Origin of the sequence: Helicobacter vulpis, assembly GCF_003660395.1 — a bacterium.
Lineage (GTDB): Bacteria > Campylobacterota > Campylobacteria > Campylobacterales > Helicobacteraceae > Helicobacter > Helicobacter vulpis.
Window position 1 is genome coordinate 1 of record NZ_QXQT01000001.1, and the last position, 54,054, is coordinate 54,054.

The window sequence follows — 54,054 nt, forward strand, 5'->3', positions numbered from 1 at the left end:
GGGGGCTATGGTGGGGGTTTGGCTAGAAGTAGAATCAGCCCCATAGAGAAAAAGCGCACAAGCCAAGCAAGCCAGCCATGCCTTAAAAATCCAAGCCTTCATACACACCCCTTGATTAACTTAAAAAGCCATGTTAGCACAAAAAGGCTTCAGTATTTTTAGCGGTGTAGGTGCGTGTTGAGTGTGATTTTGCGCACACTTCTTAGCGCGATCATCTTGCCACTCTGACTCTCTTGCCTAAAATGCAGACCATGCAAGCCGGAGAGTTCGCGACCCTTGTAAAGCCCATCGACTTTAGGCGCAAAAGCAGGGTTGATCTTTTGTAATTCTTGCGCGCTTTTAGAATCAATTTCAAAGATCGTCCCTGCAAGTACCCCAATCCCCGCATCCACGATACAGCCATCGCCCAAACTAATCCCTAGTACGCAATTAGCCCCTAATAGGCAATTCTTGCCAATGCTAATGGGTTGGCTATTGCCCCCAGAGAGCACCCCTAGCACGCTGGCTCCCCCGCCAATATCGCTCCCCTCGCCCACTATCACAGAGGAGCTAATGCGTCCCTCATTCATGCAAGCCCCCTCCACGCCCGCGTTGAAATTAATATAACTGGCCCCGGGCATTTGGGTATACCCCCCCTTGCCCAAATACGCCCCAAAACGCGCTTTAGCGCTATCGAGCAGGCGGATATTGTCCGCTTGGGGCAAGACTTGCATCAGATAACGGGGGAATTTGTCTATAAAATCAATGCGCGGGTATTTATCCTGCATTTTCAAGCCCACTTCTTCTTCTCTGAGCCATTCTAGTTCGTAGGCCGTGTTGTCGCTCCAAGCCACATTGGGTAGCAAACCAAAAATACCCTCTAAATTTAAAGAGCGCAAAGGGGCCTTGCCTAAAGAGAGGGCGAGCAATTTCATATAAACGCTTTCTAAACTCTGGCAGGGTTTGTCTGCATACAGCACCACAAGATGGTAATTGTGATAATACTGGGTGGAAAAACCCGCGCCATGCTCTTTGGTAGAAAGTGTGCAGCTAGGGGGGCCCTCTTGAACTAAGGTGGTGTAGAGTTGGTCGCGCCCTAGGGCTTTGATCAATTCTAGGATCACTTGGATATTTTTATGGCTGCTTTTATTGTGCAAAACTTCTTGTAAAAAAGGGGCGTAAAGCTCTAAAGCGCGTTGGATAAAGTTCTTATCAATCCCATAGACCGCCTCGCTCGCCAAGCCTTCTTCTTGCGTGTATAAGGGGCTAGCATGCTTGATCGACTCCATGAACACCGCATAAGACCCCAAACACTCCTCCCCCCAATTCAAAACCGGGAAAGTGGCGCACAGGGGTTTGGCGCTCTTTTGCCCGCGCGCAATCTTGGCGATCCCAAAGGCGAGGGGTTTTCTGTATTCAGGGGAGTTTTGATAATCGCTCACGAAAAGTTTAAATTTTTGCATGGGTATCCTCTTTTTGTTGTTCTAAAGCTAAGGTTTGTACTTCTGTCACAAAGGTTTCTAAAAGTTGGTCTTCGGGCAGTTTGTGGATCACCTTGCCCTTCTTGATAATGAGTCCGCTTTTTTTGCCAAAGGCAATCGCGATGTCGGCATGCTTGGCTTCGCCCAAGGCGTTGACCACACAGCCCATCACGCTCACATCTAAGGGGATTTTAATATGGGCTAGGCGTTGCTCCACTTGGCTCATCAAAGCCACTAGATTAGATTCAATGCGCCCGCAAGTGGGGCAGGAGATAAAAGTGATGCCCTCCTTTTGCCGCCCGCTATAGCGCAAGATCGCCTTAGCCACGCGAATCTCTTCTTCTAACTCCCCAGTGATGGAGACGCGAATCGTATCCCCGATCCCCTCTCTGAGCAACTGCCCTAGAGCCATCGCGCTTTTAATGCTAGAATGAAACAAACTCCCCGCTTCGGTAACGCCTAAATGGAAGGGATAGGGCACTAGGGGGCGGAGCTGTTGGTAGGCTGACACGGTGCGCTCCACATCGCTTGCCTTTAAAGACACCTTGATATTGCTAAAGCCTGCGTCTTCTAAAAGCTTGATGTTATAAAGGGCAGATTGCACCATCCCTTGAGGGGTCGCGCCGTATTTGAGCTCAAAGGGCTTTTCTAAACTGCCCCCATTGACCCCAATGCGAATGGGCAAGTTGCGCACGTTGCAAGCCTTAGCCACCGCCTTAATTTTCTCACAAGAACCGATATTGCCCGGGTTGATGCGAATCGCATCCACACTCTCAGCGGCGATCAAGGCAAATTGGTAATGGAAGTGAATATCTGCAATGAGGGGCAAGCAAGAGACTTTTTTGAGCTCTTTGAGCGCGAGTGCGTCTTTTTTATGGGGCACAGCCACGCGCACCAAATCGGCCCCGGCTAATTTCAAGCGATCGATTTGACTCTTGGTCGTAGCAATGTCGTGCGTCTTGCTAAAGGTCATGCTCTGGGTGCTAATGGGCGCACCGCCCCCAATTGCCACCCCCCCGATAGAAACTTGTTTAGTCAGTATGCGTGGGCGCAAAAATGTCCTTAATTTTTAGGGCATTATAGCTAATTCGCCTATAGAGTGGGCAAGATTTCTAAGACAAAAGCACTAAAGCTACAGGCGTGGTAAGTGCATGTACCAATTTTACCTTGTTTCTCAAAATTGATCGTGATGATGAAGAGTTGCTTGGGGAGAGTGTGTTTTAAAAGGATGGCGAGTTTGCGATCTAGATTTTCTAAAGAAGGGAAGGCTAGGGGGAAAAAGTAAAAAGATCGGACTATCAAAAAGGGCTGTTGATAGAACAGCTGTTTGAAATGCCCCATTAATTCTAGGGCAACCATGTTTTCAAAGATACAAGGGAGGTGGTGGATGGGGGTTAAAGCGTAGGGTAGAGAAAAATCGCCAAAATAGAGTTTGCGCGGTTTTAAGGGGGTGTCGTGGTGGGGAATGAGAAAAATACTTGACTTTCCTGTAAGAACTGCATGAAAGCATAAAAGGTATCTTTGGAGAGCTTAAGGGTTTTTTTAAGTTGGATGTAGAGGTGGTGGGTGGTTACATTCAAAGCTTGGAAGCGTAACAGGGCTTTAAAGAGTGGGAATTGCGCCCCTAAGAAAAGCTGATAGATTTCTTGTTTGCGGCGGATTTTCTGAAAGGGGCTTAAATGTAGGGTAGCAGGGCAATTGCCCCCTTTGAGGAAGCGCGCAAAAAGGGAACTTAGGGTCTCGCCTTTGTGGGCTTGCACGTATTGTGCAAAATTCAGGGGCCAAATCGCTCGTGCACTAAAACCATGGGGGAGGGGTGTTGGGGTGAATTGGATTAAAATGATATGCTCTAAGGGGGGTAAAAAAAGGTCTTTAGGGCAGTGCTTGGCGATCAAAATGTCCATTTTATCCTCAGAATACAACTTTAAAAGCGCGTCTTTAAGCTGAGGAATCTCTAGACGTGTGTCTTTGCCATCCACATAAATAGGGTGCTTAAACCCCCGCGCTAAATGCAAAGCACAGATACTCTTCCCCACTTTCGCGCTCCCATAGAAGAGAAGTCTAGAAGCATCAACAGTAAGGGGTCTAGCCAATAGTTCTTGTTGGGCTAGGGTCTGTTTGAGACTCTCCTGTAAAATCACATCTAACATGCATATATCCTAGTATATTTTCCTTTAAAGAAGGAAAATATTAGGGTAAAAAATGCCCAAAATTGGGCGCAACACTTGACTCATGGTGTCTTTTTGCTTACAATTGCAGCTTTTAATTTGAAAGCCCCAGAGAGGATAATGATGGAGAAAATACGCTTGAAGCTCAAGGCTTACGATCACAGGGTATTGGATCGATCCGTGCTAGCCATTGTGGAGGCGGTGAAACGATCCGGTTCAGAGATTAGAGGCCCCATTCCCCTACCCACGCGCAATAAGCGTTATACCGTTTTGCGCTCCCCGCACATTAATAAAGACTCCCGAGAACAATTTGAAATTCGCGTACACAGCCGTTTGATTGACATCATGTCTGCTACCCCTGAGACTGTGGATAGCTTGATGAAGCTCGATCTAGCTCCTGAGGTGGATGTGGAAGTAACTTCCATAGAGGGCAAGTAAAGGACAAAAATGGAATACCTAGTTCAAAAAGTAGGCATGAGTCGGGTGGTGGGGACGCAGAGTATGGCGGTTACTTTACTCAAAGTTTTGGAAAGTAAGGTCTGCGCCATCTATGACAAGCAGGTTTTAGTGGCCTATCCTTTGCACAAAAAGTACAACAAGGCCATCGCAGGGCAACAAAAGAAATACCAACTCAGCAAAGAGTTCAACCGCTTTGCCACTCTCAACGCGCAGGTATCAGAGTTAGGCGATCTGCCCCTAGAGCCCCTAGAAAATGCCAAGCGCATTAAGGCGACTTTTTACACAAAGGGGCGTGGGTTTAGCGGGGCGATGAAGCGTTGGAATTTTCAAGGCGGACCAGCAGCCCATGGAAGCCGTTTTCACCGCCGTTTGGGCTCTATTGGGAATAGAGAATGGCCCGGGCGCGTACAAAAGGGTAAGAAAATGGCCGGGCATTATGGAAATGAAAAAGTAACCTGTCATAATGAAGTGCTCTCTTTTGATAAAGAAAGCAAAATTTTAGTGCTCAAGGGTTCTGTAGTGGGCTATGCTGGGGCCTATGGCAGGATTGCGATTAAGTAGGTAAAGGGAGAGCATGAAAGCAAGAGTGTTGAATCAGCAATGCGAGCAGGTGGGGGAGTTGGACCTGCCCGCGCGCTTTAAAGAGATCAAAGAGCATAATCTGTACCTGTATGTCAAGTATTACCGCGCCCAAGCTAGGGCCAATAGCGCGCAGACTAAAAATCGTGGCGCGGTCAGCGGAGGGGGTAAGAAGCCTTGGAATCAAAAGGGGGGCGGACGGGCGCGTGCGGGGAGTATTACTTCCCCTCTCTTTGTAGGCGGGGGTGTGTCTCACGGGGCGACTAATGCGCGCAACTACGATCTCAAGATCAATAAAAAACAAAAGAAACTCGCCCTAGAATACGCATTAGGGCAGAAAGCTTTGGCAGAAAAATTGCTTGTGGTGGATAAAGTGGACATCACCAGTCGGAAAACTAAGGACGCGCATGCGTTTTTGCAAGCCTTGAATCAAAGAGATGTGCTGGTGGTTACAGAATATCTAAACAAGCATAACTACCTTGCGTTTAGAAATTTGCGTAATTGTTATGTGGTGGAAACCAGCGAAGTCAACGCCTACCTTGTTGCGGCCTATAGTGCGGTGGTGGTAGAAAAAGCGGCGTTTGACGCGCTGGTAACAGCTTAAAGGAGAGTGCATGGCAGACATCACCGACATCAAGTCCATTCTTTACACAGAAAAATCTTTATCCATGCAGGAGAGCGGGGTTATCGTGGTGCAGACCGCCGTGGGTGTGAGCAAAAATCAACTCAAGGCGATCTTTAAGGACTACTTTGGGTTTGTACCCTTGAAGATCAACGCGCTCAGGCAACAAGGGAAGGTCAAACGCTTTAGGGGCAGATTGGGACAGCGGCTTGATACAAAAAAATTCTATGTCAAGCTCCCCAAAGACGCTAATATCACAGCATTGAGCGCATAAGGACAAAAGCATGGCAGTTAAAACTTACAAACCCTACACCCCCAGCCGCCGCTTCATGAGCGGTTTGGATTCTAAGGACATTAGCGGCAAACCTAGTGTGCGCAAACTCTTGATCAAACTCCCCGCGCATGCGGGCAGAAACCACAGCGGAAAAATCACCAGCCGCCACAAAGAAGCCGGGGCCAAAAGGCTATACCGCATCATTGACTTCAAACGCAATAAATTTGGCATAGAAGGCAAGGTAGCCAGCATTGAGTACGACCCCTATCGCAACGCGCGCATCGCCTTAGTGTTTTATCCTGATGGAGACAAACGCTATATCTTGCAACCTAGCGGGCTGAAGGTGGGCGATGCGATCATCGCCGCAGAGGAGGGGTTGGACATTAAAGTCGGCTTTGCGATGAAGCTTAGAAGCATCCCCATTGGGACCATTGTACACAATATTGAAATGCACCCGGGAGCAGGGGGGCAGCTGGCTAGGAGTGCGGGCATGAGCGCGCAAATTATGGGTAGGGAGGGCAAATACACGATTTTACGCATGCCCAGTGGTGAAATGCGCTACATCTTGAGCGAGTGCATGGCAAGCATTGGCGTGGTGGGTAATGAAGATTTTATCAACACTTGTATTGGCAAGGCCGGGCGCAACCGCTACAAACGCGTTAGGCCCCAAACGCGCGGGAGTGCCATGAACCCAGTCGATCACCCCCATGGGGGCGGGGAAGGCAAGACTGGTTCTAGTGGTCACCCTGTTTCTCCCTGGGGCATGCCCACCAAAGGCTATAAAACTAGACGCAAAAAAGCCAGCGATCGCCTGATCATTTCAAGAAAGAAAGGTAAATAGCGATGGGAAGGTCAATTAAAAAAGGTCCTTTCGTAGACAAACATCTCATGGACAAAACCCTCAAACACAAAGCTAAAAAAGACAATAGACCTATTAAAACTTGGTCGCGCCGCAGCACCATCTTGCCCGAAATGATTGGCTTGACCTATAGCGTGCACAATGGCAGGATCTTCATCCCCGTTTACATCACTGAAAACCATGTTGGCTATAAATTAGGTGAATTTGCGCCCACACGCACCTTCAAAGGGCACAAGGGCACAGTGCAAAAAAAGATAGGCAAATAGCATGGCACATTATTACACAAAGGAATGCAAATGAGCACGGCGTTACTGAGGTACAGCAGGCTCTCGCCCACTAAGGCTAGGTTGCTGGCTAGACAGATTCAGGGCATGAATGCAGAGGTGGCGATTGCGCGCTTGGAATTCACCCCCAATAAGGCCGCACGGATTCTCTCTAGGGTGATTAGCGCGGCCGTGTACAATGGCGGGCATGATTCAAAGTCTGTGGCGGTGCTCTCTTGTCGTGTGGATGCAGGGCCTGTGCTCAAACGCCACATGCCCCGCGCTAGAGGCAGGGCTACAGCCATTAGAAAACCCACATCGCACATTTTAGTCAAAGTGGGCAAGCAAGGGGGAGATAAGTAAATGGGTCAGAAGGTTAATCCAATTGGTTTAAGACTAGGGATCAATAGAAACTGGGCTTCTAGGTGGTTTCCCGGGGCGCGCGACACGGTGGGCAATATTGAGGAAGATTACAAAATCCGTAAGTTCTTGAAAAAAGAGCTCTATTATGCAGGGGTGAGCGAGATTGTGATCGAGCGCGCGGCCAAGAAGTTGCGCATCACCGTAGTGGCCGCCAGACCCGGACTCATCATCGGTAAAAAGGGTGTGGACATTGAAAAAATCAAGCTTTCTTTGAAAGAATTGATCAAAAAAGAAATCTCTGTCAATATCAAAGAGGTCAAACGCCCTCAGGCGGACGCGCAGTTGGCTGCAGAAAATGTCGCCACCCAGCTAGAAAAACGCGTGGCGTTCAGACGGGCGATGAAAAAGGTCATGCAAACGGCGATGAAAGCGGGCGCAAGGGGGATTAAAGTGCGCGTTTCTGGCCGTTTGGCCGGGGCCGAGATCGCGCGCACAGAATGGTATATGGAGGGGCGCGTGCCCTTGCACACTCTGCGGGCTAAAATTGATTACGGCTTTGCAGAGGCTATGACGGTGTATGGAATCATTGGGGTAAAAGTGTGGGTCTTTAAAGGCGAGGTCTTGCAAAAGGGGATCCAAACAGAGAAACGCGAAGAAGAGGGCGAAGAGAGAACCTCTAGAGGGCGCGCTAGAAGAGGGAGAGAATAGCCATGTTAATGCCTAAGAAGACAAAATACCGCAAACAGATGAAGGGCAGAAATCGGGGAAAATCTGCGCGCGGTGTTAAACTGGCCTTTGGGGATATTGGGATCAAGGCTATAGAGCATGGCCGCATTGATTCGCGCCAAATTGAGGCCGCGCGGGTGGCGATGACTCGCCATATCAAAAGGGCGGGCAAGGTGTGGATTCGCGTTTTCCCAGACAAGCCCCTAACGGCCAAACCCCTAGAAACCCGTATGGGTAAGGGGAAGGGCTCGGTAGAAAAATGGGTGATGAATATCAAGCCCGGGCGCATTGTCTATGAAATGCTAGGGATTGAAGAGAGTTTAGCTAGGGAGGCTTTGAGTTTAGCCCAACGCAAACTCCCCTTTAAGACAAAAATTGTAACCAAAGAGAGCGAAAATGAAATTTACTGAGTTGGAAGGCAAGGACAAAAAGGAGTTAGAAAAGTTGCTCAAAGACAAAAAGATAGAGCTCTTTGAACTGAGAGTCAAGCTCAAGACCATGCAACTCAATAATCCTAATGAGATTAGAGGGGTGAGAAAGGACATTGCGCGCATCAACACCGCCTTGTCTGCCCTAAAATTGTCGGCACAGGAGAGGTAGATGGAAGCCAAGCAGTCCCATAAACGCACCATTCAGGGCAAGGTTGTCAATAAGATTGATGCCTGTAGCGCGGTGATTTTAGTAGAAAGAAAGGTCTTGCACAAAAAATACCGCAAGATTGTCAAACGCTTTAAGAAATACACCATTGACGACAGAAAGAACGCTTGTCAGGTGGGGGATTTTGTGAGCGCGCTGGAGTGCAAACCCGTGTCCAAAACTAAGACCTTTGCTCTCAAAGAGATTTTAGTGAAGGGAGTTTCATGATACAGAGCTTTACAAGATTGGTGGTGGCGGACAATAGCGGGGGCAAGGAGATCATGTGTATCAAGGTCTTAGGGGGGAGTCATAAACGCTATGCGAGTGTGGGCGATGTGATTGTCGCTTCTGTGAAGAAGGCGATCCCCAATGGCAAGGTCAAAAAGGGGCAGGTGGTTAAGGCGGTGGTCGTGCGCACCAAAAAAGAAGTACAACGCCCCAATGGCTCTTTGATCCGCTTTGATGACAATGCGGCGGTGATTTTGGATGCCAAGCGCGATCCGGTGGGGACTAGGATTTTTGGCCCCGTGAGTCGGGAGGTGCGTTATGCCAATTTTATGAAAATCATCTCACTGGCTCCGGAGGTGCTCTAATGAAGTGCAAGATTAAAAAAGACGACATGGTCAAGGTGATCGCAGGGGATGACAAGGGCAAGGTGGGCAAGGTACTGGCCGTCTTCCCTAAGAAATCCACGCTCTTGGTGGAGGGGTGTAAGCTTGTGAAGAAGGCCATCAAACCCACAGACGACAACCCCAAAGGCGGGCACACCTTTAAGGAGATGCCCATCCATATCTCTAATGTCAAGAAAGAGAAGGAGTAGGCGCGATGGACGGCTTGAAGAACTTCTATGAAAAAGAGGTAAAAAAGAAATTGGCAGAGGAACTAGGGATTAAAAACCCGATGTTATTGCCTAAACTAGAGAAGATTGTGCTCAGTGTGGGGGCGGGGGATTATGCCAAAGATGCCAAAATCATGCAAAACATCGCCCAAACGCTCTCGCTCATCGCCGGGCAAAAGGCGGTGATCACTAAGGCAAAAAAATCTGTGGCGGGCTTTAAAATCCGCGAAAACATGCCCGTGGGGGTGAAGGTTACGCTTAGAAATAGAGTCATGTTCAACTTCTTAGAAAAATTGATCGTGATCGCTCTGCCCAGGGTAAAGGATTTTAGAGGGGTGTCTAGAAATGGTTTTGATGGGCGGGGGAATTATGGTTTTGGTTTGAATGAGCAGTTGATTTTCCCAGAGGTGGTCTATGACGACATCATGGTAACCCACGGGCTCAACATCGCTATCATCACTTCTACAAATAACGATAAGGAGGCATTTAAATTGCTAGAGTTGCTCGGAATGCCCTTCGCAAAAGGGCGCTAATGGCTAAAAAATCAATGATCGCAAAAACCCACAGGAAGGCAAAGTTCAAAGCGCGGGCGTACACCCGTTGTAATATCTGTGGGAGACCCCGTTCTGTCTATAAGGACTTTGGTCTGTGCCGGGTGTGTTTGAGGAAGATGGGCAGTGAGGGCTTGATCCCTGGTCTTAGAAAAGCGAGTTGGTAAGGAGCACGCATGGTAAATGACATTGTCGCAGATTCTTTAACACGCATTCGGAATGCGAGCATGCGCCGTTTGGAGGTTACAGAGCTTTACTACGCCAAAATTGTGGTTTCTATCTTAGAAATTTTCAAAAATCGCGGATTCATCGCCAATTACCAAGTGCTAGAGAAGGAGGGCAAGAACTTCATCTCTGTAGAATTGGCCTATGACGATAAGGGGCGCGCGCTAATCAGCGAGATCAAGCGATTGAGCAAACCGGGGCGGCGGCTCTACAAACAAGCTCACGAGCTCAAACGCTTTAAAAACGGGTACGGGGTGATTGTGGTCAGCACGAGCAAGGGCGTGATCACCAATGAAGAGGCCTACAAACAGAATGTGGGCGGTGAGGTGCTTTGCAGCATTTGGTAGGAGTGTGGCATGTCAAGAATTGGTAAAAGAGTGATCAAAATCCCCAGCGGGGTACAGGCGAGCCTAGAGGGGACTTGCTTGCACTTCAAAAATAATAAGGCGACTCAGAGTTTGGAGACGCACGGGCGTGTGCGCGTTGTGTTAGAGGGGGATAGTTTGCGCTTTGAGCCCGTGGGCACTAGCGCGCAAAGCCGTGCGTTTTGGGGGACTTACAACGCTTTGGCTAACAATATTGTGGTGGGGCTAGACAAGGGCTTTAGCAAGGTGCTAGAGATCAATGGGGTGGGTTATAAGGCAGCTTTAGGGCATAAGGTCTTAGAACTCACGCTAGGCTTTAGCCACCCGGTCAAGCACCCCATCCCAGAGGGTGTAGAGGTGGCGGTGGATAAGAACACCATCATCACCCTTAAGGGGAGCGATAAACAGCAAATCGGGCAACTTGCCGCAGACATCCGCGCCTATAGACCTCCAGAACCCTACAAGGGCAAGGGCATCAAGTACAGCGATGAAGTGATCTTGCGCAAGGCCGGCAAGACCGCTAAGAAATAAGGAGCGAGCATGACAGCGAGTGTTTTAGAGAAAAAAAAGCTGCAAAGAGCCAAACGCAAAATGCGGGTGCGCTCTAAGGTCTTTGGTACGCAGGAGCGTCCCCGTGTGAGCATCTTCAGATCCAACAAACACCTCTACGCCCAAGCCATTGACGACAACGCGCATGCAACTTTGGCGCATGTGGATGGCAAAAAATTAGGATTGGGCAAGAATATAGAGGATAGCAAGAAGCTTGCGCTAATCTTTGCAGAAAATCTTAAGAAAAAGGGCATAGACAAGGTGGTCTACGATCGCAATGGCTATTTATACCACGGGGTGGTGGCCGCCTTTGCAGACACTTTACGCGCCCAAGAGATCGCGCTTTAAGGATGGGCATGGAGATCAATAGAGAAGAGTTTTCAGAAGTGGTGGTCAATATCGGGCGGGTTACCAAAGTGGTCAAGGGCGGGCGGCGTTTTCGCTTTAACGCTTTGGTGGTCGTGGGCAATAAAAACGGCCTTGTGGGCTTTGGCTTGGGCAAGGCAAAGGAGGTGCCCGATGCCATTAAAAAGGCCATTGATGACGCGTTTAAAAACATCATTGAAGTCAAGATCAAGGGCACGACCATCGCGCATGACATTGAATGCAAGTACAACGCGAGCCGTATTCTGCTCAAACCCGCCTCTGAGGGGACTGGGATCATCGCCGGGGGTTCTACGCGCCCCATGATTGAGCTGGCCGGTATTAAGGATATTTTGACCAAGTCCTTAGGTTCTAACAATCCTTACAATGTGGTACGCGCGACCTTTGACGCGCTCTGTAAGATCAAGGGATAGGAGTTTTCATGGCGCTAGAGAATTTACACCCCGCTAGGGGCAGTGTCAAACACATTAAACGCGTGGGTCGCGGGCAGGGCTCTGGCATGGGCAAAACGGCCACTAGAGGGGGCAAGGGGCAGACTGCGCGCACAGGCTACAAGCAAAAACGCGGGTTTGAGGGGGGGCAACAGCCCTTGCAACGCCGCTTGCCTAAAGTGGGCTTTAGGAGTCGCACTAAGGGGCTTGTTTATGCCATCAATGTAGAAAAGCACAAAGAAGTCTTTGCGTTAGAAACCTTGAGTTTGGAGCTCATTAAGAAAGTGCACCCTTTCCCTTCCTACATTGAGAAAATCAAGCTCATTGGAGCGGGCGCTAAAGACCTTGCCTCTAAAATCCAAGATGAGAGAATTCGCACCAGCGGACAAGAATAATGACCAAGGCGATCGCGACCAAAATTTTTATCACTCTGGGATATTTATTCCTCTATAGGGTGTTGGCTTACATCCCCATCCCCGGGGTGGATTTAGCCGCCATCAAATCCTTTTTTGACAGCAATTCTAGCAACGCGCTAGGGCTCTTCAACATGTTTAGTGGCAATGCGGTTTCGCGCTTGAGTATTATCTCTTTGGGGATCATGCCCTATATCACGGCTTCTATTATCATGGAGCTCTTGAGCGCGACTTTTCCAAACCTTGCCAAGATGAAAAAAGAGCGCGATGGGATGCAAAAATACATGCAGATTGTGCGCTATGCCACTATCGGCATTACGATCATCCAAGCCATCAGTGTTTCCTTTGGCTTGCGCTCCATCGGGCATGGGGCTAATGGGGCGATCATGGTTTCTATGCAAACTTTCTTGGTGCTAGCCACCTTTTCCATGCTCACGGGTACGATGCTTTTAATGTGGATTGGCGAGCAGATCACCCAAAGGGGCGTGGGCAATGGGATTAGTTTGATCATCTTTGCGGGCATTGTCTCTGGCATCCCCTCAGCGATCGCAGGGACCTTTAATTTGGTGAACACGGGGGTGATCAATATTTTAGTGTTGATTGGGATCGTGATCATTGTCTTGGCGACTATCTTTGCGATCATCTATGTAGAATTGGCAGAGCGGCGCATTCCCATTTCTTACGCCCGCAAGGTGATGTTGCAAAACCAAAACAAGCGCATCATGAATTACATCCCCATTAAGCTCAATTTGAGCGGGGTGATTCCCCCCATTTTTGCCTCAGCGCTTTTAGTTTTCCCTTCTACCATTCTGCAGGCCTCTTCTAATAGAATCTTGCAGGCCATTGCGGACTTTCTCAACCCCCATGGATATGCCTACAATATTTTGATGTTCTTGCTCATCATCTTTTTTGCCTACTTTTATTCCTCCATTGTGTTTAACGCTAAAGACATCGCGGACAATCTCAAGCGCAATGGTGGGTTTATCGCGGGCTTGAGACCGGGCGAGGGTACTTCTAACTTTCTAAACAGCGTGGCGAGTCGTTTGACCTTTTGGGGTTCTTTGTACCTAGCCATTATCTCCACTTTGCCCTGGATTTTAGTCAAGGCGATGGGCGTGCCCTTTTATTTTGGGGGTACCGCCGTGCTCATTGTGGTACAAGTGGCCATTGACACCATGAAAAAGATCGAGGCGCAGATTTACATGGGCAAGTATAAAACCCTGAGTGCTGTGGGCTTTTAATGGCGATCGCCATCCGTAACCCTAAAGAAATTGAGGCTCTGCGCCGGGCGGGCGCGGCGGTGGGGCAAACTCTTAGCTTGCTGAGTGAGAGGATTCAAGTGGGCATGAGCTTGCTAGAACTAGACGCTTTGGCTGAAGAGCATCTTCACAAACTCAAAGCCCAACCCGCTTTCAAGGGGCTATATGGCTTCCCTAACACGCTTTGTACTTCGCTCAATGAAGTGGCCATCCATGGCATCCCCACAGACTACAAACTCCAAAGCGGGGACATTATAGGTTTGGATTTGGGGGCACAGGTACAGGGGTGGTTTGGGGATGCGGCCATCACCTTAGGGGTGGGAGAGATTTCTTCTGCGGATCGCTCTTTGATCGCCTGCGCTAAGGACACTTTGGATGAGACGATCGCGCACTTAGAGGTGGGCATGCGCTTTAAAGAGGTGAGTTGGTTGTTAGAAACCCTCATTAGGCAAAAGGGCTTTGTACCTTTAGAAAAATTTTGCGGGCATGGCATTGGGCGCAAACCCCATGAAGAGCCCTCCATCCCCAATTACCTAGAGTCTTCTAGCAAACCTAGTAGCGGGCCTAAGATCAAGGAGGGCATGGTTTTTTGCATAGAGCCGATGATCTGCCAAAAACAGGGTGAGCCTAGAATCTTAGCAGATAAGTGGAGTGTGGTGTCTGTAGATGGCTTGCGCACCAGTCATTACGAGCACACCATCGCGATGGTAGACAAAAGAGCGCAAATTTTAACGGAGGCTTGATGGCAAAAGATGATGTGATAGAAGTTGATGGGAAGGTGATTGAATGTTTGCCCAACGCCACCTTTAAGGTAGAGTTGGACAACAAGCACATTGTGTTATGTCGCATTTCGGGCAAAATGCGCATGCACTACATCCGTATCGCGTTGGGGGATCGGGTGCGCTTGGAGCTCACCCCCTATAGCTTGGACAAGGGGCGAATCACCTTCCGCTACAAGTGATTAAGTTATTTCTAACCCAAGATGGTTAGAATAGAGGTTTTGCTTAAGACAAGGAGAGAACATGAAAGTTAGACCCTCTGTAAAGAAAATGTGTGATAAGTGCAAGGTTATTAAGAGGCGCGGCGTGATTCGCGTGATCTGCACCACTCCCAAACACAAACAAAGACAAGGATAGACATGGCAAGGATCGCAGGGGTAGATTTACCCAAGAAAAAACGCATGGAGTATGCCCTCACCTATATCTATGGCGTGGGTTTGAAGAGCTCTAGGGATATTTTGCACAAGGTGGGGATCTCTTTGGATAAACGCGTGCACGAACTCAGCGAAGATGAGATCTCTAGCATCACTAAGGAGATTCAGGCAAACTATGTCGTAGAGGGGGATCTACGCAAAAAAGTCCAAATGGATATTAAGGCGTTGATAGATTTGGGGAGTTATCGGGGTATCCGCCATCGCAAGGGCTTGCCCGTGCGCGGACAAACCACCAAAAACAACGCGCGCACCCGCAAGGGCAAGAAGAAAACCGTGGGCAGCAAGTAAGGAGAGCGCATGGCAAAACGAACCGGTATTAAAAAGAAAATTGTCAAGAAGAATATCGCTAGGGGCGTGGTCTACATCGCCGCCTCTTTCAACAACACCAATATCACCGTTACAGACGAGATGGGCAATGTGATTTGCTGGGCAACTGCTGGGGGTTTGGGCTTTAGGGGGTCTAAGAAATCCACCCCCTATGCCGCCCAGCAAGCCGTAGAGAGCGCGATGAGCAAAGCCAAAGAGCACGGGGTTAAAGAAGTGGGGATCAAGGTGCAAGGGCCTGGGAGCGGGCGCGAAACCGCCATTAAAAGCGTGGGGAGCATTGAGGGGATCAAAGTGCTTTGGATCAAGGACATCACACCCCTGCCCCACAATGGTTGCCGACCCCCTAAAAGAAGACGCGTATAAGGAGCAGACATGGCAAGATATAGAGGCGCAGTAGAGAAATTAGAACGCCGTTTTGGGATTTCTTTAGGGCTCAAGGGAGAGAGGCGTTTGAGTGGCAAGAGCGCGCTAGACAAACGCGCCTATGGTCCGGGGCAACACGGGCAAAGACGCGGAAAAATTTCAGATTATGGCTTGCAGTTGCGCGAAAAGCAAAAGGCCAAAGCGATGTATGGCATTTCAGAGAAACAATTTCGCTCCATCTTTAGGGAAGCCAACCGCATGGAGGGCAATACGGGGGAAAATTTGGTACGCCTGCTTGAGAGGCGTTTAGATAATGTGGTCTATCGTATGGGTTTTGCGACCACTAGGAGTTTTGCGCGCCAGTTGGTAACCCACGGGCATATTTTAGTGGATGGCAAGCGCATGGACATCCCCTCTGCCTTTATCAAAAGCGGGCAAAAAATTGAAGTGAGGGAAAAAAGCAAGGAAAACCCCCAGATCACACGGGCGGTAGAGCTCACCAATCAAGTGGGGGTTGTGCCCTGGATTGATGTGGACAAGGATAAGAAGTTTGGGATTTTTACGCGCTATCCTGAAAGAGACGAAGTAAGTTTGCCCCTTGAAGAGAGATTGATTGTGGAACTCTATTCTAAATAGTAGGTGCTAGCATGAAAGTCATTAAAGTGGCGCCACAAGCGCCTATGCATATCAGCATAGAGAGGATCAGCGACAGACAGATTAAAGTGTATGTCTCTGCCTTTGAGGCGGGCTATGCCATCACCCTAGCCCATCCGCTAAGACGACTCTTGCTCTTGAGTTCTGTGGGATATGCGCCCATTGGAATCAAGATCGAGGGGGTTGCCCATGAATTTGATTCGTTGCGCGGGGTTTCTGAGGATGTGGCTTTGTTCATCGCCAATCTTAAAAACATCCGCCTAGTGGGTAAAAATCTTGACAACGCCCAAAACGATCAGGTCATGGTGCAATACACCTTTAAGGGGCCAGCCAAATTGAGCGGACGGGATTTAGAAAATGAAGAAATCAGCGTGATCGATCACGATGCCTACTTGGCCACTATCAACGAAGATGTGAATTTGGAATTCTCCCTCATCGTACAAAAGGGTATGGGCTATGTGCCTTCTGAGAGCATTCGGGGCTATATCTCTAGCGACTATATCCCCTTAGATGCCTATTTTACCCCCGTTAAAAGAGTGGTTTACAACATTGAAAACATGCTTGTAGATGGCAATCCTAATTTTGAAAAGCTCATCTTTGAGATCGAGAGCGATGGGCAGATCGACCCCCAAAAGGCCTTTCAAGATGCCATCAAGACCATGAACGCCCAAATGCATATCTTCAACACCAATATCGCTGATTGCAAGGGGAACACCCATTTAGAAGAGGGCTTAGAGAGAGACCTTGTGATGGAGATCGAGAGCTTGAATTTGAGCGCGCGTTGTTTTAATTGCTTGGATAAAATCGGGCTTAAGTATGTGGGCGAGTTGGTGCTCATGGGCGCGTATGAGCTCAAAAATATCAAGAATTTGGGCAAGAAGTCCTATGATGAGATCGCTGAAAAATTAGAGGGGTTGGGGTATCCTGTGGGCTCTGAACTCTCTGTAGATTTCAAGACTTCTTTGCAGGCAAGATTGGAAAAATTAAAGAATGAGGAGCATTAATGCGGCACAAGAATCGCTTTAGAAAATTGGGCAGGACGAGCGCGCACCGAAAGGCCTTGCTTAAAAATCTTGCCATCTCTCTAATTGAGCATGAAAAAATCGAAACGGGCGTGTTTAAAGCTAAGGAATTGCAATCCTATGTAGAAAAGCTCGTAAGTGTGGCTAGAAAGGGGGATTTTAACGCCCACCGCCATGTGTTTGCGTACCTGCAAAACAAGCAGGCGACCCATAAACTGGTGACAGAATTAGCCCCCAAATATGCCACACGCAAGGGGGGTTACACCCGCATTCACAGAAGCGCGATCAGAAAGGGCGATGCTTCTGTACTGGCTTTTATCGCCTTTGTCTGACGCTCTAGCCTAAAAGCCCCCTTAATCTTGAGGGGGTTTGTGGTGCGTGCACTTTGTTTGAAGTTCTTTTTCCCATTTTTTTAGTTTTCGTAAGATTCTCTGTTTAAACACATTCTAACGAGTTTTCATGCTAACATAATCGCAATTTTGTATCAAAATGAGATGTTAGAAAGGTTGGGGCTGTGTGATGAGAGTGCGTATTTTCGCTTGTTTTTTAGCGACTTTTGTGGCCAATGGTTTGGCGCGCTTTGGGTATGTAGTATTAATCCCCTTGCTGATCCTCTCAGGCAAACTCAGCGAAGCCCAAAGTATCCAGTTGGGCATTGCGGTGATGGTGGGCTATATCTTTGGGAGTGTCGCCCTCAATATTCTGCAGAAGTATCTCTCTCTAGAGAGCATCGCCAAGATCAGTTTCTTGGTGGTGGCTCTAAGCTTCTTTGCGTGTTTCTTTGATTCTTTGCCCTTTATATGGGCGTGGACATGGCGCTTTTTGGCGGGCATTGCTTCGGCGTGTTTGATGGTGTTGTCTGCGCCTTTGTGTCTCTCTTTTGTACGCGAGCGATCCCGCTCGCTGGTGAGTGGTTTGATCTTTAGTGGAATTGGGGTGGGGGTGGTCTTTAGCGGGTTTGTTCTCCCGCATTTTGCCCATGCAATTGATTGGGCGTGGCTTTTTCTAGGGGGGATTAGTTTGTTAGCCTTTTTGGTCTCTAGCACCTCTTTAAGGACACTCTATCCCCCAAAACCGGTCGCTAAAAGAGAAAAAGTAGCCAAAACCCCCTACTTTTTCATATTGCTCTTGATTTCTGTAATACTCAACGCTATTGGCTATTTGCCCCATACCCTCTTTTGGGTGGATTACTTGGTGCGTTTTTTACATTTTAGCAATACAAGTGCAGGCGCGTCATGGGCATTTTTTGGCTTTGGAGCGGCTTTGGGCACGATTTTAAGCGCTTCGCTAGCCCAATGGATGGGTTTGAAAAACGCTTCCATTGTTGTGCTATTGCTAAAAACCCTCTCTTGCGTTATCGCAGCTTTTTCTACCCATCTCTTTTGGCTGGACATCTCTATTTTTCTGATGGGCTTTGGCACAACGGGGAATTTAACCCTCACAAGTACGATGGCTTTTCACATCATGGGCAAGGCGCATTTCGTGCAGGCTTCTAGCCTCGTTACGATGAGTTTTGGGATTTTCCAAGCCCTTTTCTCTTTTATTTTTACCTTCGCTCTAGGGCATCTGAGCTTTTATTTCATGTTCCTTCTGTGTGGAATCGCGCTTTTTATAAGCTATCTTGTTTTACTCCCCATCCCTAAGACTGTTTTTCAGAGGGTGTCTTAAGCGATTCTCTCAAATTCTTAGCTCTTAGGTTATTTACCCTTTATTAAAGCAGATTTTTTAGTATCCTGCAAGCGGCTTTGACCGCTCATTTTGCTAGTAAGGAGTTTTTTATGGGTAGCATTGGAAGTATGGGTAAACCCATTGAGGGATTTTTGGTCGCGGCGATTCAATTCCCCGTGCCTGTAGTCAATAGTCGTGCCGACATTGACAAGAACATTGAGAGCATCATTAGAACCTTGCATGCCACCAAAGCAGGCTATCCGGGCGTGGAGCTCATCATTTTCCCCGAATACAGCACGCAAGGTCTTAATACCGCCAAGTGGTTGAGCGAAGAGTTTCTGCTAGATGTCCCGGGTAAAGAAACGCAAATGTATGCTGATGCGTGTAAAAAAGCGGGGGTTTTTGGGGTGTTTTCTGTGATGGAGCGCAACCCCGATCCCAATAAAAACCCCTACAACACCGCGATCATTATCAACCCTAAGGGTGAGATTGTTTTAAAATATCGTAAATTGTTTCCTTGGAATCCAATTGAACCTTGGTATCCAGGCGATTTGGGCATGCCCGTGTGTGAAGGCCCTGGAGGCTCTAAATTGGCGGTCTGTATCTGCCATGACGGCATGATCCCTGAGCTCGCGCGCGAAGCCGCTTATAAAGGATGCAATGTTTACATCCGCATCTCAGGCTATAGTACTCAAGTGAATGATCAATGGATTTTGACCAACCGCTCCAACGCGTGGCACAATTTGATGTACACCGTGAGCGTGAACTTGGCCGGTTATGACAATGTCTTTTACTATTTTGGAGAGGGGCAAATCTGCAACTTTGATGGCACCACCCTTGTGCAAGGACATCGCAACCCATGGGAAATTGTAACAGGGGAAATCTACCCCAAAATGGCGGACAACGCCCGCTTGAGCTGGGGCTTGGAGAACAATATCTACAATTTGGGACACCGCGGTTATGTGGCTAAACCAGGCGGAGAAAGCGATGCGGGCTTGACCTACATCAAAGATTTGGCCGCAGGCAAGTACAAATTGCCCTGGGAAGATCACATGAAAATCAAAGATGGCTCCATCTATGGCTATCCCACCACCGGCGGGCGTTTTGGCAAATAGGGTTTAGGGGGGTTAAGGAGGGGTTCACCCCTTGTAGGGGTGCTTTCATCTAAATACCATGAGTTTTTGAATACGGGAGTGTGTTTATCAATCCATGCTAGCATGGGGGGCTATTCTTTGGAGAGTGCTTTTGCGCGTTGTGGAACAGAGAGATTTAAATGTGCGCTTGGGGGTGTTTTACATGGCTTTGGGGGCGTTGAGTTTTGGTTTGCTCAACGCGCTCATCAAGATGCTAGGTTCTTACTACTCACCCCTAGAGAATATCTTTTATCGCTCCTTTTTCATGCTCTTTTTTCTATGGGGGCTTTACTACATCAAACCCTTTTCTTTTAGAGCGCACAAACCCGGAGGGCTCGCTCTTTTGATTTCTAGGGTGTTTGTGGGGCAGATGGGCATGATCTTGATCTTTTACAATATCGCGCACATGGATCTGGGCAGCGCGATCGCCTTTAGTCAAAGTGGACCCATTTATGCCATTTTCATCGCGTGGTGGGTACTTAAAGAGCGCATCACTTGGCAATTGGTGCTCTCTGCACTCTTGGGGATCTTGGGGGTGGGTTTTGTGGCTAACCCGCACACCAGTGGGCTCTCTTGGGGATTGGTGGTTTCAGGGATTTTAAGCGGGTTGATGATGTCTTGTGCCTATGTGAGTTTGAATAAACTCAAGGAGTATTACGATGGGGGGTTTGTGATCGTGGTGTTTTCGGTGTCTTTAACGCTGATGAGTCTAGCTCTGATGTGTTTTGACATCCCCCCCTTTGCCTCAGGCTACCACCCCTTGCGTTTTGAGGGGATGTGGTGGCGTTGGGATTTGTGGCTTTTAATAGGCACGGGTTTAAGCGGGGCGTTGGGGCAGTGCTTTATCACCAAAGCCTATATGATCGCCCCAGCCGGACTCATCTCACCCGTGGATTACACCCGCTTGTTATGGGCGGTGCTCTTTGGTATGCTCTTGGGCGACCCCCCTTTGCATTTTTTGCAAATCTTGGGCATGGGGCTTATCGTGCTCTCTGGAGTGCTCATCGTGCTAGAGAGCAAAACCAAAACAAAGGCAAAATATGAATCGACAAACTCTTAACTTGCTTTTAGAATGCCATGTTCTAGGCATTGTGGGCTTGAGCCCTGACCCGCATAAGGACAGCCACAAGGTCGGGGCGTACCTGCAAGCGCAGGGCTATCGCATTGTGCCCATTTACCCCAAAGTGGATGCGCCCATTTTAGGTCAAGCCGTTTATGTTACCCTCCAAGAGGCGCACCGTGCCCACCCCCTAGATGGGGTGATTGTCTTTAGAAAATCTGCAGCGATCATGCCCTTAGCCCAAGAGTTTTTGAGCCTTACACCCCTCCCCAAACTCTTTTGGATGCAATTAGGCGTTCAAAACGCCCAAGCCACTCAGTTATTGCAAGAGCATGGCATAGGGGTGGTCCAAGATCATTGCGCCCTCATAGAACACCACAGAGCACAAGGTTAAGCAATTCTCCCCTCCAGTGTGCCCAGCCCCCTTTATAGCCGTCTTTTAGGCTTGTTGGTGGTGGTGAGTTTGACACTAGGGGTGGTGAAGAGTTTAGAGATTTCTATTAGCTATAAAGAAGCCCTGCTCTATTTTAGCACGCCTAGCTTTTGGCTGGACGCTCTTTTGTTGGGGGCGTTGCGCGATTTGGTGGGGGTGTTGGGCAAATCCCTCCCCCATGATTTGGCTTTGCGTCTGCCCAGTTTGCTTTTGCACGCGCTCAATCTCATCTTGCTTTACAAACTCAGCCTCAAGCTCCAACCCAAAAAACCCTATGATCCGCTCCTCAGCGCGCTCACCTTCGCGCTGCTCCCGGGCGTGCAACTGGGTGCGATCCTCTTGGGTAAGGTGAGCTTGCTCTTCACCCTAGCCCTCTCTAGCATGCTCTTATTCCACACGCGTGTCTTTTACGCGCTAATCCCCCTGCTTGCCCTCTTTGATCCAAGCTGTATGGTCTTGCTCACCGCCCTTTTCTTATACGCGCTCAAGCACAAACACCGCCTCAAAACTAGCTTGTTGGGCGTGGCTTTGATGTTCAATGTACTCTATTTTAAACCCGTCTCTGGGATGCCCCAGGGCTTTTTTTTAGAAACGCTTTTTGTGATGTTTGTACTCTATTCTCCCTGTTTATGCCTCTATTACCCCTATGCGCTCTATGCGCAAGTGATCAAGGCGCGCCAACAGGATAGCTTGGTGGGTATGGTGGGCGCGGTGGGCTTTTGCCTGCCCCTGCTCTTATCCCTACGCCAAGAAATCAGCCCGCAATTTCTAGCCTATGGCGTGTTGGGCATACCTATCTTGCTCAAACACGCGCTCTCTAGTATCCGCGTACACCTCCCCCTTTTTCGCACCCATTATCGGATTCGCTACAGCCTTGTCTTTGGTACTTTGCTTTTAGAAAGTGTGTACTTGTGGGGGGGGTATAATCCCTTTGTGCGCACCCACTACATCGCCAAAGAACTCGCCTCAGCCCTGCAAGCCCGGGGCGTACACGCCCTGCACACCTTCGCGCCTAAGATGGCGTTACGGCTGCGTTTCTATGGCATTCAAGAGGGGGGGAAGGTCTTTTTGTTAGAGAGCGACAAACCCGGGGACATCAACATCACCTATAACCGCAAAATTGTCGCTAGCTATAATCTCGTGTACAAGCCCTAGTTTTTGCGCATTAGCGCGTCTATTTGGGCTTCATAGCTGTAATAATCCAACACTTCATAGAGTTCTTCTCTAGTTTGCATGCGCGCAATTTGATCCCTTTGCGTGCCCCTTTCTTTGATGTCTATATACACCTCTAACGCCGCTTTATTCATCGCTCTGAACGCGCTTAAGGGGTAAAGTGCCATAGACACCCCCACACTTTTGAGCTCCTCAAGGGTGAATAGGGGGGTGCGCCCAAATTCGGTGATATTGGCTAAGATGGGCACGCTCACAGCCTCAACGAACGCGCGGTATTCTTCTAAACTCTGCAAAGCCTCCGCAAAGATCGCATCCGCGCCCGCTTGTACATACGCCTGCGCGCGGGCATGGCAGATTCTAGCCCTTCTTGGGCGCGCGCATCCGTACGCGCGATCAAGTAAAAATGCGGGTCTAGTTTTCTAGCTTGGTGGGCTGCCTGCAGGCGATCGCACATCTCTTGGGTGGGTACACATGCCTTGTTGGGGCGGTGTCCACAGCGTTTTGCGCTCACCTGATCTTCTAAATGCGCCCCGGCCGCCCCGCTTTTAATGAGCTGGGTGATGGTTCTAGCAATGTTGAGCGCGTGCCCAAAGCCCGTATCCGCGTCCACAATCAAGGGGGTATCACAGACCGCACAGATACGCCGTACATCTATACACACTTCTTCTAAGCCTGTAATGCCCAAATCCGGCAAGCCATAGGACGCGTTTGCCACCCCCGCCCCAGACAAATACAAAGCCCTATGCCCGATTTTGCTTGCCTGCAGAGCTTGATAAGCGTTGATCGTGCCCACGATCTGCAAGGGCGCGCGCTCCACTAATGCCTGTCTAAATCTCTCTCCTGCACTCATGCACGCCTCCTAGAAAGCAAAGAGGTCGCTAAAGGTGTCAAAATCCATTTGCAATAACGCGTTTTCATGAAAGACAATCTCTTCAATCTGACTAGCGCGTTTGAGGGCATACACCTCTCTTAAAGCCTGTTTGAATTTTTGATAGAGCAGGGGCAACCCCTCTTCGCGTCTGAACCTGTGCCCGATGGGGTAATGGACTTCTAGTTTCTGGGTTTTTGTGCCGTCTTTAAAGAACACCTGCAACGCGTTGGCGATGGAGCGTTTGCTAGGGTCTAGGTATTCGCGGGTGTAGCGATCATCTACTGCAACTTCACTGAGCGCTCTTAAAGCATCGATGCGCGGGTCCGCAGCGCTCGCATCGCTGTAGGCGTGCTCGTTTAGATCCCCATAAATGAGCGCGTAAGCGACCATGTATTGGATGCAGTGATCGCGATCGGCGTAATTGTGCAACTCCCCTTCTTTATTGATAATGCGGTGTCCGGATTCTTGGGTGGTGATCTCAATCTTGGCGATGTCTTCTAATCTGTCTTTTACTTCTGCATGCAATTTGATCGCGCATTCTACCGCGGTTTGGGCGTGGAATTCTGCTGGGAAAGAGAGCTTAAAGAGCACATTCTCCATCACATAACTAGAAAATTCTTGGGGGATGTGCAAGACCTCGCCCCTTTCTTGCTGACTCTTCATAAAGACATCTTGATAACCCCAATACTGCGCGCTCAACGCTGAAGGGTAGCCCATTTCTCCACTGAGCGCTTTAAGGGCTAGATCCACACCTCTAGCGCTGGCATCCCCAGCCGCCCATGATTTTCTAGAACCCGTGTTGGGCGCGTGGCGATAACAGCGCAAACTCCCCCCGTCCACAAAGGCGTTAGAAACCCCATTGCGCACTTCTTCAAAACTCCCCCCTAGCAACCCTGCACCCACCGCTGTGCTGGCAATGCGCACCAATAAGACATGATCTAAGCCCTCTATGTTAAAACAATTCTCTAGGGCTAGAACGCCTTGAATCTCATGGGCTTTGATCATGGCAGTGAGAATCTGCTTGACTTGTAAGGGTTTTTGCCCCTTAGCGCGCCTATCCCGGCTCAAATAATCCCCCAAGCCCCAGATTGCCCCTAGATTGTCTGAGGGGTGTCCCCATTCAGCAGCTAGCCATGTGTCGTTAAAATCTAGCCAACGCACCATGCAACCGATGTTAAACGCCGCGCGGACAGGCTCAAGTTGATAAGTGGTGCCCGGGATTTTCGTGCCCAGTGGGCGCAGCTGTGCCCCGGGTACACTAGGTCCTAGTAATTTTGTACACTCTGGGTGTTTTAAAGAGAGCAGGGCGCAACCAATGGAGTCAATCAAGCACAATCTAGCGGTTTGGTAGGCTAATTCAGAAGTGATCTCATGATCCACCACATAGCGCGCGATACTAGAGAGCAATGTGTCAAATTCAGGTCTAGTAGTTTGCAAAGTTCCCATATGAGCCATGTGTGTCCTTAATGTTGAAATGATGAGATTATAATCTAGGAATCTTAACCCGCAAAAAGCGCATGCCCGATGCGTACCATATTTGCCCCATAGGCGATCGCGCATTCAAAATCCGCACTCATGCCCATAGAGAGAATGGAGGCTTGGGGCAGGGTGTCAAACAGATCCTTAGCTTGCCCAAAGGCGCGCTCTAGAGCTTGGGTGTGGTGGTGGCTGGGGGTGGGGGGGGGAGTGGGACCGATGACCATCATGCCCTTGAGACGAATATGCGGGCAGGTTTGGCTAATATGGGTGTATATTTCTAGGGCTTGTTCTGGGATCACCCCGCTTTTAGCGCTCTCTTTAGAAATATTGACCTGCAAGAGCGCATTAAGGGTGCTTATGCTGCGCGCTTCTATGGCTTGGGCGAGCTCTAGGGAGTCTAGGGCGTGGAATAAGAAAGGTTTGAGGGCTAAGAGTTTGTTAATTTTATTGCGTTGCAAATTGCCTAGCATGTGCCACTCTAGGGGCAGGGCTTGTAGGGTGTTGAATTTTGCTTGCAAGTCCTGTACTTTGTTCTCTGCAAAAGCGCGTTGCCCGCACGCATAAAGGGCGCGTACTTGTTCAGCGGTGGCGTATTTAGACACGGCAATGAGTTGTACAATATGGTGGCGGTTATAGCTCAAACGGGCTTTTTCAATGCGCTTGATGAGGTGATCTAGGCGTTTGGCAAAGTCCATATCTGTCCTTTAAGTGCTAGGGGAGTTGTGAATATGATAGCGTTTGTAAAGCGGATCGTCTAGGGGGGGGATAAGCCCTAGAGTGGATAATTTTTGCAAGACCTCTAAATTGCAATCGGTTTCTAGGGGCCACTCCCTGGTGTGCCCCTCTAGCGCGCCCTTATCTGTCGCGTCTAAAAAGACTAGCCCATTCTCTACTTTGAGATCGCGCTTGGCGTCTAAATTATTGGCGATACGCCAAAGCAACATGTAGGCGTTGTTGAGGTCGTTTTTGGACGCGTCCACAAAGATCATAATACTCAGCGCGCTTTGCAAGTCTTCAAGCCCACTTAGCGCGCCCAATAAGGGGCGCAAAGCCTTTTGCACCCCCACCACACAGAGGGGGTTAGCGGTGTGCGTGCCATATTGTTTTAAGATCAACGCTTCGGGCAACACCTCTTGTATGCGGGCTAATAAAAGCGCGTCTTCTAACACACAAGGGGTTTTAGAGCTGGGCGTGGTGGCGTCAATGCCCAATTTCCCCCCAAAGGCAAAGCTGGGGCTGGCATGATCGAGCGCATCGCACACGCCCTCGCTTAAGAGCAGTTTATGGGGATCAAAGTGGTTTAAAATATGCGTGAAAATGGCGGGGTAGTCTTGCAAGCTGGGGGCATCAGGTCCTACAAAAATGGCATGTTTGACAAAGCTCATCTGCCCCGTGCCCCAAAAGTGGTGCATGATTTGGCTGGCATGCGCGGGGTAACTGGGCGCGATCTGGGCTAAAATCAGATTGTGAAAGACCCCATTTTCAGGCATGTGATAATCTAAAAGTCCATAGGCGCTTTTTTGAATGAGGGGTAAAAAAAGCCGTTCGGTCAAATACCCCATATACTTGTCTTCTAAGGGGGGTTTGCCCACCACACAGGCTAGATAAATGGGATTGGGTCTGATGCGCAACGCGCCCACCTCTAAGAGAGGGTAGGGCTCTTGTGGGGTGTAAAAACCCGTGTGATCCCCAAAAGGACCTTCTAGGCGCATGTGTTCAGGGTCTACCCAGCCCTCAAGAATAATATCCCCATCGCGGGGCACACAAATAGGATTGGTGCGCGAACGCGTTAAAACAGGGCGTTTGCCCCTAAGCAAACCATAGAGCCAAAGTTCGAACATGCCATGTGGCATGGGCGCTTGCCCACACCAAGTATAGAGCGGATCGCCCCCAATGACAACACTCACGGGCATTTTGCGCCCCGCTTGTTTGTAAGCGTGGAAGAAGTGATTGCCATCTTTGTGGATTTGCCAATGCAAGCCCAAATGATTCTTGTCATAGACTTGCAAACGATATAGCCCCAAGTTTTTATGCGCCCCATCCAAGCTTTGGGTGTAAACCTGCCCCATTGTGATAAAGGGGGCGGCATCCCTCTCCCAAGTGGTGAGAATGGGCAGGTCGTAGAGATTGACTTGATCGCCGGTGTGCTCAATGTGGTCGGTGGGTTTATGGCTGATTTTGGGGACAAGATGAGAGAGGGTTTTTAGCATTTTGAGGGCATGCCAAATTTCTTTGAGACTCTTGGGTTTTTGTACGCGCAATAGAGCCTCTAACTGGGCAGAACAAGCCTCAATGGGCTTGCCTAAGATGAGCTCCATACGCCTAGAAGAACCAAAGAGGTTGATCAACACGGGCATGTTAAAGGATTGGTGGCGCTTGCCATCCATGGGTTTTGTACACAAAAGGGCTTTGCCCCCCTTTGGTTTTTTTGCCTCTAAATAGGCAAGATGAGGGATCTCTAAATAGATGTCTAAAGGGGTATCTAGGGTTTGTAGCTCCCCTAAGCTTTCTAGCTGGACAAGAAAAGTACGCACTTTTAAATACAGACCAAGCAGGCGTGCAAACAATGGGGGATTTGCTGGAGCGCGCGCAAGATGTCGGTGCTAATAGGCGCGTCCACTAAGATCACCGCTAAAGCCTCTTGCTTGTCATTGCGCCCCAATCTGAAATCTGCGATATTGATCCCATGTTTGCCCAAAGTCTGCCCCACATTGCCCACCACCCCGGGCACATCGGTGTTTTTGAATAAAATCATATTGCCTTGGGGTTTAATGTCCATTTCAAAGCCGTTAATATTGGTGATCTTGAGCAAGTCGTTGGCAAAGATAGTCCCGCTCACTTGGGTGGTTTGGGTGCGCGTGGTGAGCTGGAGGGTGATCGCGTTGGTGTAGGGGGTGGCGTTGTCTAAAGCGCGTGTGCTGATAGCAATTTTGCGCTCTTGAGCGACAAAGCGCGCGTTGACTTCGTTGATCTGATCGCCTAGGGTGGGCTTGAGCAATCCTAAAAGGGCAAAGGTGAGCAAAGAGTCGGCGTATTCGCGCACAGGTCCAGCCACAATGAGTTCGAGCGCCCCAATCGCGTCCTTATTGATTTGGGCAGAGAAAAAACCTAGTTTTTGCGTCAGTTGTAAATAGGTCTTAGCATAAGTAGGCATGTGCGCTTTAATAGAGAGATTGAGCGCGTTAGGGTATGCGCTCCCTTTTAGGGATTGAATCACCGCCTTAGCCGCTTCTAGGGCGATCTGCTCTTGAGATTCTAGGGTGTTAGCCCCGATATGGGGGGTTACATAGACATTCTCTAAATCTAGCAAAGGGTTTGCTATGCTAGGTTCTTTGCTAAAGACATCTAGCCCCAACCAACGCACTTTCTTAGAACGCAACGCCTCTAAAAGCGCCTTTTCATTGTAAAGCCCCCCGCGCGCGCAGTTGATGAGAATCACCCCCTCTTTCATTTTGGCGATTTGGGGCGCGTCAATGATATTAAGGGTCTCTGCATTCTTAGGGGTGTGGATGGTGATACAATCGCATGCCAAAATCTCATTAAAGTCTGTGGTGTAATGCGCGCCTAAATCTGTGGCTTTGGATTTGTGGATATAGGGATCGTAAGCGATCACCTCCATGCCAAAGGCGCGCGCGCGCACCCCCACACGCGAGCCGATATTGCCAAAGCCAATGATCCCTAACTTTTTCCCCTTGAGCTCTGTGCCATACCAATCCTCACGCTTCCAAAGTCTCTCTGATTTGAGTTGGGCGTTCGCGCTAGGGAAACGGCGCACGGCGTTGAGCAAATGCGCCATAGTGAGTTCTACGGCTGCGATGGTGTTGGCTGTGGGGACATTCATCACCACAATCCCCTTTTTAGAACACAGATCGATATGGACATTATCCACACCCACCCCTGCGCGTACAATGGCTTTGAGTTGATGGGCATGCTCGAGCATGGGCGCATCAATGGGGGTCATGCTCCGCGTGATGAGCGCATGGGCGTTTTTGAGCGCGTGGGGTAGCGCGTTTTTGGGGGTGCTAGAATGATCCAAAACTTCTAAATCTGTTTGGGCATGGAGCAGAGCCACCCCGGCAGAGTGGATGGGATCGCAGATGACAACTTGGGGCATGGTCTTCCTTAATTGAATTGGTAGGGGATCTGATAATAACGCAGGTCGTCTAAAAAGGCTTGGCGCACAGGCGAATTAGGCAGATAGATGATTAAGGTTGTTGTGCGCCCCTTTTTATCGGTGGCAAAATCAATGCGCTTTTCTTTTAAAATTTCATGCAAACAGAAGAACTTATACGCGTCCAAATTGCGGACAAATAATTTCTGCACTTGATGGCGCTCTCGAAACTCCAAAGTAACGCGCCGTTCTAAGATGGGGTAATCAAAATCCTTAGACTCTAGGATACCAGGGGTGAGTTTTTCAGGAGGGTGCGGTTTGGTGAGAGGAGTCGACAGGTCTAGACTGCCACTGAGATGGTGGGGGGGAGGCGGAGGCTTGATATGGGTGATATAAAACTTATAGCCCACCCCCAGCACTGCAAATGCCACCAACCCTATAACTCCTAAGGGAACGAGTAGTCTAAAACGCTTTAAACGCTTTTTTTTCATTAGCGAGACTAGAATTTACCAGCAAGTTTGTCTCCCAGGGTGATCTTATCTCTCCCAGCATTGAATGCTTGCAGTTGCTCGCGCTCTTTTTTGTGCTCGAGTCGGCGCACGGAAGCGCGCGCCTTGTGGGTGGTCTTATCCAAAGACACCAGTACGCTAGTGATCTCCTGCCCCATGGCCACTTCTTCTTTTTTGAGCGGGGATAGGTCTTCATTTTTGATCAAAACATCAATGTTGTTCACCCGCACGAATACCCCGAAATCCTTAATGCTCACCACGCTCCCCTGAATGGTGTCGCCGATTTTATGCTGTTGGGCAAAGACCTCTAGGGGCGAGGGTTGTTTGAACTTCATCTCTAAGGAGATCTTTTCCTCTTCCTTATTGATACGCGCGATTTTAGTTTGCACCACATCGCCCATCTTGAAATGATCCCTGCACTTTTGATCGGATTCCCAAAAGGCATCTTTATTGTGCAAGAGCCCATCCACACCGCCTAAATTGATAAAAACCCCAAAATCGGTTAGGCTCACCACCTTGCCCTCTACCAAATCCCCCACCCTGTGTTTGGAGACAAATTCGTTAAAAGGCTTGTCTGAAAGCTGTTTGAGCGAAACGCGTAAACGGCGGTTTTTGCTGTCAATTTCAATGATCTTGACATCAATTTCTTGATCCAATTCTAAATAGTCTTGGGGGTGTTTGACATCTTTGTTCCAAGAGATTTCAGAGATGTGCAAAAAGCCCTCAATGTCATTGCCAATATCCACAAACACCCCGTAACTCTCAATGCTGCTCACCACGACCTTGATCGCATAGCCCACTTTTAACTTGCTTTGAATCTCCTCCCATGGGTCCTCCATAGTGGCTTTGATGGAGAGAGAAAGGCGCTTTTTCTCCTCATCATAAGCGATTGCCTTGACTTGCACCTCATCGCCCTCTTTGAAATGCTTGGCCGGGTTAGCCGATCCGCGGTGTGTGATCTCGCTATAATGCACCAAGCCCTCCACTCCATCCACCTCTACAAACACCCCAAAGCCCGTAATGCTCTTCACAACGCCTTTACGCACCGCTTGAGACTCCATGAGCTTCTTAGCACCCTCATGCTGTTGTTTGTCGTGTACATCAAAAAAACGCTTTCTAGACACGCTAATGGAGCCTGCCTCCGGATCGATGGAGGTGATACACGCTTTAATGTGCTTGCCAATGTGCTTGCTATCGCGCCGCAAGGAGGATTGAGATTTAGAGAGGAAGTATTCTGCGCCCTCTTTATCTGCAAGAACATACCCCCCCTTGTTCTCGCGCACCACTCTTCCTTCAACCACCTTGTCTTTGTAATCCGCTCCTAGCTGGGCGATCTTTGCTTGCACCTTGTCATACACAATGGCGCGCTTGTAAGAGACGCTAGGGCGTTCGCCTTTCTGAGACACATAGACGCGAATGGGACTCTCCACCCCAAAGAGCAAGGCCCCCTGTGTGTCCCTAATTTCATCTAAAGAGAGCCGCCCCTCGGTTTTGCCCCCCACGCTCACCATGGCGTAATTCTCCGCTTCGTTGATAGAAACAATCACGCCTTCTTTAACCATGCCCTTTTGTTCTGCATCGTCCTCCTTATCCATGGTGTCCATGTATTGCTTGAACACTTCAGATTCGTCCAAAGATTCCAACTCTTGCTTCATCCACAACCTTCCAATTAACATTCAGGCTATTGTAGCCTTTGTTTACTTATAATTACCAAAAAGACCACCCATGCCCTTTGTGCACACCCATTTTAGTGCCATTTCTCTAGTGATCACCACCTACAACCAAGAGGCGCGTTTAGCCCTCGTGTTGGATTCTGTACTCCATCTAGCTTATAAACCCCATGAAGTCTTGATTGCAGACGATGGGAGTACACCCAAAACCCGCGCCTTGATTGAAAACTATATGCCTAAATTTGCACAAGAAGCCATGCCCCTCTTACATGTTTGGCAAGAAGATTTAGGCTTTCGCGCCGCCAAAAGCCGCAACAATGCCATCATGCAGGCAAGCGGAGATTACATTATCCTCATTGATACGGATATGATTCTACACCCTTATTTCATTTACGATCATCTGCTCTTTGCACGCCCTAAGACTTTGTTGCAAGGGGGGCGCTTGATTCTCAATGCCCAAGAAAGCCAAAATCTTTTAGATCGCCAAGATTTCACGCTAGCCTATGCCAAACGCGCCTTGAAAAACCAGCGCGCGCTCGCTTTGGCAAGATTGTGTTACTTGCCTAGCGTGCGCACTTGTCAACCCCGCGCCTTGCTCAAGGGGGTAAGGAGTGCGAACATGAGTTTTAGCAAGGCGGATTTTTTAGCCATTGAGGGGTTTAATGAACATTTCATCGGCTGGGGCAGAGAAGATAGCGAGTTTGTGGCGCGTTTTCTCTTCAATGCGGGGGTGATGAAACGCTTGCGCTTCTGCGCGCTCGCTTACCACATTTACCATGAAGAAAATAGCCGTGCTAGTTTGGAGGCTAACCACGCGCTCTATTTGCAAACCCTGCAAGAGCGCAAGATTACTTGGCGTTAAACTTAAACTTTAAAGGCAAGCGTTTTGACTTCAAGATACGCCCTATTTTAAGTTAATATTTATTTATTTTAAGATACAATGAAGAGGCTATTTATAAAATTGTAAAGGAGTTGGGGGGCATTATACTTAGTTAGTAACGCCCTGCTGAGACTAAAGAGAGAAGGAGAAGGCATGAAACTTAGCCCGAAAACCAAGCAGTATCTCTATGCCATTTGGTTTATTGTAGCATTGGGTGTGATCGGGTCGTTCGTAAAGCACTTTTCTGAGGTACGCCATTGGTTGTGGTGGGAGCACATGCTGATCCTATTTGGAATGGTGTGGGCGTTCACTATACCATTGGATTTTTTTAAAATATCCCCCCCCGATAAGTGGCTCCCATGGAAACCCACGCTATTACTAATTGTCCTTATAGCCCCCATAATCGTGGTGATTAACGGGGCATTGGGCTGGTGAGCTGATTTGGCGCAACACTGCGCCGAGCCTAAATGAAAGGAGAGACCATGAATCTGAGCCTGAAAGCCAAGCAATACATCCATGCCCTTTTGTTTATTGTAACCCTGAATGTGGACTATGTGTTCGTAAGCCACTTTTCTAAAATACGCCATTGGTTGTGGTGGGAGCAGTAGCTTATTGCATTGGGGATCGCGAGCTTGGCTTTGATCGTGATCGTTCTCTTTAGATTGCAGCCCGATAAATGGCTTCCATGGAGATATTTTTTACCGCTCCTAGCTCTCATAACACTCATAAGCCAGGTGATTAGCGGAGTGCTGGGCTGGTGAGCTGGGAGAACTCTTGCTTAAGCTTGTCTCTATGGCTATGCCAGACGGTCCCTTGTTTCAAGAGATCATCCAGGGAGTCATCCAAGTTTGGAAGACTTAAAAGTCAATCTTGTTGTTATTAACATCAGCTGTACCCGCGCCCACGCCTTGCTGGTAATTGCGTAATTGTTTGAAGGCTTGGGCTTTGATACGCTCAATGGCGGCACTGCGATCGGGTTGATCGGCATACAAGCTTTTAGAATAGACAATATTGCCCTGACAATCCCTGATATTGAGATTGAGCCCAATATGGAACAAGCCATTTGCCGTACTCTCATAGATTTTATTTTCAATGCGGTACAAGCCCGGATCATCAGATTGCTGGATAAAGCGCGCGTATTGCCCGGTGAGCGCGTCAGAAATTTCTGAATCGGAGCCGGGCGCGTAGATGAGATTTGCTTTGGGGTGGGGGCTGTTTTCCTTGACAAGCTCTTGATAGGGGGTCAAAGAAGCCACACCCCGTCCATAGGCGTTTAAAATTTCTTGCAAGGGCATGGCTTTAGCGAGGGTGGTTTGTAATTTCTGTACCTCTTTTAAGAAAATGCCCTTACAGCCCTCTTGGGGGTGCAAAGCGCTTAGGGTTTCATAAAGATTATGATAGCGCTTGGCCAAGATGTTTAAAAACATGTTTTTGTTGAGCTTAAGACGGGTGTAGCAAGTATGGTGTGTGCATTCCTGTTTGTCCGTCTTGACATTGACAAATTTCATAGAATCCACAACAAGGCGGATATTCTGGCTAGAGCGCTTGTCTAAGGTGTTATTGTCTCGCGTGGTCTGACGGGTGGTGATAGAAGACACACTCACCACAATCCCGCTGGCTAGATCATTGAGGGCCTTTTGTTTGGCAATCTCCTTACTCTCCCCCGCACCATTGCCATAGAAATACGCGGGGTCGCCCTTGAAGTTTTGATACCAATGCGGGGCATGGGGAGCAGCCTGTAAAAACCAAGGAACAATGGCTAAGGACAACAGACATCTAGCAAACATGATTTCTCCTTCAAAAGGGCTATTCTAACATAAAATCTTAACTACCATAAAACTTTTACCACGCTGGAGTAACCAAAGCTCCTAATGTAAATAATATTGTGCTTGTTGGCGCAAAAGGTATTAGGGGATAGGGGCACAGCAGCTTGGCAGGACAAGAGCGTAAAATCGTAAATATCCTGCCCATCGGCTAGCACACGTACGCGTTCATTAGGGGCATTGCTCACCGCGCGGTGTAGATCCTATGCGGAAAGATGCTAGGGGAGCGGATATCTGCAGAAGTACTCACCGCAGCATAGAGCGAAGAGAACAACCCCCCTAAAACCCCCAGGTATTGATTAGAAATAGCCTCTAAACCCACTTTTAATACTGTTGAGGTGATAGCGCGCGTGATGATGTAGGGGAGTTGTTTTTTAAATTCATTGGCAATGAGATCATCTAATAACACTAATTCCTCAAATTTGTTTTGTTGATGGGCAGTATTTAGGCTAAAATTGGTATGGAAGTCCACCCCGTCCACCAGCTGGGGCAAGGCCAAACTTGCGGTGTACATCCCCTCAGGTAGCGGGAGAGGGAGGGTGATTTTAAATTCCTGTTTGGTGGCTTGCTTGCCATCTTCAAGAAATACCCAAGTGAATTTTTGAGAAGAAGGATGTTGGAAAAAGAGCAAATCTTCGCCAATGGTGATGACGTGGCTGATTCCATAGGCCTCTTTGAGATAGTCTATGCCCTTAGAGCGGTCGTTATCTAGCGCAAAGAAGAGTCCAGAGAGATAGGACACGGCCGGGTTGATCAAATCAGTATAAGCACTGAAACGATCCAAATTAGAATAATCCTCTCCTAGTACCTCCTGCACCTTAGAATCCGAATCTGCTGGGCTCAACCTAGAAGAACCTCTTTGATGCATGTTTTCAATGGCCTTTTGAATCTGCTTGTGGTAAAACTCTTTAGCACGCCTCTGCCGATCATTGGCGCGGTTAAACTCTACGCGCGCGTTATTAGGGTCGCCGATGAGCAAATAATCCATCGCCTTGTAATAATTCATCAACACGCTTTCATAGATGCTCCCTACATAGGTCTTGACATTATCATTAACCAGGACCGCGCCCACATTGCTTAAGGATTTATTGAAAAGGTTGATATGGTGGTCAAATTGGGCTTCAGCCGCATCGAGCGCAATGAGGGAATCTTGATATTGCCCCAACATCAACGCGCTCACCCCCCTTTGCAATTCCCATAAAGATCCATCCTTATGATCTTTCAGGCTCATTTGTGTAGAAAACAAATAAGCATTTTGCATGCCAAGGGGGGAGTAATAGGCACGATCAAAGCGTGCAAATTCTGAACGATGCCCGGTACAACCCACAAAAAATAAAAGTAAAAAAATCAAGTAGGTATAATATTGCGTCTTCAACTCTCTCTCCTTGTTGGCTATTTTAACAAAGCATAAGCAATATTATGTTAAGGTCAAGTCCGCCTTTTTTCAGACCTATGCAATGGAGTATCGAGTCAACGCTTCAGGGTGGAGACACAGCAGAGCAACTTGATATTTTGTGTGCCTTAGTCATCTGGGAAAAGGCTATTTTGATCAAGAATGATGCATGCGCCTACTTTTCATGGGAACGCCCCCTTTTGCCCAAATCGTCCTAGCCCATCTCTTAGATCAGCGCTTTGAGGTGATCGCGCTCTTCACCCAACCTAGTAAACCTTTTGGGCGCACCCAAGTGCTCAAACGCTCCGCCACTAAGGAGTTTTTACAGCGCGCGCACCCCCACATCCCCATTTTTGAGCCAACCAAGCTAGACACACCCCTTATAGAGACGATTCGCACGCTCAAGCCCGATGTGATTGTGGTGGTGGCTTATGGCAAGATTCTCCCCCAAGCTCTTCTAGATATTGCCCCCTGCTTGAATTTGCATGGCTCAATTCTGCCCCAATTCAGGGGCGCATCGCCCATGCAAGAGATGATTCTAAAAGACGCATCAGAATTTGGCGTGAGCGTGATTGCGATGAACGCTCAAATGGACGCGGGCGATATTTTAGGAGTGGCGCGTGTGAAACGCAAATCCTACATGAACACAGAGGAATTAGGCGCGCTCTTAGCCCCTATAGGGGCTCAATTGCTTGTAGAGATTTTACGCCAACCCTTTAAACCAATGCCTCAAGATCACACGCAGGCGAGTTATTGCGCCAAAATCACCAAGCAAGACGGGCTAGTGTGTTTTCAAGAAGCCAAACAGGTGTTTTTAAAAGCCCTAGCCTACCATCCTTGGCCGGGTGTGTTTTTGGCAAGCGGGCTTAAGCTTTTTGGGGTGGAATTGGTGCAAGAACAGGGTACACACAAGGAAGGGGTTCTCTTGGATTTAGAGCAAGAGAGCGCCTTAGTGGGGTGTGCTAAGGGGGTGCTTAGGATCGCCTCTGTGCAAGCCCCCAACAAACAGAAGATGCGCACAAAGGCTTATATGAGTGGAAAACGCCTCAAAATAGGAGATGTGTTAGGATGATGCCCATCTTGTCCTTTGCATGCTTGCCTTCTACCCAACTCTATTTGGTAGAACAGGTTAAGCAGCATGCCCTCAAACTGCCCGTGTGTGTCATAGCCCAAACCCAAAATGCAGGGGTGGGAAGTCGGGGCTGTGTGTGGGAGCAAGTGGAGGAGGGTTTGACTTTTTCTTTTGCTATTGCCTTAGGGGACTTGCCCGCTGATGTGCCTAGACAAAGTTGGAGCGTGTATTTTGGGTATCTTTTTAAAGAGAGTTTGTCTAACGCACAGGTGTGGCTCAAGTGGCCCAATGATCTCTACAAGGGAGAGGAGAAAATCGGGGGGGTGATGAGTCAGATTGTGCGCGATAGTATTGTTTGTGGGATTGGGCTCAATCTCAAGGCGCAACACTATGGCGCGCTAGGCATGTTAGATAAAGAAGCGTTATTACAGGTGTTTTTAACGCGCGTACAAGCGGGTATTTCATGGCAAGAAGTACTCAAGGCGTACCGCCTAGAATTTAGCGCGCGCCACCAGCATTGTTTTTTTCACGATCGGGGCGTGCGAGTGCCCTTGCGCGGCGCGCGCGTGCTGGATGACGGGGGGCTACAGATTGGACAACAGGTTTATTACGGGGCTAGATGATTTAAGCTAAGCTTTGTTAGAATCGCGCTTTTGAGCAAGGATTGAGCGTGGATATTTCTGTTAATGTGTATTTGATGTTGGTGGTGTTTGTAACTTTTCTGTTATTGATGTGGCTCTCTAATGTGTGGATTTATAAACCCATGTTAGCCAACATGGACGCGCGGGAGGGTTCTATTGGACAAGATAGTGCCTTTATTGACAAAACCACCCAAGAGATCACACATTTAAAACAAGAGGCAAGCCATCTAGTTAAAGAGGCGCGCCTTCGCGCCAACAAGATTTTGCAAGACAGCCTGCAGAAAGCCCGTGAAGATTACGAGCATGCGCTCACCCAAAAAGAGGGTGATCTACAAAAAGATTTTGAGGCCTTTATGCATGCGCTAAAGGAAAGTAAAAGTGAATTGAAATTACAATTAAGTCAGGATTTACCCGCCCTAGAGGTGTCTTTGCAACAAAAAATATCTCAAATGTAGGAACGAATTTGATACAACGCGCGTTACTTGGGTTCTTGTGTGGTGGTTTTTTGTGGGGGGCCCAGGGGCATGACATCTCTCAAACCGACATCGTGTTGCGGATTGTCAACTTCATTCTCTTTGCTGGGTTAGTGTGGTATTTTATTAGCGGACCCTTGAAGCGCATGCTAGAGCAAAGGCGCGCCAAGATCGCTAGCAAATTAAACGCTTTACAAGAGCAACGCCAAGTCATTAAAGAGGAGAAGGAGCAGGCACTCAAAGCCCTAGAGCAGGCTAAGCGGGAGGCCAGCCAAATTATTTCTAGCGCCACACAAGAGGCGTTTTTGCTCACGCAGAAATATGAACAACAGGCTAAAAGCGCCATAGAAAAACTCATTAAAGACAACCAAAGTCTGAAACATAAAGAAGAGTTGCGAATCCAACAAGAAGTGGTTGCAGAAATCCTAGATGCCCTGTTCAAGTCCAAGCAGGCGCATTTTGATGCTACCACTTACATGCACCTACTTCAAGATAAGGTGGCTGGATGAATTTGGTGGCAAAGAAATACGCGCGCGCGCTCAGGGAGAGTTTTAGCGCGGATTTAGAGAGGGCGCTCAAAGCTTTAGAGCGCATGTGTGCGCTTTACACTTCTGCAGAGTTCATCGAGGTGTTGCAATCCCCCTACTATCCTAATACGATCAAGCAAAAAATCCTAAATGATGTGTTAGAAGATAAGGATCCGCGCTTGCAACGCTTTTTGGAAGTGTTAAGCGAACACCAACGCTTCATTGTGTTGCCAGAGATTTATAAAGAGTTATGCGCATGGGTACAACGCCAACAAAATGCCTATAAAGGTTATTTGTATTGCAACCAAGAAGTGGGAGATTTAGGCGCGTTAGAAGCGCAAGTTGCCAAGCGTTTAAACATCACTCTAAGTTTAGAGAGTGTGCTCGTTGAGCATGAGGGTATCCGTTTAGAGATTCCTGATCTAGGCGTGGAGGTGGCTTTTTACAAGGATCACTTCCTCCGCCAGCTCAAACATTTTATCATGGAAGCGGTCTAAATTACGCAAGGAGACAAAGTGTTAAAATTAAAAGCCGAAGAAATCAGTGCCATTATTAAAGAGAGAATTGAGAACTTCGCCCCCGATATTAATATCACCCAAGTGGGCAAGGTGATCGCCTATGCGGATGGCGTTGCTAAGGTCTATGGGCTTAAAGATGTGATGTCCTATGAAGTGGTGGAGTTTGACACGGGCGATCGCGGGTTAGCGTCTAACTTAGAAGAGGGGAGCATTGGAGTCATTGTTTTGGGGAGTGGCAAAGACATCAAAGAGGGTACAAGTGTTAAGCGCACCAAGCAACTCATGAAAGTACCCGTAGGGGACGCAGTGGTGGGAAGGGTTATTAACACTTTGGGCGAGCCCATTGATGGCAAGGGACCTATTGGCGCAGAGGAATTTAGGTTCGTGGAACAAAAGGCTCCGGGTATTATGGATCGTAAATCCGTGCACGAACCCTTGCAGACGGGGATTAAAGCCATTGACGCGCTAGTACCTATCGGGCGGGGGCAACGCGAGCTCATCATCGGGGACAAGCAAACGGGTAAAACCACCGTGGCGGTAGATACCATCATCAACCAAAAAGATCAGAATGTGATCTGTATTTATGTCGCTATTGGGCAAAAGGAATCCACGGTAGCCCAAGTGGTGCGCAAATTAGAAGAATACGGCGCGATGGAATATAGCGTGGTGGTGAACGCCTCTGCTTCGGCTTCGCCTGCCATGCAATACCTCGCTCCCTATGCTGGGGTTACCATTGGGGAATATTTCAGAGATCATGGTCGGCATGCGCTGATTATTTATGACGATCTAAGCAAGCATGCCGTGGCGTATCGTGAAATTTCTTTGATCTTGCGCCGCCCCCCGGGTCGAGAAGCTTTCCCCGGAGATGTGTTTTATATCCACTCTAGATTATTGGAACGCGCAGCTAAAATGAGCGATGAGAAAGGCGCGGGCTCTCTAACCGCCCTGCCCATCATTGAAACCCAAGCGGGTGATGTGTCCGCTTACATCCCCACCAATGTGATCTCCATCACCGATGGGCAGATCTTTTTAGAGACTGATCTGTTCTATTCTGGGATTCGCCCTGCGATCAATGTGGGCCTATCTGTCTCTAGGGTGGGCGGGGCGGCTCAAATCAAAGGTACTAAGCAAGTGGCGGGTACCTTGCGTTTGGATTTAGCGCAATATCGCGAATTGCAAGCGTTTGCCCAATTTGCCTCTGATTTAGATGAAGCCAGCCGTAAGCAACTCGATCGCGGGCAACGCATGGTGGAGGTGCTCAAGCAACCCCCCTATTCGCCCTTGCCCATTGAAAAACAAATTGTGATGATCTATGCAGGTGTGAAAGGGTTTTTAGACGATGTGCCCACCAATAAAGTAGTTTCTTTTGAAGAGAGACTCTATCCCTTCTTGGAATCCAAATACTCCAATGTCTTAGAGGACATCCGCACTAAAAAGGCTTTGGATAAAGACCTAGAGGCTGCGTTAAAAGTGGCTATTGAAGAGTTTAAACTAGGCTTTTAGCATGGGTAGAAGTCTGAAGGATATTAGAAAAAAGATCGCCAGTGTCAAAAACACCCAAAAAACCACCCGCGCGATGAAGTTGGTCTCCACTTCTAAGCTCAAGAAAACCGAAGAAGTCGCCAAGCGGTCTCGAGTTTTTGCTGAAAAGCTCAACGAAGTGGTGGGCGATATTTGCACCAAAATCAAAACCCGTAATATCAAGGGCATTGAGAGCAAATACTTTGCCCAGCTTGAACACCCTACGATCCAAAAGATAGATATTATCTTTGTAACCGCAGATAAGGGATTATGTGGGGGGTTTAACATGACAACCATTAAAGAGGTGTTGCGCCATATCAATCTCTACAAGGCACAGGGAGTCAAGGTGCGCTTGAGAGGGATTGGCAAAAAAGGCGTGGCTTATTTCACTTACAATGGGATCGACTTGTTAGACAAGGCGATCGATTTGTCCAGCGCGCCAGATTACGAACGCGCGAGCGCTTTCATTGATAGGGCGGTGCAGGACTATTTAAATGGCTTGACTGACAGCGTGTTGATCGTACATAATGGCTTCAAAAATATGATTTCCCAGGAATTGCGTGTCCAACAGATTTTGCCCCTAGATTTTGTAGAAATTGATTCGGATACACAAGGGGGGATTGTTGTAGAACCCGATGATGAGGAGGGGGTCATCTTAGACGCGTTGGCTAAAAAATTCATTGACTTCAACATGTATTATGCGTTGCTAGACTCTCTAGCTGCCGAGCACAGCGCACGCATGCAGGCGATGGACACCGCTACAAACAACGCCGCAGATTTAGTGCGCAGCTTAACCATCTCGTATAATAAAGCTAGACAAGAGGCGATCACCACCGAGCTTGTGGAGATCAACGCCGGCGTAGAAGCCATTAAATAAAGGAGCAACATGGAAGGGAAGATTATACAGATCATGGGTCCCGTGGTGGATGTGGAGTTTGAAGATTACCTACCCGCCATTTACGAAGCCTTGGATGTTACCTATCAATTTGAGAGTGAGGACAAGAACCTTGTTTTAGAGGTGGCGGCGCATTTGGGGGATAACCGGGTGCGCACCATTGCGATGGACATGACAGAGGGGCTCACCAGGGGGCAAAAGGTAGTCGCGCGGGGCAAGATGATCGAAGTGCCCGTAGGAGAAGAGGTCTTGGGGCGCATTTTCAATGTGGTAGGAGAGGTGATTGATGAGGGCGAACCCTTGAAAGAGCCCACCACTTGGCCCATCCACAGAAATGCCCCTTCTTTGAGCAACAAAGCACCAAAACAGAGATGTTTGAAACGGGGATCAAGGTGGTAGACTTGCTTGCGCCCTATTCTAAAGGGGGTAAAGTTGGGTTGTTCGGGGGGGCAGGCGTGGGCAAAACCGTGATCATCATGGAGCTCATCCATAATGTGGCGTATAAACATAGCGGGTATTCTGTCTTCGCGGGGGTAGGGGAGCGCACTAGAGAGGGCAATGACCTTTATCACGAGATGAAAGAGGGGGGCGTGTTGGACAAGGTGGCTCTTTGCTATGGGCAGATGAACGAGCCTCCGGGGGCAAGAAATCGCATCGCTTTTACCGGTTTGACAATGGCAGAGTATTTTAGAGATCAAAAGGGCTTAGATATTTTGATGTTCATTGACAACATCTTTAGGTACGCCCAATCAGGGGCAGAAATGTCGGCTTTGTTAGGGCGTATCCCCTCAGCGGTGGGTTACCAACCCACTTTAGCAAGCGAAATGGGCAAACTTCAAGAGCGCATCACTTCTACTAAAAATGGCTCAATCACCTCTGTGCAGGCAGTCTATGTACCCGCAGACGACTTGACCGACCCCGCTCCTGCTTCGGTCTTTGCGCACCTAGATGCCACTACGGTGCTCAACCGCAAAATTGCCGAAAAGGGGATTTACCCCGCTGTAGACCCTCTAGATTCCACTTCTAGGATTTTAGACCCCCAGGTGATTGGCGAAGAACATTACCGAGTTGCTACAGGCATTCAGCAAGTTTTGCAAAAGTATAAGGATTTGCAAGACATCATCGCCATTTTGGGGATGGATGAACTCTCTGAGGAGGATAAGAAGGTCGTAGAGCGCGCGCGCAAGATTGAAAAATTTCTCTCCCAGCCTTTCTTTGTGGCAGAGGTCTTTACGGGAAGTCCGGGGAAATATGTAACCTTAAAAGAGACCTTGGAAGGCTTTGGAGGGATTTTAGAGGGCAAGTATGACAATATCCCAGAAAATGCCTTCTACATGGTGGGCAATATCCAAGAGGTGGTCGAAAAATACGAAAAGATGAAAGCGGAGGGCAAGGATCAAAAAAGCGCGTCATAAAGGACAAATATGGGATTAGTCGTGAGCATTGTCGTACCTCAGGGGTCTATTTTTTCTGGCTCTGTGGATCGCATCACCTTGCCCGGTGCGGAGGGTGAGTTTGGAGTCTTAGAAGGGCATAGCAACATGGTTTCCCTGCTTAAAAGCGGAGTGATTGAGATCGAGCGCAATCAAGAGAGTAGTTTGATTGCCATTAGCTGGGGCTATGTGGAGGTGAAGCATAGCAGTGTGGATATTTTAGCCGATGGGGCGGTGTTCATTAAGGGTGATGATGAAGTCTACAAAGCCAAGAAACTCTTAGAAGATGCCACCGCCGATAGATTAGCCATTTCTAGTGTGATCGCGCGTATCGAGACGCGTGGCTTGAGGTAGGGCGTGGCTTCTTTACAAAATTTCATTTACGAGAGTGGGTTTGTTACCATAATAGTGCTGGCCTCTTTATCTCTCTATTTTATTTTGACCTTATGGGTGTTCTTTTATAAGTACGTGGCCATTCGTACTAATATTCTTAAAGAACGCCAAGCTTTAGAGGCGTTAATGGCAGGCAATGCGAGTATGCTCAGTGTCAAGCTCTTTGAGAGCGCGGGGCGTTTTTCTAAGGAACTCTTGCTAGTTTGGAAAAACCAGGTTTTGCAACAAAACACCACAGGCCTAGTGGTGTTGAGTATTGTCGCTTCTACTGCCCCCTTTATCGGACTCTTTGGTACTGTGGTGGAAATCCTCAACGCCTTTGGGCGTTTGGGGACACAGGTTTCTTTTGATGTGATTGCCCCGGTGATTTCTAAGGCGCTTGTGGCTACGGCTGCTGGGATTCTAACCGCTATCCCAGCTTATTCGTTTTTTTTGATCTTAAAGCGCAAGGTTTACGATCTCTCTGTCTGCGTGCAAATGCAAATAGATTTTTTGATTGCTAGAGAAGGGTAATTGTGTTTGAAGTGGAGCATTGGGACGCAGATAAACCCGAGCTCAATATCACCCCCTTAGTGGATATTATGCTGGTCTTGTTGGCAATCCTTATGGTAGCCACTCCCACCATCACCTATCACGAACACATTTCTCTGCCCAAAGGCGCTAAGAACACGCGGATAAATCGCAATCATGTCTTAGAAATCCGTATGGATTTACAGGGCAAAATTTACATTTATGACAAGACCTATAGCTACGCCACTTTTCCGGACGCTTTTGGCGCGCTGGCAAGTAGCTATGATAAGAACACCGCAATCTATGTACGCGCTGATAAACGCTTGGCCTATGAAAAAATCATTTACTTGTTAAAAAGCATTAGAGAAGCGGGGTTTTCTAAGGTGTCCTTGATCACTAGTGCGTGATGGACAAGAAGCTAGTGATCGGATCAGGGGTCTTAGCCTGCGCATGCTATGTGATCTTGCTTGTTTTATTGCTCTCCCATACACCCCCTAAAAAAGTCTCTATTCCGGAAAGCTTAGATGTGTCCTTGGTGATGGATTCTCTGAGCGCGCCCAACCCCTTTGAAGATTTAGGGGTGAGTGGGATGTTTGCAGACATTCCTGATAAGCAGTCCCCACCCCCACAAAACCAACCCAATCGCTCAGAATTACAGCGCGCCCAAAGTTTGTTAAAAAACATACAGCTCAATCAACACCAGAAGGCCTTTGAGGATTTACAAAGCAGTTTAGACACCATTAAAGGACAACTCCAAACCCTGCAACATAAGAGCATTGATTTCCAAGTACCTAAACAAGAACAGATGTCTAAGCAAGAATATCAAGAATGGTTTCAAGAACTCTACCAAATCCTCTATGGGCGTTGGAAACTTAGCTTCAAACAACCGGCATCTGTGGGCGCGCTCATCACTATTTCTGCAACGGGACAATTTAGTTTCGCCATTGTGGAATACTCACCCTTTGCAGACTATAATCAAGAGATTGAACGCCTCTTAACTTCTTTGCAGGATCAAAAATTCCCCCCCTATCCCAAGGGGGCGATCACCCTCAAGGTTAATTTTAAGACAAAGGATCAATGATGCGGTTTTTATGGATTATACTCCTCCAAACCTATCTCTTTGGGGTGGACGCGACTTTAGACATTGTGAAAAGCATCCAGAAATTACCCAAAGTAGAAGTACGTTATTTAGACAATGCCCAAGAACCCTATCTCTCAAAAATCTATGGCATGCTGCTCTCCGATCTTAAGATCAGCAACCATGTAGAAGCAGTTGGGGCAGGCGCGCAAAGTGAAAATATAGACTACAATGCCATGGCAGGGCAGGGGGTTGAATTATTGGTCAGCTTGCGTGTGGACAAGCTCGGGCAGATCAATGTACGCCTCTATGATGTCGCCCATCAAAATATCTTAGGGATCAAAGACTATACCTTCACAAAAAAGGAACTCTTCCCCTTTATCGCGCATAAAGTCGCCATTGATGTGAATGACGCACTCAAAGCTCCCTCCATCGCTTGGATGGCACGCTTTGTGGTCTTTGCCAAATACATTAGGCCCGGGGTTACCAATATTGTCGTGGCTGATTACAGTTTGACTTACCAGCAAGACATCATCAACAATGGCATGCTCAATGTGTTTCCCAAATGGGGCGATGCCAATCAAAGTACCATCTATTACACCCAATACCTGCGCAAACCCACCATCATTAAATACAATTTGCGCAATGGCTCTAGCGAAGTCATCACCCAAAGCGATGGCATGGCCGCAGTCTCTAGCGTGAGTCAAAATGGAGAAAAATTACTCCTCACTCTAGCTCCAGAGGGTCAAAGCGATATTTTTCTCTACGACACTATTAAAAAAACCCAAACCCGCTTAACCTCTTATCCCGGAATCGATGTGTTGGGGAATTTTGTCGATCATGAAAGGGCAATGGTCTTTGTCTCCGATCGCATGGGTTATCCCAATGTCTATCTTAAAAAACTCAAGCCAGATGCGCCAGTGGAGCAAGTAATCTTCTATTCCAAGAATAACGATTCAGTGGCCACTTCTGGGGACAATATTGTCTATGTGAATCGTTCTGAACGCGATGCTAGTGGGCAGAGCAGTTTTAATTTACATCTGATCACCCTCAAAAGCGATTATGTGCGCCGTTTGACAGCCAGCGGGGTGAATCAAATGCCCCGTTTCTCTAGGGATGGGGAGGCGATCATGTTCTTGAAAAAAGCTGCCCAGCAAAATGCTTTGGGAGTGCTGTTGCTAGAGTACAACCAAAGCTACCTCTTCCCCTTAGAGAATATCCAAATTCAATCCTTTGATTGGTAGTTTAAGAGAGAAAAGACTATAATGGGGGGATTTTTTGTAAAAAAGCACAAAGGAGTATTATGAATAAATGGGCAGTGGCAGGAGCTTTAGCCGCGTTGTTGACAATTACGGGTTGTGGAGGCGGAGATCATGCGCAACCAGCCCCGCAACCTCCGCAGACCCAGAGCGCGCAACCAGCCCCAAGCGAACAACCCGTTCAAAACCAAACCGTGCAGCCTGAGGAAGCGCACCAAGAAGCCCCAAAACCCGCCCCAGAACCCCCTAAACCCCATATAGAAAGTGGCACGATCGTTAGCCAAGTCTATTTTGACTTTGACAAATACGATATTCGCCCAGACATGCAAGATGCGATCGATGAGGGCGCGCAAAAAGTACAAGAGTACAAAATGAAAGTGCTCCTAGAGGGCAATACTGATGAGTTTGGCACTGGAGAATATAACTTCGCGCTGGGCAATAAGCGGGCATTGAGTGTGAAGCAGGCGTTAGTGTTAAAGGGGATTGATGAGTCTGAAATTCAGGTTGTCAGTTTTGGGGAAACCAAGCCCATTTGTCAGGAGAAAACTAGAGAGTGCTACCAAAAGAACAGAAGGGTAGATGTTAAAGTCGTCGAGTAATGCGTCTAACGTATCTCTTGTGCTTGATGGGGGGGGTTTTAAGTGCCGAGCCCTCTGCCTTTGATTTGCAAAGCGGGGCGACAAAACAAGAGTTAGGCGCGCTCAAGTCCAGCAATAAGAATTTACAAGGCATCATCACCACCCTTAAGGGGCAAACCGATGCCCTATTACAAAGCCAAGAGGGGCTCAAGAGCGTCTTTGAAGGGCAGGGAGTTAAACTCAAGGAGGTTAGCGATGCGTTGAACACGCACGATCAAACCCTTAAGGCCCTCAAAAGTACCCAAGACATGCAAGGGAATTTACTTAAAGAACAGAGCAGTTTGATAGACGCGCTCAAATCGCAGGTAGAAGCCAATAAGAAAGCCCTCACCCAATTGGATCAAAAACTCAATGACATGAACGGTGTACTCACCCAAATGAATAGCGATTTTGCCACTAAGTTACAAGCTATCCAAACTTCCATTGAGGAACAAGCGCGCCTGAATGCCAAAAAACTCAAAGAGATCGCGCGTTTGGCAAGCACTACCCCCAAAAATGCAACGCCTCTTCTGCCCCTCCAAGAAGTCACCTTTGATAAAAACCCAGCCAAACGCCAAGCCATTGCTAAAGAAGCCCTAGATCTCTACCACCAAAAACACTTTCAAGAAGCGCAAGCGCGCTTTGCGTGGTTGGGTGAGACCCACTACAAACCCGCTTACCATTATTACATGGCCGGCGAATCGGCTTACATGCAAAAGAATTATAAAGATGCGATCTCTTTTTACAAAAAAAGCGCGCTCATTAAGGATAAAACCAACTATATGCCCGTTTTGTTATGGCACACGGCATGGGCGTTTAAATTCCTAGGCGATCAAAACAACCATTACAAATTTTTACGATCCCTCTCCCGTCTCTATCCTGAAAGCGATCAGGGTAAAAGAGCGTTAAACGCTTTGGACAAAGAAACTAACACAAAAAAGGACACACATGGCAATGCCAGCAAGAGCACAGGTAGCAACCATTGAATACCAAGTTATAGACCCCCAAACCCAAGAAGTCATTGACGCGAGTAAAAAGCCTCTAGAATTCGTGCTAGGCGCGGGGCAGGTGATCGTGGGTGTAGAAAAAGCTCTTCAAGGGGTTAGCATTGGGGAAAAGTTAGTTGTGGACATCCCCCCCCAAGAAGCTTATGGGCCTTACCGCACAGATTACCTACAAGAAGTGCCTAGAGATCAATTTGAAGGGATTGAGTTGAAAAGGGGCATGACATTATTTGGGCAAAGTGAAGATCAAGAAAGCGTGCAGGTGAGCGTGAAGGATTTTAGCGACCAAATGGTGATGTTGGACTACAACCATCCCCTAGCGGGCAAAACTCTCACTTTCCACATCAAACTCTTGGATCTAAAAGAGGCTTCAGAACAGGAAGTGTTGCGCGCCCAAGGAGGGACTAAGTCATGTTGTGGAGGGGGATGTGGTTGCAAACACTAGGCCAAGCCTCTAGGGCTGTATGCGCACTTTAAATATTGGTATTATCGGCTTAGGTTGCGTGGGGATGGGGGTGGTAGAGATTTTAGCGCGCAATCAATACTGGATTGCCCAGCGCTGTGGTTGTCGCCTGCAGATACGCAGGGGTGTGGTCCGCGATCTCTCTAAAAAACGCGTGCTGGATTTCCCCATTAGTGATCGCGTGCAGGACGTTTTAGAAGATGACGCTATCGACATTGTGGTAGAACTCATGGGGGGAGTGCAAGAGGCTTTCCATGTGGCTAAACAAGCTCTAAATCGCCATAAGATCTTCGTGAGTGCCAACAAGGCCATGTTAGCACAACACTACCATAGCCTGAGCCAAATGGCCAAGCAGTCTTTAGGATTTGAAGCCAGTGTGGGGGGGGGAATCCCTATCATTAGCGCGCTTCAGGGGGGGCTTGGGGCTAATCAGATTTCCCATCTTGCGGGTATTTTAAATGGCACAAGTAATTTCATCTTAGAACAAATGCAACAGGGTGCGGACTTTAAACAAGCCTTACAACAAGCCCAAGCTTTGGGCTATGCTGAAGCCGATCCCAGTTTGGATATTAGCGGAGAAGACAGCGCGCATAAGCTCTTGATCTTAGCCACCCTAGCTTTCCACACCCGCCCTACGCTCCACTATTTAGAGGGGATTGAAAAAATTGAAAATGTGGACATACAACAGGCTCAACATTTAGGGTATGCCATCAAACTTCTAGCCCGCGCACAGTGCCAAAATGGCCATCTTATTTTGAGCGTGCGCCCTACTCTCATCCCACAAGAACATTTCTTAGCCCAAGTACATGGGGTGATGAATGGGGTATTGGTTGTTGGAGATTGCGTGGGTGAAACATTCTTTTATGGGGCAGGAGCAGGGGGGTTAGCCAGTGCAAGTGCGGTGGTGAGTGATTTGATGGCAGTCGCTAAAAACCCTAAAGCCGCCCCCCTTGTAGAGTTACGCTCTTATACCTATGCACCGCTTCCTCAAAGCTATTACCTGCGGGTGTCCACTTCTAGTCTTGCCAGTGTGCAATCTATTCTTGAAAACCACGGCATCGCCCTAGTTAGCCACCATATCGAGTCTAATACAATGGCTTGTATCACAGAACCCGTACTGGATTCGCATTTGCAAAAAGCCCTAGCTAGTTTACATCACCAGAGCGTGCGTGTCTTTTGTGTCTATGAGTCGTGCCCGGGGCCTGCTTGCTGAAGAAATAGCTTGCGCCTATTTAATGAGTCGCAATTTTAGGATTGAGGCGCGCAATTTTGCATGTCTTTTTGGAGAGATTGACATCATCGCGTTGCAAGGGGGGATTTTGCATTTTGTGGAAGTCAAATACCGCAAACACACTCCCCCCATTTATACCCTCACGCGGGCTAAACTTGCCCGCATCACTAAGAGTATCCAAGTCTATTTACAAAGCTATCCCCATGACATACCCTATTGTATTGACGCGTTGCTTATCAGGGGAAGTTTACAAAATTATACAATTGAGTGGTTAGAGAATATTGGGTGGTTAGAGTAAGGTGGACTTTATCTTTAGTGTTATAGAATAAGCGGTCTACTTAAATTTTGAGGAGTGATTGTGGCGAATTATATTGAGTTGACCAGCGAGAATTTTGAAAGTGTAACTAGCAGCGGTGCGGTTGTGGTGGATTTTTGGGCCCCTTGGTGTGGGCCTTGTAAAATGCTCTCTCCTGTGATTGACGAATTGGCTAGTGAATATGAGGGTAGGGCGAAGGTTTGTAAGGTCAACACAGACGAGCAAGAAGAGCTTTCTGCAAAGTTTGGCATTAGAAGCATTCCCACCGTGCTGTATATGAAAGATGGGGTTGTACAAAACCAAACCGTGGGGGCACTCTCTAAACAAGCACTTAAAGATCATATTGACAAATTGCTCTGATCGTCTAAAGAGATAACTATGATCGATCTTGGCATTATTGGGGGCGGGCGGCCGGTTTAAGTGCTGGGCTTTACGCCACAAGAGGGGGGTTAAAGGAAGTTGTGCTTTTTGAGAAGGGCATGCCCGGAGGGCAGATCGTCCAAAGCAGCGAGATTGAGAACTACCCGGGAGTTAAAGAGATTCTAAGTGGCATGGATTTTATGCAGCCATGGCAGGAACAGTGCTTCCGCTTTGGTCTCAAGCATGAAATGGCTTCTGTGGTGCGTTTGAGTTGGCAAGGGGAATTCTATACAATTCATTTAGAAGATGGGCGTGCCCTAGAAGCCAAGAGCGTAATTTTAAGTACAGGGGGTCGCCCCAAAAAAGCGGGCATTAAGGGTGAGGAAGAATTTTGGGGCAGGGGGGTTAGCACCTGTGCTACTTGTGATGGTTTCTTTTATAAAAATAAGGAAGTGGCTGTTTTGGGGGGCGGGGACACGGCTTTGGAGGAGGCAATCTACTTGACTAAAATGTGTAGCAAGGTGTATTTGATCCATCGGCGCACGCATTTTCGGGCTGCGCCTATCACCATTGAGCACGCCAAGAATAACCCCAAGATTGAGTTCTTGACCCCGGCTCTTGTAGAAGAGATTCAAGGCGATGCGGGCGGTGTAAACGCCCTTGTGATCAAACACATCGAGAGCGGTGTGTTGCAAACACTCCAAGTACCCGCCATTTTTATTTTTGTGGGCTATGAAGTCAATAATGAAGTCTTAAAACAAGAGGATGGGCGCATGCTCTGTGCTTGCGATGCCTATGGTTCTGTTGTGGTAGATCTGTCCATGCGAACCAATTTAAAGGGTTTGTTTGCTGCTGGGGATGTGCGAATTCAAGCCCCTAAACAAGTGGTCTGTGCGGCTGGAGATGGGGCTACCGCTGCGCTTTCGGCCATCGCCTACTTGGACGCGCACCCCTAATGCTAAACATCGGCATCTTTGGAGCAAGCGGCAGAATGGGGCGTTTGCTGGTGCAAGAGACTAAAAAACATCCCGACCTATGCCTTTCTAGCGTCTTTGTGCGCAGAAGTCTAAGCCCCTCTCTTATTCAAATCCTCCCTGAGAACACCTTTGTTACGAATGATTTGGAACAATTCTTAACCCATTGCGCGCTGGTGATTGACTTTTCCTTGCCCCAAGCACTGGCTTCTCTGTTGACCGCATTGCGCAAACATCCTCTGCCCCTGGTCTGTGGTACAACGGGTTTAAGCGCACCCGTGTGGGGAGATTTGCAGGAGTTGAGTCAACATGCCCCCGTCCTACATTCTTCTAACATGTCTTTGGGCATGGCAGTGTTGCTTAAAATTGTCTCTGTGATTGCTAAAGATTTAAAACATGCAGACATTGAGATCGTAGAAACCCACCACCGCTATAAAAAGGACGCGCCCAGTGGGACTGCGTTGACTCTAGGGCAGGCATGCGCGCTAGCTAGGGGCTGGGATTTTGAGAAAGTCCGCACAACCCACAGAGACACCCCGCGTCAAGAAAAAGAAATCGGATTGGCTAGCTTGCGCGGGGGTAATGTGGTGGGCAAACACACTGTGGGTTTTTACTTAGATGGGGAATATTTAGAGGTGGAGCATGTGGTAAGCGAGCGCGATATCTTTGCTAAGGGCGCGTTGCAGGTGGCTAAATGGCTTGTTCTCCAGCCTCCGGGCTTTTATGGGGTAGAAAATCTCTACCATTGAAGAGGGGTTGCCTTGTTGTTCTATGCGCTAGCGCGTTTGGCCAAGAGTCCGTGGAATGCCTTCCTCCAGCCCTTGGCGCAAAACGCGGCATTTGCTAATCTCAATGAGAATTATAAGCAAGCCCTAACCCAAGCCCAACAGCGGCACAAACTTGTCTTTCCCTTCCCTCATGCTCTTTTTAAGGCTTTTGAAGCCACCTCTCTAGAGACGTTGCACACGGTTTTACTAGGGCAAGACCCCTACCATGGCATCTTTAAGTACCACCAATGTACATACCCACTGGCGATGGGTTTGAGTTTTAGCGTCCCTGATCACGCTCCTATTCCTAAGAGTTTGCAAAATATTTATCAAGAATTGTACCAGAGTTTAGGTATCCCCAAACCCACGCATGGCAATCTGGAAGGCTGGGCCAAACAGGGGGTATTATTACTAAATGCGCTCTTAAGCGTGGAACAAGAACGTCCCAAATCGCATGCCCATCTAGGTTGGGAACACTTTACAGATGGGGTTTTGACTCAACTATCCCAGTTAGAACGCCCGTTAGTCTTTATTTTCTTGGGCAAAGTGGCTCAAGAAAAGCGCAAATACCTAGTGGAAAACCCGCAACACCTGATCCTATGCGCCCCTCATCCCAGCCCCTTGGCCCAGCACAGACCTCCCTTTTTTCTAGGAAGTGGGGTTTTTGCCAAAGCGCAAGCGTTCTTACAAGAACATGGAATCCCCATGCAATGGGACTTGACATCAAAGTGAGATGATAGTAGAATGGGTGGTTTTTGTGTGCGGAAGAAGGAGTTGCCGCCCCCAAGCGGGGGCTTGCAACAATTAGTCTTGGTTGTTGCTGTTGTTGCTGTTATTGCTATTGTTGTTGTTGCGATTGCTGCTGTTGCTGTTGCTGCTGTTATTGTTCCTGTTGCTGCTGTTGCTGTTGCTGCTGTTGCTCATAGCTTTACTCCTTTCGTGTATTTGAAAGCCTTGCGACTCCCATGCCCGTAATATAGCATGTCCGCTGTTTACTTAAGTAAACAGGTGCATTGAACGCCCAGTCTCTTCTAGTTGCCATTAGGCTATTATATCCCTTTTCCAACGCCATTCAATGTAACGTTTAAGCCATACCACCCATTTTCCAACCACATTACATTTTCCCAAATTCCCGATGGCAAAGTGCGTACCCAAAGAACAGATCACTCCCTTGGGGGTAAAGCTAAAGGGTTTTGTGGGGGGTTTACGTGCGCTAATTTGGCTAAATTCTTGACCTAAATAACGCCCCATTTGGCTAGCCAGCTGGGCACTAGGGGGGTAGAATTTTCCCTCTGAGTCTTTGAGTGCGGCGCAGTCCCCCACAACAAAGACCCCGCGTCCGGGCATTTCTACGGGTTCCAAGAAAGCATTGACTTCTACCCTAGCCCGTACACTTTTGAAAAATGTAGAATTTTCAATGACTGGGTTGCCGCGCACCCCGCAGGTCCAAAAGAGAAAATCCGCTAAAATTTCTTGGGTTACACCCCCTTGTTCCACCAAAACACGATCGCTCTGGCATGCCAGGATTTTAGCCCCTAAGACTAGCTGAACCCCTTTTTTTTGTAGGTAATCTACTCCCCTTTGGGCCAGCTGTGGCGCAAACATGGGCAAAATAGCGGGCATGGCTTCTATGCAAGTGAGTTTATAGGTTTTAGGGGTGCATAAGCTTTTCAGCGTGTCGTTCAAAGCCCCTACAAGCTCAATCCCGCTAAACCCTCCCCCACACACCACCACACTAAAGGGGCGCTCCTGTTTAAAATCTACAATGGCTTGTAATAAAGCTTGGTGGCTAGCCTGTGCATTGGCAAAATTAGTCAGACTATGGGCGTGTTCTTCCACCCCGGGTACTCCAAAACTCTCGCTAGCAAAACCTAGCCCCACCACTAGATAATCATAGGGATATGTCCCTTGTGCGCCTAGCACGCTCTTATCTTGGATTTCTAGAACACAATCTTGAATGAAACGTACCTCATGGGGGATAATTTGGCTTAAGGGAATCGTATAAGACCCGGGTAAACCAGCCGCCACCTCGTGCAAAAGCACGCTAAAGTAGTGCAAGGGCGACTGAGAAATCAAGGTGATCTGGCAATTAGAGCGCACCGCTACACCCAGAGACTTTAAAAAGGCTAGGCTAGCATAGCCTGCCCCCAACACCACAAGGCGCATCACCACTTGATGGTAACAACGGGTTTAATGAAATTAGCCGGTTTGTCCTTCATCCATGCGAGGGCTTGGGCGATCTCTTCAAATTGCCCCTCTAGGTGGTGGGTGATGATGGGTTTGACATCAAGCTTTTTGGTTTGTAGTAGACGGGCAAGCTTTTCCATGCGATAACGCCCTCCAGGGGTCAAGCCCCCCTTAATCGTTTTATGCCCCATCCCCACATTCCAAGCCAAACGTGCGATGCGCAAATAATCTCCACTTCCAAAATAATTCACATTAGACACCACCCCCCCATTGATCAAGCACGCGCAAGCATCGCTTAGAACATCTGTGCCACCACCTGCAATCAAGATTTTATCTGCCCCTACGCCCTTGGTGATCTCTAAGATTTGATCGGCCATGGGTGCTTTGCTAAAGTCAATAAAATGCGTGGCTCCGTAGTGTTTGTGCGCCACTTCATATCTGAAAGGCACGCAATCCACGGCGTAAATCTCACTAGCCCCCATGAGATTTGCCCCCGCTAGAGCCATCAAGCCCACAGGTCCTAGCCCCACCACTGCCACGCGATCTCCAGGCTTGACATCCGCTTGCTCGGCGCAATGAAAACCAGTCGTGATCATATCGCTCAGCATC

General features: G+C 48.4%; 72 protein-coding genes and 3 pseudogenes (1 of these 75 only partly in view). 59 read left to right on the forward strand and 16 right to left on the reverse strand.

Annotated features, from left to right (window positions below; all coding sequences use genetic code 11):
* Positions 1–158: 158 nt before the first annotated feature.
* The 4 genes from EAO38_RS00005 to EAO38_RS00020 form a co-directional block, all read right to left on the reverse strand.
* The gene (locus EAO38_RS00005; protein WP_121020217.1) at positions 159–1,442 is read right to left on the reverse strand and encodes a 2,3,4,5-tetrahydropyridine-2,6-carboxylate N-succinyltransferase; all 1,284 of its coding nucleotides are present in this window, start codon (positions 1,440–1,442) and stop codon (positions 159–161) included.
* Positions 1,429–2,514 carry a flavodoxin-dependent (E)-4-hydroxy-3-methylbut-2-enyl-diphosphate synthase gene (ispG, locus tag EAO38_RS00010; RefSeq protein ID WP_121020218.1) on the reverse strand — a complete coding sequence of 362 codons (1,086 nt, stop codon included), beginning with the start codon at positions 2,512–2,514 and terminating at the stop codon, positions 1,429–1,431. The genes EAO38_RS00005 and ispG overlap by 14 nt, the downstream gene beginning before the upstream one ends.
* Positions 2,515–2,552: 38 nt before the next feature.
* Positions 2,553–2,819 (reverse strand): hypothetical protein, encoded by a 267-nt coding sequence (locus EAO38_RS00015; protein WP_162982636.1) that lies wholly within the window; start codon positions 2,817–2,819, stop codon positions 2,553–2,555.
* A gap of 83 nt (positions 2,820–2,902) precedes the next feature.
* On the reverse strand, positions 2,903–3,610 hold the full coding sequence (locus EAO38_RS00020) for an ATP-binding protein (RefSeq protein WP_121020220.1): 708 nt from the start codon (positions 3,608–3,610) through the stop codon (positions 2,903–2,905).
* Between the two features lie 141 nt (positions 3,611–3,751).
* Here EAO38_RS00020 and rpsJ point away from each other — a divergent pair, with 141 nt between their 5' ends.
* From rpsJ to EAO38_RS00190, 34 genes are all read left to right on the forward strand, one after another.
* Entirely contained in the window at positions 3,752–4,066 is a 315-nt protein-coding gene (gene rpsJ, locus EAO38_RS00025; RefSeq protein WP_121020323.1) for a 30S ribosomal protein S10, read from the forward strand.
* A 9-nt stretch (positions 4,067–4,075) separates the two neighbouring features.
* The gene (gene rplC, locus EAO38_RS00030) at positions 4,076–4,648 is read left to right on the forward strand and encodes a 50S ribosomal protein L3 (RefSeq protein ID WP_121020221.1); all 573 of its coding nucleotides are present in this window, start codon (positions 4,076–4,078) and stop codon (positions 4,646–4,648) included.
* A gap of 13 nt (positions 4,649–4,661) precedes the next feature.
* On the forward strand, positions 4,662–5,270 hold the full coding sequence (gene rplD, locus EAO38_RS00035) for a 50S ribosomal protein L4 (protein WP_121020222.1): 609 nt from the start codon (positions 4,662–4,664) through the stop codon (positions 5,268–5,270).
* Positions 5,271–5,280: 10 nt separating this feature from the next.
* Entirely contained in the window at positions 5,281–5,562 is a 282-nt protein-coding gene (locus tag EAO38_RS00040) for a 50S ribosomal protein L23 (RefSeq protein WP_121020223.1), read from the forward strand.
* 10 nt (positions 5,563–5,572) lie between these two features.
* On the forward strand, positions 5,573–6,403 hold the full coding sequence (gene rplB, locus EAO38_RS00045; RefSeq protein ID WP_121020224.1) for a 50S ribosomal protein L2: 831 nt from the start codon (positions 5,573–5,575) through the stop codon (positions 6,401–6,403).
* Positions 6,404–6,405: 2 nt separating this feature from the next.
* Positions 6,406–6,687, forward strand: a complete 282-nt coding sequence (gene rpsS / locus EAO38_RS00050) for a 30S ribosomal protein S19 (protein WP_104752204.1) — start codon at positions 6,406–6,408, stop codon at positions 6,685–6,687.
* Between the two features lie 30 nt (positions 6,688–6,717).
* Entirely contained in the window at positions 6,718–7,047 is a 330-nt protein-coding gene (gene rplV, locus EAO38_RS00055) for a 50S ribosomal protein L22 (protein ID WP_121020225.1), read from the forward strand.
* The gene (rpsC, locus tag EAO38_RS00060) at positions 7,048–7,755 is read left to right on the forward strand and encodes a 30S ribosomal protein S3 (protein ID WP_121020226.1); all 708 of its coding nucleotides are present in this window, start codon (positions 7,048–7,050) and stop codon (positions 7,753–7,755) included.
* Positions 7,756–7,757: 2 nt separating this feature from the next.
* Positions 7,758–8,183, forward strand: a complete 426-nt coding sequence (gene rplP, locus EAO38_RS00065; protein ID WP_121020227.1) for a 50S ribosomal protein L16 — start codon at positions 7,758–7,760, stop codon at positions 8,181–8,183.
* On the forward strand, positions 8,170–8,373 hold the full coding sequence (rpmC, locus tag EAO38_RS00070) for a 50S ribosomal protein L29 (protein ID WP_121020228.1): 204 nt from the start codon (positions 8,170–8,172) through the stop codon (positions 8,371–8,373). The genes rplP and rpmC overlap by 14 nt, the downstream gene beginning before the upstream one ends.
* Positions 8,374–8,637: a 30S ribosomal protein S17 gene (gene rpsQ, locus EAO38_RS00075; RefSeq protein ID WP_121020229.1), complete on the forward strand. Its 264-nt coding sequence runs from the start codon at positions 8,374–8,376 to the stop codon at positions 8,635–8,637.
* The gene (gene rplN / locus EAO38_RS00080) at positions 8,634–9,002 is read left to right on the forward strand and encodes a 50S ribosomal protein L14 (protein ID WP_121020230.1); all 369 of its coding nucleotides are present in this window, start codon (positions 8,634–8,636) and stop codon (positions 9,000–9,002) included. The genes rpsQ and rplN overlap by 4 nt, the downstream gene beginning before the upstream one ends.
* Positions 9,002–9,229, forward strand: a complete 228-nt coding sequence (rplX, locus tag EAO38_RS00085; RefSeq protein ID WP_121020231.1) for a 50S ribosomal protein L24 — start codon at positions 9,002–9,004, stop codon at positions 9,227–9,229. Before rplN ends, rplX begins: the two co-directional genes overlap by 1 nt.
* A 5-nt stretch (positions 9,230–9,234) precedes the next feature.
* Positions 9,235–9,780, forward strand: a complete 546-nt coding sequence (gene rplE / locus EAO38_RS00090) for a 50S ribosomal protein L5 (RefSeq protein ID WP_121020232.1) — start codon at positions 9,235–9,237, stop codon at positions 9,778–9,780.
* A complete protein-coding gene (locus EAO38_RS00095; protein WP_120945465.1) occupies positions 9,780–9,965 on the forward strand; it encodes a type Z 30S ribosomal protein S14 in 186 nt (61 codons plus the stop codon). Before rplE ends, EAO38_RS00095 begins: the two co-directional genes overlap by 1 nt.
* A 9-nt stretch (positions 9,966–9,974) precedes the next feature.
* A complete protein-coding gene (gene rpsH / locus EAO38_RS00100) occupies positions 9,975–10,370 on the forward strand; it encodes a 30S ribosomal protein S8 (RefSeq protein WP_121020233.1) in 396 nt (131 codons plus the stop codon).
* A gap of 9 nt (positions 10,371–10,379) precedes the next feature.
* A complete protein-coding gene (rplF, locus tag EAO38_RS00105) occupies positions 10,380–10,919 on the forward strand; it encodes a 50S ribosomal protein L6 (RefSeq protein WP_121020234.1) in 540 nt (179 codons plus the stop codon).
* A gap of 9 nt (positions 10,920–10,928) precedes the next feature.
* Positions 10,929–11,285 (forward strand): 50S ribosomal protein L18, encoded by a 357-nt coding sequence (gene rplR / locus EAO38_RS00110; RefSeq protein ID WP_121020235.1) that lies wholly within the window; start codon positions 10,929–10,931, stop codon positions 11,283–11,285.
* A gap of 8 nt (positions 11,286–11,293) precedes the next feature.
* Entirely contained in the window at positions 11,294–11,734 is a 441-nt protein-coding gene (rpsE, locus tag EAO38_RS00115) for a 30S ribosomal protein S5 (protein WP_121020236.1), read from the forward strand.
* Between the two features lie 8 nt (positions 11,735–11,742).
* A complete protein-coding gene (gene rplO / locus EAO38_RS00120; protein WP_121020237.1) occupies positions 11,743–12,147 on the forward strand; it encodes a 50S ribosomal protein L15 in 405 nt (134 codons plus the stop codon).
* On the forward strand, positions 12,147–13,406 hold the full coding sequence (secY, locus tag EAO38_RS00125) for a preprotein translocase subunit SecY (RefSeq protein ID WP_121020238.1): 1,260 nt from the start codon (positions 12,147–12,149) through the stop codon (positions 13,404–13,406). The genes rplO and secY overlap by 1 nt, the downstream gene beginning before the upstream one ends.
* Entirely contained in the window at positions 13,406–14,167 is a 762-nt protein-coding gene (gene map / locus EAO38_RS00130) for a type I methionyl aminopeptidase (protein ID WP_121020239.1), read from the forward strand. The genes secY and map overlap by 1 nt, the downstream gene beginning before the upstream one ends.
* Positions 14,167–14,385 (forward strand): translation initiation factor IF-1, encoded by a 219-nt coding sequence (gene infA / locus EAO38_RS00135; protein WP_104752187.1) that lies wholly within the window; start codon positions 14,167–14,169, stop codon positions 14,383–14,385. Before map ends, infA begins: the two co-directional genes overlap by 1 nt.
* A 61-nt stretch (positions 14,386–14,446) precedes the next feature.
* On the forward strand, positions 14,447–14,560 hold the full coding sequence (gene rpmJ / locus EAO38_RS00140) for a 50S ribosomal protein L36 (protein ID WP_013469758.1): 114 nt from the start codon (positions 14,447–14,449) through the stop codon (positions 14,558–14,560).
* A gap of 2 nt (positions 14,561–14,562) precedes the next feature.
* On the forward strand, positions 14,563–14,925 hold the full coding sequence (gene rpsM / locus EAO38_RS00145; RefSeq protein ID WP_121020240.1) for a 30S ribosomal protein S13: 363 nt from the start codon (positions 14,563–14,565) through the stop codon (positions 14,923–14,925).
* 9 nt (positions 14,926–14,934) lie between these two features.
* Positions 14,935–15,327 (forward strand): 30S ribosomal protein S11, encoded by a 393-nt coding sequence (rpsK, locus tag EAO38_RS00150; protein WP_121020241.1) that lies wholly within the window; start codon positions 14,935–14,937, stop codon positions 15,325–15,327.
* Between the two features lie 9 nt (positions 15,328–15,336).
* Positions 15,337–15,963 (forward strand): 30S ribosomal protein S4, encoded by a 627-nt coding sequence (rpsD, locus tag EAO38_RS00155; protein WP_121020242.1) that lies wholly within the window; start codon positions 15,337–15,339, stop codon positions 15,961–15,963.
* 11 nt (positions 15,964–15,974) lie between these two features.
* Entirely contained in the window at positions 15,975–16,985 is a 1,011-nt protein-coding gene (locus tag EAO38_RS00160) for a DNA-directed RNA polymerase subunit alpha (RefSeq protein ID WP_121020243.1), read from the forward strand.
* Complete coding sequence (gene rplQ / locus EAO38_RS00165) at positions 16,985–17,335, forward strand: 50S ribosomal protein L17 (protein WP_121020244.1); 351 nt, start codon at positions 16,985–16,987, stop codon at positions 17,333–17,335. Before EAO38_RS00160 ends, rplQ begins: the two co-directional genes overlap by 1 nt.
* A gap of 193 nt (positions 17,336–17,528) precedes the next feature.
* Positions 17,529–18,671 (forward strand): YbfB/YjiJ family MFS transporter, encoded by a 1,143-nt coding sequence (locus EAO38_RS00170; protein ID WP_205588313.1) that lies wholly within the window; start codon positions 17,529–17,531, stop codon positions 18,669–18,671.
* 110 nt (positions 18,672–18,781) lie between these two features.
* Positions 18,782–19,786 carry a formamidase gene (locus EAO38_RS00175; protein WP_121020246.1) on the forward strand — a complete coding sequence of 335 codons (1,005 nt, stop codon included), beginning with the start codon at positions 18,782–18,784 and terminating at the stop codon, positions 19,784–19,786.
* 139 nt (positions 19,787–19,925) lie between these two features.
* Positions 19,926–20,864, forward strand: coding sequence for a DMT family transporter (locus EAO38_RS00180; protein ID WP_328588077.1), 939 nt, complete (start codon positions 19,926–19,928; stop codon positions 20,862–20,864).
* Positions 20,845–21,258 carry a CoA-binding protein gene (locus EAO38_RS00185; RefSeq protein ID WP_121020248.1) on the forward strand — a complete coding sequence of 138 codons (414 nt, stop codon included), beginning with the start codon at positions 20,845–20,847 and terminating at the stop codon, positions 21,256–21,258. The genes EAO38_RS00180 and EAO38_RS00185 overlap by 20 nt, the downstream gene beginning before the upstream one ends.
* Positions 21,259–21,276: 18 nt before the next feature.
* Positions 21,277–22,452, forward strand: coding sequence for a hypothetical protein (locus tag EAO38_RS00190; protein WP_205588307.1), 1,176 nt, complete (start codon positions 21,277–21,279; stop codon positions 22,450–22,452).
* On the opposite strand, the pseudogene prpB reads toward EAO38_RS00190, so the two are convergent.
* The 7 genes and pseudogenes from prpB to EAO38_RS00225 all read right to left on the reverse strand — a co-directional run bounded on the left by prpB (position 22,449) and on the right by EAO38_RS00225 (position 31,095).
* Positions 22,449–23,320, reverse strand: a pseudogene (gene prpB / locus EAO38_RS00195) (methylisocitrate lyase). The gene EAO38_RS00190 and the pseudogene prpB sit on opposite strands and share 4 nt — an antisense overlap.
* Positions 23,321–23,329: 9 nt before the next feature.
* On the reverse strand, positions 23,330–24,796 hold the full coding sequence (prpD, locus tag EAO38_RS00200) for a 2-methylcitrate dehydratase (RefSeq protein ID WP_121020250.1): 1,467 nt from the start codon (positions 24,794–24,796) through the stop codon (positions 23,330–23,332).
* A 44-nt stretch (positions 24,797–24,840) separates the two neighbouring features.
* Complete coding sequence (locus EAO38_RS00205) at positions 24,841–25,515, reverse strand: YggS family pyridoxal phosphate-dependent enzyme (RefSeq protein ID WP_121020251.1); 675 nt, start codon at positions 25,513–25,515, stop codon at positions 24,841–24,843.
* A gap of 9 nt (positions 25,516–25,524) precedes the next feature.
* Positions 25,525–27,354 carry a menaquinone biosynthesis decarboxylase gene (locus EAO38_RS00210; RefSeq protein ID WP_121020324.1) on the reverse strand — a complete coding sequence of 610 codons (1,830 nt, stop codon included), beginning with the start codon at positions 27,352–27,354 and terminating at the stop codon, positions 25,525–25,527.
* A 2-nt stretch (positions 27,355–27,356) separates the two neighbouring features.
* Positions 27,357–28,934, reverse strand: a complete 1,578-nt coding sequence (serA, locus tag EAO38_RS00215) for a phosphoglycerate dehydrogenase (RefSeq protein ID WP_121020252.1) — start codon at positions 28,932–28,934, stop codon at positions 27,357–27,359.
* 8 nt (positions 28,935–28,942) lie between these two features.
* Positions 28,943–29,362: a hypothetical protein gene (locus EAO38_RS00220; RefSeq protein ID WP_162982637.1), complete on the reverse strand. Its 420-nt coding sequence runs from the start codon at positions 29,360–29,362 to the stop codon at positions 28,943–28,945.
* A gap of 68 nt (positions 29,363–29,430) precedes the next feature.
* On the reverse strand, positions 29,431–31,095 hold the full coding sequence (locus tag EAO38_RS00225) for a 30S ribosomal protein S1 (RefSeq protein WP_121020254.1): 1,665 nt from the start codon (positions 31,093–31,095) through the stop codon (positions 29,431–29,433).
* Positions 31,096–31,165: 70 nt separating this feature from the next.
* Here EAO38_RS00225 and EAO38_RS00230 point away from each other — a divergent pair, with 70 nt between their 5' ends.
* Positions 31,166–31,972 (forward strand): glycosyltransferase family 2 protein, encoded by an 807-nt coding sequence (locus EAO38_RS00230; RefSeq protein ID WP_121020255.1) that lies wholly within the window; start codon positions 31,166–31,168, stop codon positions 31,970–31,972.
* A 500-nt stretch (positions 31,973–32,472) separates the two neighbouring features.
* Complete coding sequence (locus EAO38_RS09295) at positions 32,473–32,598, forward strand: hypothetical protein (RefSeq protein WP_268877800.1); 126 nt, start codon at positions 32,473–32,475, stop codon at positions 32,596–32,598.
* Positions 32,599–32,847: 249 nt separating this feature from the next.
* On the opposite strand, the gene EAO38_RS00240 is transcribed toward EAO38_RS09295, so the two are convergent.
* Genes EAO38_RS00240 through EAO38_RS00245 form a run of 3 tightly spaced genes read right to left on the reverse strand, consistent with a single transcriptional unit; the run spans position 32,848 to position 35,188 of the window.
* Positions 32,848–33,777, reverse strand: a complete 930-nt coding sequence (locus EAO38_RS00240) for an LPP20 family lipoprotein (RefSeq protein WP_121020257.1) — start codon at positions 33,775–33,777, stop codon at positions 32,848–32,850.
* 41 nt (positions 33,778–33,818) lie between these two features.
* Complete coding sequence (locus EAO38_RS09055) at positions 33,819–34,001, reverse strand: hypothetical protein (protein ID WP_235852430.1); 183 nt, start codon at positions 33,999–34,001, stop codon at positions 33,819–33,821.
* Positions 33,998–35,188 carry a COG3014 family protein gene (locus EAO38_RS00245; RefSeq protein ID WP_235852431.1) on the reverse strand — a complete coding sequence of 397 codons (1,191 nt, stop codon included), beginning with the start codon at positions 35,186–35,188 and terminating at the stop codon, positions 33,998–34,000. Before EAO38_RS00245 ends, EAO38_RS09055 begins: the two co-directional genes overlap by 4 nt.
* A 187-nt stretch (positions 35,189–35,375) precedes the next feature.
* Between EAO38_RS00245 and fmt the strand changes: the two genes are divergently transcribed.
* The 23 genes and pseudogenes from fmt to EAO38_RS08820 all read left to right on the forward strand — a co-directional run bounded on the left by fmt (position 35,376) and on the right by EAO38_RS08820 (position 52,233).
* Positions 35,376–36,278: a methionyl-tRNA formyltransferase gene (gene fmt / locus EAO38_RS00250; RefSeq protein ID WP_121020258.1), complete on the forward strand. Its 903-nt coding sequence runs from the start codon at positions 35,376–35,378 to the stop codon at positions 36,276–36,278.
* Positions 36,278–36,901 carry a biotin--[acetyl-CoA-carboxylase] ligase gene (locus EAO38_RS00255; RefSeq protein WP_121020325.1) on the forward strand — a complete coding sequence of 208 codons (624 nt, stop codon included), beginning with the start codon at positions 36,278–36,280 and terminating at the stop codon, positions 36,899–36,901. The genes fmt and EAO38_RS00255 overlap by 1 nt, the downstream gene beginning before the upstream one ends.
* 47 nt (positions 36,902–36,948) lie before the next feature.
* Entirely contained in the window at positions 36,949–37,374 is a 426-nt protein-coding gene (locus tag EAO38_RS00260) for a F0F1 ATP synthase subunit B family protein (protein ID WP_121020259.1), read from the forward strand.
* 50 nt (positions 37,375–37,424) lie between these two features.
* Positions 37,425–37,901 carry a F0F1 ATP synthase subunit B family protein gene (locus tag EAO38_RS00265; RefSeq protein ID WP_235852432.1) on the forward strand — a complete coding sequence of 159 codons (477 nt, stop codon included), beginning with the start codon at positions 37,425–37,427 and terminating at the stop codon, positions 37,899–37,901.
* Positions 37,898–38,416 carry a F0F1 ATP synthase subunit delta gene (locus EAO38_RS00270; RefSeq protein ID WP_121020261.1) on the forward strand — a complete coding sequence of 173 codons (519 nt, stop codon included), beginning with the start codon at positions 37,898–37,900 and terminating at the stop codon, positions 38,414–38,416. The genes EAO38_RS00265 and EAO38_RS00270 overlap by 4 nt, the downstream gene beginning before the upstream one ends.
* Before the next feature lie 18 nt (positions 38,417–38,434).
* Positions 38,435–39,940: a F0F1 ATP synthase subunit alpha gene (atpA, locus tag EAO38_RS00275; RefSeq protein WP_121020262.1), complete on the forward strand. Its 1,506-nt coding sequence runs from the start codon at positions 38,435–38,437 to the stop codon at positions 39,938–39,940.
* Position 39,941: 1 nt separating this feature from the next.
* A complete protein-coding gene (atpG, locus tag EAO38_RS00280) occupies positions 39,942–40,835 on the forward strand; it encodes an ATP synthase F1 subunit gamma (protein ID WP_121020263.1) in 894 nt (297 codons plus the stop codon).
* 9 nt (positions 40,836–40,844) lie between these two features.
* Positions 40,845–42,268 (forward strand): annotated as a pseudogene (gene atpD / locus EAO38_RS00285) (F0F1 ATP synthase subunit beta).
* A 9-nt stretch (positions 42,269–42,277) separates the two neighbouring features.
* Positions 42,278–42,640 (forward strand): ATP synthase F1 subunit epsilon, encoded by a 363-nt coding sequence (gene atpC, locus EAO38_RS00290; RefSeq protein WP_121020264.1) that lies wholly within the window; start codon positions 42,278–42,280, stop codon positions 42,638–42,640.
* A 3-nt stretch (positions 42,641–42,643) separates the two neighbouring features.
* A complete protein-coding gene (locus tag EAO38_RS00295; RefSeq protein WP_121020265.1) occupies positions 42,644–43,192 on the forward strand; it encodes a MotA/TolQ/ExbB proton channel family protein in 549 nt (182 codons plus the stop codon).
* Positions 43,193–43,194: 2 nt separating this feature from the next.
* Positions 43,195–43,596, forward strand: a complete 402-nt coding sequence (locus tag EAO38_RS00300; protein WP_121020266.1) for an ExbD/TolR family protein — start codon at positions 43,195–43,197, stop codon at positions 43,594–43,596.
* Complete coding sequence (locus EAO38_RS00305; RefSeq protein ID WP_121020267.1) at positions 43,596–44,270, forward strand: TonB C-terminal domain-containing protein; 675 nt, start codon at positions 43,596–43,598, stop codon at positions 44,268–44,270. The genes EAO38_RS00300 and EAO38_RS00305 overlap by 1 nt, the downstream gene beginning before the upstream one ends.
* Positions 44,270–45,511, forward strand: a complete 1,242-nt coding sequence (gene tolB / locus EAO38_RS00310; protein ID WP_121020268.1) for a Tol-Pal system protein TolB — start codon at positions 44,270–44,272, stop codon at positions 45,509–45,511. Before EAO38_RS00305 ends, tolB begins: the two co-directional genes overlap by 1 nt.
* Positions 45,512–45,570: 59 nt before the next feature.
* Complete coding sequence (locus tag EAO38_RS00315; RefSeq protein WP_121020269.1) at positions 45,571–46,125, forward strand: OmpA family protein; 555 nt, start codon at positions 45,571–45,573, stop codon at positions 46,123–46,125.
* Positions 46,125–47,129 carry a tetratricopeptide repeat protein gene (locus EAO38_RS00320; RefSeq protein ID WP_121020270.1) on the forward strand — a complete coding sequence of 335 codons (1,005 nt, stop codon included), beginning with the start codon at positions 46,125–46,127 and terminating at the stop codon, positions 47,127–47,129. The genes EAO38_RS00315 and EAO38_RS00320 overlap by 1 nt, the downstream gene beginning before the upstream one ends.
* Positions 47,098–47,592: an FKBP-type peptidyl-prolyl cis-trans isomerase gene (locus tag EAO38_RS00325; protein ID WP_121020326.1), complete on the forward strand. Its 495-nt coding sequence runs from the start codon at positions 47,098–47,100 to the stop codon at positions 47,590–47,592. The genes EAO38_RS00320 and EAO38_RS00325 overlap by 32 nt, the downstream gene beginning before the upstream one ends.
* Before the next feature lie 19 nt (positions 47,593–47,611).
* Positions 47,612–48,823 carry a homoserine dehydrogenase gene (locus EAO38_RS00330; RefSeq protein ID WP_121020271.1) on the forward strand — a complete coding sequence of 404 codons (1,212 nt, stop codon included), beginning with the start codon at positions 47,612–47,614 and terminating at the stop codon, positions 48,821–48,823.
* A gap of 22 nt (positions 48,824–48,845) precedes the next feature.
* On the forward strand, positions 48,846–49,139 hold the full coding sequence (locus tag EAO38_RS00335) for a YraN family protein (RefSeq protein WP_235852434.1): 294 nt from the start codon (positions 48,846–48,848) through the stop codon (positions 49,137–49,139).
* 60 nt (positions 49,140–49,199) lie between these two features.
* Positions 49,200–49,517: a thioredoxin gene (gene trxA, locus EAO38_RS00340; RefSeq protein WP_121020272.1), complete on the forward strand. Its 318-nt coding sequence runs from the start codon at positions 49,200–49,202 to the stop codon at positions 49,515–49,517.
* Positions 49,518–49,535: 18 nt separating this feature from the next.
* A pseudogene (gene trxB / locus EAO38_RS00345) lies at positions 49,536–50,473 on the forward strand (thioredoxin-disulfide reductase).
* Positions 50,473–51,240, forward strand: coding sequence for a 4-hydroxy-tetrahydrodipicolinate reductase (gene dapB / locus EAO38_RS00350; RefSeq protein ID WP_121020273.1), 768 nt, complete (start codon positions 50,473–50,475; stop codon positions 51,238–51,240). The pseudogene trxB and the gene dapB overlap by 1 nt, the downstream one beginning before the upstream one ends.
* Positions 51,241–51,252: 12 nt before the next feature.
* Positions 51,253–51,990, forward strand: a complete 738-nt coding sequence (gene ung / locus EAO38_RS00355) for a uracil-DNA glycosylase (protein ID WP_121020274.1) — start codon at positions 51,253–51,255, stop codon at positions 51,988–51,990.
* Between the two features lie 63 nt (positions 51,991–52,053).
* Positions 52,054–52,233, forward strand: coding sequence for a hypothetical protein (locus EAO38_RS08820; protein ID WP_162982638.1), 180 nt, complete (start codon positions 52,054–52,056; stop codon positions 52,231–52,233).
* A 66-nt stretch (positions 52,234–52,299) separates the two neighbouring features.
* Here the strand turns inward: EAO38_RS08820 and EAO38_RS00360 are convergent, their stop codons facing one another.
* Together EAO38_RS00360 and EAO38_RS00365 are read right to left on the reverse strand one after the other, a co-directional pair.
* Entirely contained in the window at positions 52,300–53,424 is a 1,125-nt protein-coding gene (locus tag EAO38_RS00360; RefSeq protein WP_121020275.1) for an NAD(P)/FAD-dependent oxidoreductase, read from the reverse strand.
* Positions 53,424–54,054, reverse strand: partial view of an NAD(P)-dependent alcohol dehydrogenase gene (locus EAO38_RS00365; RefSeq protein ID WP_121020276.1) — the 3' portion only. It continues 470 nt past the right edge of the window; 631 of the gene's 1,101 nt are visible here — the last part of the coding sequence; its start codon lies off the right edge, out of view; the stop codon is at positions 53,424–53,426. The genes EAO38_RS00360 and EAO38_RS00365 overlap by 1 nt, the downstream gene beginning before the upstream one ends.

Coding starts and splice junctions, on each gene's coding strand:
- rplR (WP_121020235.1), top strand. CDS start 10,929: ATGACAGCGAGTGTTTTAGAGAAAAAAAAGCTGCAAAGAGCCAAACGC.
- rpmJ (WP_013469758.1), top strand. CDS start 14,447: ATGAAAGTTAGACCCTCTGTAAAGAAAATGTGTGATAAGTGCAAGGTT.
- atpG (WP_121020263.1), top strand. CDS start 39,942: ATGGGTAGAAGTCTGAAGGATATTAGAAAAAAGATCGCCAGTGTCAAA.
- EAO38_RS00335 (WP_235852434.1), top strand. CDS start 48,846: ATGAGTCGCAATTTTAGGATTGAGGCGCGCAATTTTGCATGTCTTTTT.
- dapB (WP_121020273.1), top strand. CDS start 50,473: ATGCTAAACATCGGCATCTTTGGAGCAAGCGGCAGAATGGGGCGTTTG.
- rpsM (WP_121020240.1), top strand. CDS start 14,563: ATGGCAAGGATCGCAGGGGTAGATTTACCCAAGAAAAAACGCATGGAG.
- serA (WP_121020252.1), bottom strand. CDS start 28,934: ATGCCCCAAGTTGTCATCTGCGATCCCATCCACTCTGCCGGGGTGGCT.
- EAO38_RS00360 (WP_121020275.1), bottom strand. CDS start 53,424: ATGCGCCTTGTGGTGTTGGGGGCAGGCTATGCTAGCCTAGCCTTTTTA.
- EAO38_RS00270 (WP_121020261.1), top strand. CDS start 37,898: ATGAATTTGGTGGCAAAGAAATACGCGCGCGCGCTCAGGGAGAGTTTT.
- rpsQ (WP_121020229.1), top strand. CDS start 8,374: ATGGAAGCCAAGCAGTCCCATAAACGCACCATTCAGGGCAAGGTTGTC.
- EAO38_RS00330 (WP_121020271.1), top strand. CDS start 47,612: ATGCGCACTTTAAATATTGGTATTATCGGCTTAGGTTGCGTGGGGATG.
- EAO38_RS00320 (WP_121020270.1), top strand. CDS start 46,125: ATGCGTCTAACGTATCTCTTGTGCTTGATGGGGGGGGTTTTAAGTGCC.
- tolB (WP_121020268.1), top strand. CDS start 44,270: ATGCGGTTTTTATGGATTATACTCCTCCAAACCTATCTCTTTGGGGTG.
- EAO38_RS00205 (WP_121020251.1), bottom strand. CDS start 25,515: ATGGACTTTGCCAAACGCCTAGATCACCTCATCAAGCGCATTGAAAAA.
- rpsH (WP_121020233.1), top strand. CDS start 9,975: ATGGTAAATGACATTGTCGCAGATTCTTTAACACGCATTCGGAATGCG.
- rplB (WP_121020224.1), top strand. CDS start 5,573: ATGGCAGTTAAAACTTACAAACCCTACACCCCCAGCCGCCGCTTCATG.
- EAO38_RS00015 (WP_162982636.1), bottom strand. CDS start 2,819: ATGGTTGCCCTAGAATTAATGGGGCATTTCAAACAGCTGTTCTATCAA.
- rpsJ (WP_121020323.1), top strand. CDS start 3,752: ATGGAGAAAATACGCTTGAAGCTCAAGGCTTACGATCACAGGGTATTG.
- EAO38_RS00240 (WP_121020257.1), bottom strand. CDS start 33,777: ATGTTTGCTAGATGTCTGTTGTCCTTAGCCATTGTTCCTTGGTTTTTA.
- map (WP_121020239.1), top strand. CDS start 13,406: ATGGCGATCGCCATCCGTAACCCTAAAGAAATTGAGGCTCTGCGCCGG.
- rpmC (WP_121020228.1), top strand. CDS start 8,170: ATGAAATTTACTGAGTTGGAAGGCAAGGACAAAAAGGAGTTAGAAAAG.
- rplN (WP_121020230.1), top strand. CDS start 8,634: ATGATACAGAGCTTTACAAGATTGGTGGTGGCGGACAATAGCGGGGGC.
- rpsK (WP_121020241.1), top strand. CDS start 14,935: ATGGCAAAACGAACCGGTATTAAAAAGAAAATTGTCAAGAAGAATATC.
- rplV (WP_121020225.1), top strand. CDS start 6,718: ATGAGCACGGCGTTACTGAGGTACAGCAGGCTCTCGCCCACTAAGGCT.
- rplC (WP_121020221.1), top strand. CDS start 4,076: ATGGAATACCTAGTTCAAAAAGTAGGCATGAGTCGGGTGGTGGGGACG.
- EAO38_RS00255 (WP_121020325.1), top strand. CDS start 36,278: ATGCCCATCTTGTCCTTTGCATGCTTGCCTTCTACCCAACTCTATTTG.
- rplX (WP_121020231.1), top strand. CDS start 9,002: ATGAAGTGCAAGATTAAAAAAGACGACATGGTCAAGGTGATCGCAGGG.
- EAO38_RS00305 (WP_121020267.1), top strand. CDS start 43,596: ATGGACAAGAAGCTAGTGATCGGATCAGGGGTCTTAGCCTGCGCATGC.
- rplO (WP_121020237.1), top strand. CDS start 11,743: ATGGCGCTAGAGAATTTACACCCCGCTAGGGGCAGTGTCAAACACATT.
- EAO38_RS00160 (WP_121020243.1), top strand. CDS start 15,975: ATGAAAGTCATTAAAGTGGCGCCACAAGCGCCTATGCATATCAGCATA.
- atpC (WP_121020264.1), top strand. CDS start 42,278: ATGGGATTAGTCGTGAGCATTGTCGTACCTCAGGGGTCTATTTTTTCT.
- rplD (WP_121020222.1), top strand. CDS start 4,662: ATGAAAGCAAGAGTGTTGAATCAGCAATGCGAGCAGGTGGGGGAGTTG.
- rplP (WP_121020227.1), top strand. CDS start 7,758: ATGTTAATGCCTAAGAAGACAAAATACCGCAAACAGATGAAGGGCAGA.
- infA (WP_104752187.1), top strand. CDS start 14,167: ATGGCAAAAGATGATGTGATAGAAGTTGATGGGAAGGTGATTGAATGT.
- rpsC (WP_121020226.1), top strand. CDS start 7,048: ATGGGTCAGAAGGTTAATCCAATTGGTTTAAGACTAGGGATCAATAGA.
- fmt (WP_121020258.1), top strand. CDS start 35,376: ATGCGCCTACTTTTCATGGGAACGCCCCCTTTTGCCCAAATCGTCCTA.
- EAO38_RS00175 (WP_121020246.1), top strand. CDS start 18,782: ATGGGTAGCATTGGAAGTATGGGTAAACCCATTGAGGGATTTTTGGTC.
- prpD (WP_121020250.1), bottom strand. CDS start 24,796: ATGGCTCATATGGGAACTTTGCAAACTACTAGACCTGAATTTGACACA.
- EAO38_RS00225 (WP_121020254.1), bottom strand. CDS start 31,095: ATGAAGCAAGAGTTGGAATCTTTGGACGAATCTGAAGTGTTCAAGCAA.
- secY (WP_121020238.1), top strand. CDS start 12,147: ATGACCAAGGCGATCGCGACCAAAATTTTTATCACTCTGGGATATTTA.
- EAO38_RS00020 (WP_121020220.1), bottom strand. CDS start 3,610: ATGTTAGATGTGATTTTACAGGAGAGTCTCAAACAGACCCTAGCCCAA.
- rplQ (WP_121020244.1), top strand. CDS start 16,985: ATGCGGCACAAGAATCGCTTTAGAAAATTGGGCAGGACGAGCGCGCAC.
- EAO38_RS00230 (WP_121020255.1), top strand. CDS start 31,166: ATGCCCTTTGTGCACACCCATTTTAGTGCCATTTCTCTAGTGATCACC.
- rpsD (WP_121020242.1), top strand. CDS start 15,337: ATGGCAAGATATAGAGGCGCAGTAGAGAAATTAGAACGCCGTTTTGGG.
- EAO38_RS09295 (WP_268877800.1), top strand. CDS start 32,473: ATGAATCTGAGCCTGAAAGCCAAGCAATACATCCATGCCCTTTTGTTT.
- EAO38_RS00005 (WP_121020217.1), bottom strand. CDS start 1,442: ATGCAAAAATTTAAACTTTTCGTGAGCGATTATCAAAACTCCCCTGAA.
- EAO38_RS00095 (WP_120945465.1), top strand. CDS start 9,780: ATGGCTAAAAAATCAATGATCGCAAAAACCCACAGGAAGGCAAAGTTC.
- EAO38_RS00040 (WP_121020223.1), top strand. CDS start 5,281: ATGGCAGACATCACCGACATCAAGTCCATTCTTTACACAGAAAAATCT.
- rplE (WP_121020232.1), top strand. CDS start 9,235: ATGGACGGCTTGAAGAACTTCTATGAAAAAGAGGTAAAAAAGAAATTG.
- rplF (WP_121020234.1), top strand. CDS start 10,380: ATGTCAAGAATTGGTAAAAGAGTGATCAAAATCCCCAGCGGGGTACAG.
- EAO38_RS00185 (WP_121020248.1), top strand. CDS start 20,845: ATGAATCGACAAACTCTTAACTTGCTTTTAGAATGCCATGTTCTAGGC.
- EAO38_RS00315 (WP_121020269.1), top strand. CDS start 45,571: ATGAATAAATGGGCAGTGGCAGGAGCTTTAGCCGCGTTGTTGACAATT.
- rpsS (WP_104752204.1), top strand. CDS start 6,406: ATGGGAAGGTCAATTAAAAAAGGTCCTTTCGTAGACAAACATCTCATG.
- EAO38_RS00325 (WP_121020326.1), top strand. CDS start 47,098: ATGCCAGCAAGAGCACAGGTAGCAACCATTGAATACCAAGTTATAGAC.
- rpsE (WP_121020236.1), top strand. CDS start 11,294: ATGGAGATCAATAGAGAAGAGTTTTCAGAAGTGGTGGTCAATATCGGG.